50 protein-coding genes (1 of these 50 cut by a window edge) are annotated in these 55,298 nt (G+C 65.4%); 20 read left to right on the top strand and 30 right to left on the bottom strand.

What is annotated here, in order from left to right:
- The first annotated feature begins 127 nt into the window (after positions 1-127).
- From K7I12_RS07165 to K7I12_RS07155, 3 genes are read left to right on the top strand one after another with little or no spacing between them, the layout of a single operon-like run.
- Positions 128-1,363, top strand: a complete 1,236-nt coding sequence (locus K7I12_RS07165; RefSeq protein ID WP_231663707.1) for a hypothetical protein — start codon at positions 128-130, stop codon at positions 1,361-1,363.
- Positions 1,364-1,376: 13 nt separating this feature from the next.
- On the top strand, positions 1,377-2,582 hold the full coding sequence (locus tag K7I12_RS07160) for a YbfB/YjiJ family MFS transporter (protein WP_231663705.1): 1,206 nt from the start codon (positions 1,377-1,379) through the stop codon (positions 2,580-2,582).
- Positions 2,582-3,184: a glutathione S-transferase N-terminal domain-containing protein gene (locus tag K7I12_RS07155; RefSeq protein ID WP_231663703.1), complete on the top strand. Its 603-nt coding sequence runs from the start codon at positions 2,582-2,584 to the stop codon at positions 3,182-3,184. The genes K7I12_RS07160 and K7I12_RS07155 overlap by 1 nt, the downstream gene beginning before the upstream one ends.
- Positions 3,185-3,278: 94 nt before the next feature.
- On the opposite strand, the gene K7I12_RS07150 is transcribed toward K7I12_RS07155, so the two are convergent.
- The gene (locus K7I12_RS07150; protein ID WP_231663701.1) at positions 3,279-4,160 is read right to left on the bottom strand and encodes a PhzF family phenazine biosynthesis protein; all 882 of its coding nucleotides are present in this window, start codon (positions 4,158-4,160) and stop codon (positions 3,279-3,281) included.
- Between the two features lie 377 nt (positions 4,161-4,537).
- On the opposite strand from K7I12_RS07150, the gene K7I12_RS07145 reads away from it, so the two are divergent.
- Both K7I12_RS07145 and K7I12_RS07140 read left to right on the top strand, forming a co-directional pair.
- On the top strand, positions 4,538-4,741 hold the full coding sequence (locus tag K7I12_RS07145; RefSeq protein ID WP_231663699.1) for a type II toxin-antitoxin system RelE/ParE family toxin: 204 nt from the start codon (positions 4,538-4,540) through the stop codon (positions 4,739-4,741).
- The gene (locus K7I12_RS07140; RefSeq protein ID WP_231663697.1) at positions 4,728-5,021 is read left to right on the top strand and encodes a HigA family addiction module antitoxin; all 294 of its coding nucleotides are present in this window, start codon (positions 4,728-4,730) and stop codon (positions 5,019-5,021) included. The genes K7I12_RS07145 and K7I12_RS07140 overlap by 14 nt, the downstream gene beginning before the upstream one ends.
- A gap of 179 nt (positions 5,022-5,200) precedes the next feature.
- Here the strand turns inward: K7I12_RS07140 and K7I12_RS07135 are convergent, their stop codons facing one another.
- Genes K7I12_RS07135 through K7I12_RS07125 form a run of 3 tightly spaced genes read right to left on the bottom strand, consistent with a single transcriptional unit; the run spans position 5,201 to position 8,740 of the window.
- Positions 5,201-6,517 (bottom strand): 2-oxo acid dehydrogenase subunit E2, encoded by a 1,317-nt coding sequence (locus tag K7I12_RS07135; RefSeq protein ID WP_231663695.1) that lies wholly within the window; start codon positions 6,515-6,517, stop codon positions 5,201-5,203.
- Between the two features lie 32 nt (positions 6,518-6,549).
- Positions 6,550-7,527, bottom strand: coding sequence for an alpha-ketoacid dehydrogenase subunit beta (locus K7I12_RS07130; RefSeq protein WP_231663693.1), 978 nt, complete (start codon positions 7,525-7,527; stop codon positions 6,550-6,552).
- Positions 7,520-8,740, bottom strand: a complete 1,221-nt coding sequence (locus K7I12_RS07125; protein WP_231663691.1) for a thiamine pyrophosphate-dependent dehydrogenase E1 component subunit alpha — start codon at positions 8,738-8,740, stop codon at positions 7,520-7,522. The genes K7I12_RS07130 and K7I12_RS07125 overlap by 8 nt, the downstream gene beginning before the upstream one ends.
- 316 nt (positions 8,741-9,056) lie before the next feature.
- On the opposite strand from K7I12_RS07125, the gene K7I12_RS07120 reads away from it, so the two are divergent.
- On the top strand, positions 9,057-10,991 hold the full coding sequence (locus tag K7I12_RS07120; protein ID WP_231663690.1) for an aconitate hydratase: 1,935 nt from the start codon (positions 9,057-9,059) through the stop codon (positions 10,989-10,991).
- Here K7I12_RS07120 and K7I12_RS07115 read toward each other — a convergent pair.
- The 4 genes from K7I12_RS07115 to topA all read right to left on the bottom strand — a co-directional run bounded on the left by K7I12_RS07115 (position 10,976) and on the right by topA (position 15,030).
- Positions 10,976-11,476, bottom strand: a complete 501-nt coding sequence (locus K7I12_RS07115) for a LabA-like NYN domain-containing protein (RefSeq protein WP_231663688.1) — start codon at positions 11,474-11,476, stop codon at positions 10,976-10,978. The genes K7I12_RS07120 and K7I12_RS07115 overlap by 16 nt on opposite strands.
- 110 nt (positions 11,477-11,586) lie before the next feature.
- Positions 11,587-11,826, bottom strand: coding sequence for a hypothetical protein (locus K7I12_RS07110; RefSeq protein ID WP_031382965.1), 240 nt, complete (start codon positions 11,824-11,826; stop codon positions 11,587-11,589).
- A gap of 118 nt (positions 11,827-11,944) precedes the next feature.
- Positions 11,945-12,403: a DUF6586 family protein gene (locus K7I12_RS07105; protein WP_231663686.1), complete on the bottom strand. Its 459-nt coding sequence runs from the start codon at positions 12,401-12,403 to the stop codon at positions 11,945-11,947.
- A complete protein-coding gene (gene topA / locus K7I12_RS07100) occupies positions 12,400-15,030 on the bottom strand; it encodes a type I DNA topoisomerase (RefSeq protein ID WP_031382963.1) in 2,631 nt (876 codons plus the stop codon). The genes K7I12_RS07105 and topA overlap by 4 nt, the downstream gene beginning before the upstream one ends.
- Positions 15,031-15,456: 426 nt before the next feature.
- On the opposite strand from topA, the gene pyk reads away from it, so the two are divergent.
- Positions 15,457-16,929: a pyruvate kinase gene (pyk, locus tag K7I12_RS07095; protein WP_031382962.1), complete on the top strand. Its 1,473-nt coding sequence runs from the start codon at positions 15,457-15,459 to the stop codon at positions 16,927-16,929.
- 205 nt (positions 16,930-17,134) lie between these two features.
- On the opposite strand, the gene K7I12_RS07090 is transcribed toward pyk, so the two are convergent.
- The 4 genes from K7I12_RS07090 to K7I12_RS07075 form a co-directional block, all read right to left on the bottom strand.
- Positions 17,135-19,348, bottom strand: coding sequence for a DUF3141 domain-containing protein (locus K7I12_RS07090; RefSeq protein ID WP_231663684.1), 2,214 nt, complete (start codon positions 19,346-19,348; stop codon positions 17,135-17,137).
- Between the two features lie 273 nt (positions 19,349-19,621).
- The gene (locus K7I12_RS17590; protein ID WP_031382960.1) at positions 19,622-20,023 is read right to left on the bottom strand and encodes a DUF533 domain-containing protein; all 402 of its coding nucleotides are present in this window, start codon (positions 20,021-20,023) and stop codon (positions 19,622-19,624) included.
- 149 nt (positions 20,024-20,172) lie between these two features.
- A complete protein-coding gene (gene oadA, locus K7I12_RS07080; protein WP_031382959.1) occupies positions 20,173-21,984 on the bottom strand; it encodes a sodium-extruding oxaloacetate decarboxylase subunit alpha in 1,812 nt (603 codons plus the stop codon).
- A gap of 10 nt (positions 21,985-21,994) precedes the next feature.
- On the bottom strand, positions 21,995-23,410 hold the full coding sequence (locus K7I12_RS07075) for an acetyl-CoA carboxylase biotin carboxylase subunit (RefSeq protein ID WP_031382958.1): 1,416 nt from the start codon (positions 23,408-23,410) through the stop codon (positions 21,995-21,997).
- A 178-nt stretch (positions 23,411-23,588) separates the two neighbouring features.
- Between K7I12_RS07075 and K7I12_RS07070 the strand changes: the two genes are divergently transcribed.
- Both K7I12_RS07070 and lipA read left to right on the top strand, forming a co-directional pair.
- On the top strand, positions 23,589-24,584 hold the full coding sequence (locus K7I12_RS07070) for a LysR family transcriptional regulator (RefSeq protein ID WP_031382957.1): 996 nt from the start codon (positions 23,589-23,591) through the stop codon (positions 24,582-24,584).
- A gap of 126 nt (positions 24,585-24,710) precedes the next feature.
- A complete protein-coding gene (lipA, locus tag K7I12_RS07065) occupies positions 24,711-25,781 on the top strand; it encodes a lipoyl synthase (RefSeq protein WP_231663682.1) in 1,071 nt (356 codons plus the stop codon).
- An 18-nt stretch (positions 25,782-25,799) separates the two neighbouring features.
- On the opposite strand, the gene lipB is transcribed toward lipA, so the two are convergent.
- The 11 genes from lipB to K7I12_RS07010 form a co-directional block, all read right to left on the bottom strand.
- Positions 25,800-26,504, bottom strand: a complete 705-nt coding sequence (gene lipB, locus K7I12_RS07060; RefSeq protein WP_231663679.1) for a lipoyl(octanoyl) transferase LipB — start codon at positions 26,502-26,504, stop codon at positions 25,800-25,802.
- A 57-nt stretch (positions 26,505-26,561) separates the two neighbouring features.
- Positions 26,562-26,873, bottom strand: coding sequence for an HP0495 family protein (locus K7I12_RS07055; RefSeq protein WP_031382954.1), 312 nt, complete (start codon positions 26,871-26,873; stop codon positions 26,562-26,564).
- Positions 26,874-26,972: 99 nt separating this feature from the next.
- Complete coding sequence (locus K7I12_RS07050; protein ID WP_035575141.1) at positions 26,973-28,214, bottom strand: D-alanyl-D-alanine carboxypeptidase family protein; 1,242 nt, start codon at positions 28,212-28,214, stop codon at positions 26,973-26,975.
- A gap of 50 nt (positions 28,215-28,264) precedes the next feature.
- Positions 28,265-29,248 (bottom strand): septal ring lytic transglycosylase RlpA family protein, encoded by a 984-nt coding sequence (locus tag K7I12_RS07045; RefSeq protein WP_231663677.1) that lies wholly within the window; start codon positions 29,246-29,248, stop codon positions 28,265-28,267.
- Positions 29,245-30,288, bottom strand: a complete 1,044-nt coding sequence (gene mltB, locus K7I12_RS07040) for a lytic murein transglycosylase B (protein ID WP_231663675.1) — start codon at positions 30,286-30,288, stop codon at positions 29,245-29,247. The genes K7I12_RS07045 and mltB overlap by 4 nt, the downstream gene beginning before the upstream one ends.
- A 79-nt stretch (positions 30,289-30,367) precedes the next feature.
- Positions 30,368-31,513 carry a rod shape-determining protein RodA gene (rodA, locus tag K7I12_RS07035; protein WP_031382950.1) on the bottom strand — a complete coding sequence of 382 codons (1,146 nt, stop codon included), beginning with the start codon at positions 31,511-31,513 and terminating at the stop codon, positions 30,368-30,370.
- A complete protein-coding gene (gene mrdA, locus K7I12_RS07030) occupies positions 31,497-33,392 on the bottom strand; it encodes a penicillin-binding protein 2 (RefSeq protein WP_231663673.1) in 1,896 nt (631 codons plus the stop codon). Before mrdA ends, rodA begins: the two co-directional genes overlap by 17 nt.
- A 79-nt stretch (positions 33,393-33,471) precedes the next feature.
- Positions 33,472-33,936, bottom strand: coding sequence for a 23S rRNA (pseudouridine(1915)-N(3))-methyltransferase RlmH (gene rlmH / locus K7I12_RS07025; protein ID WP_031382948.1), 465 nt, complete (start codon positions 33,934-33,936; stop codon positions 33,472-33,474).
- On the bottom strand, positions 33,933-34,295 hold the full coding sequence (rsfS, locus tag K7I12_RS07020; RefSeq protein WP_031382947.1) for a ribosome silencing factor: 363 nt from the start codon (positions 34,293-34,295) through the stop codon (positions 33,933-33,935). The genes rlmH and rsfS overlap by 4 nt, the downstream gene beginning before the upstream one ends.
- A 37-nt stretch (positions 34,296-34,332) precedes the next feature.
- Entirely contained in the window at positions 34,333-35,028 is a 696-nt protein-coding gene (gene nadD / locus K7I12_RS07015) for a nicotinate-nucleotide adenylyltransferase (RefSeq protein ID WP_031382946.1), read from the bottom strand.
- Positions 35,009-36,286, bottom strand: coding sequence for a glutamate-5-semialdehyde dehydrogenase (locus K7I12_RS07010; RefSeq protein WP_031382945.1), 1,278 nt, complete (start codon positions 36,284-36,286; stop codon positions 35,009-35,011). Before K7I12_RS07010 ends, nadD begins: the two co-directional genes overlap by 20 nt.
- A gap of 149 nt (positions 36,287-36,435) precedes the next feature.
- Between K7I12_RS07010 and K7I12_RS07005 the strand changes: the two genes are divergently transcribed.
- The 3 genes from K7I12_RS07005 to K7I12_RS06995 are packed head-to-tail and all read left to right on the top strand — an operon-like array spanning position 36,436 to position 39,647.
- A complete protein-coding gene (locus K7I12_RS07005; RefSeq protein ID WP_031382944.1) occupies positions 36,436-37,293 on the top strand; it encodes a hypothetical protein in 858 nt (285 codons plus the stop codon).
- Positions 37,294-38,244, top strand: coding sequence for a diguanylate cyclase domain-containing protein (locus tag K7I12_RS07000; RefSeq protein ID WP_051907364.1), 951 nt, complete (start codon positions 37,294-37,296; stop codon positions 38,242-38,244).
- 26 nt (positions 38,245-38,270) lie between these two features.
- The gene (locus K7I12_RS06995) at positions 38,271-39,647 is read left to right on the top strand and encodes a bifunctional DedA family/phosphatase PAP2 family protein (protein WP_231663671.1); all 1,377 of its coding nucleotides are present in this window, start codon (positions 38,271-38,273) and stop codon (positions 39,645-39,647) included.
- 23 nt (positions 39,648-39,670) lie between these two features.
- Here the strand turns inward: K7I12_RS06995 and K7I12_RS06990 are convergent, their stop codons facing one another.
- From K7I12_RS06990 to mpl, 3 genes are read right to left on the bottom strand one after another with little or no spacing between them, the layout of a single operon-like run.
- Complete coding sequence (locus K7I12_RS06990; protein WP_031382941.1) at positions 39,671-40,294, bottom strand: LysE family translocator; 624 nt, start codon at positions 40,292-40,294, stop codon at positions 39,671-39,673.
- Positions 40,294-40,917 (bottom strand): flavin prenyltransferase UbiX, encoded by a 624-nt coding sequence (locus K7I12_RS06985; protein WP_031382940.1) that lies wholly within the window; start codon positions 40,915-40,917, stop codon positions 40,294-40,296. The genes K7I12_RS06990 and K7I12_RS06985 overlap by 1 nt, the downstream gene beginning before the upstream one ends.
- Positions 40,910-42,277, bottom strand: a complete 1,368-nt coding sequence (gene mpl / locus K7I12_RS06980) for a UDP-N-acetylmuramate:L-alanyl-gamma-D-glutamyl-meso-diaminopimelate ligase (protein ID WP_031382939.1) — start codon at positions 42,275-42,277, stop codon at positions 40,910-40,912. Before mpl ends, K7I12_RS06985 begins: the two co-directional genes overlap by 8 nt.
- A 383-nt stretch (positions 42,278-42,660) precedes the next feature.
- Between mpl and K7I12_RS06975 the strand changes: the two genes are divergently transcribed.
- Positions 42,661-43,920, top strand: coding sequence for a 6-phosphofructokinase (locus K7I12_RS06975; RefSeq protein WP_031382938.1), 1,260 nt, complete (start codon positions 42,661-42,663; stop codon positions 43,918-43,920).
- A gap of 124 nt (positions 43,921-44,044) precedes the next feature.
- Here K7I12_RS06975 and K7I12_RS06970 read toward each other — a convergent pair whose 3' ends face one another.
- Positions 44,045-45,757, bottom strand: a complete 1,713-nt coding sequence (locus tag K7I12_RS06970; RefSeq protein ID WP_031382937.1) for a bifunctional protein-serine/threonine kinase/phosphatase — start codon at positions 45,755-45,757, stop codon at positions 44,045-44,047.
- 155 nt (positions 45,758-45,912) lie between these two features.
- Here K7I12_RS06970 and ppa point away from each other — a divergent pair, with 155 nt between their 5' ends.
- The gene (gene ppa, locus K7I12_RS06965) at positions 45,913-46,443 is read left to right on the top strand and encodes an inorganic diphosphatase (protein WP_031382936.1); all 531 of its coding nucleotides are present in this window, start codon (positions 45,913-45,915) and stop codon (positions 46,441-46,443) included.
- An 83-nt stretch (positions 46,444-46,526) separates the two neighbouring features.
- Here the strand turns inward: ppa and K7I12_RS06960 are convergent, their stop codons facing one another.
- Positions 46,527-47,690 carry a DUF2333 family protein gene (locus tag K7I12_RS06960; protein WP_084173327.1) on the bottom strand — a complete coding sequence of 388 codons (1,164 nt, stop codon included), beginning with the start codon at positions 47,688-47,690 and terminating at the stop codon, positions 46,527-46,529.
- 655 nt (positions 47,691-48,345) lie between these two features.
- On the opposite strand from K7I12_RS06960, the gene accB reads away from it, so the two are divergent.
- From accB to purH, 6 genes are all read left to right on the top strand, one after another.
- Positions 48,346-48,822 carry an acetyl-CoA carboxylase biotin carboxyl carrier protein gene (accB, locus tag K7I12_RS06955; RefSeq protein WP_031382934.1) on the top strand — a complete coding sequence of 159 codons (477 nt, stop codon included), beginning with the start codon at positions 48,346-48,348 and terminating at the stop codon, positions 48,820-48,822.
- Between the two features lie 29 nt (positions 48,823-48,851).
- Positions 48,852-50,192 (top strand): acetyl-CoA carboxylase biotin carboxylase subunit, encoded by a 1,341-nt coding sequence (gene accC / locus K7I12_RS06950; protein ID WP_231663669.1) that lies wholly within the window; start codon positions 48,852-48,854, stop codon positions 50,190-50,192.
- 80 nt (positions 50,193-50,272) lie between these two features.
- Complete coding sequence (gene prmA, locus K7I12_RS06945; RefSeq protein WP_031382932.1) at positions 50,273-51,190, top strand: 50S ribosomal protein L11 methyltransferase; 918 nt, start codon at positions 50,273-50,275, stop codon at positions 51,188-51,190.
- 95 nt (positions 51,191-51,285) lie between these two features.
- The gene (dusB, locus tag K7I12_RS06940; protein ID WP_051907363.1) at positions 51,286-52,308 is read left to right on the top strand and encodes a tRNA dihydrouridine synthase DusB; all 1,023 of its coding nucleotides are present in this window, start codon (positions 51,286-51,288) and stop codon (positions 52,306-52,308) included.
- Complete coding sequence (gene fis, locus K7I12_RS06935; protein WP_031382930.1) at positions 52,305-52,610, top strand: DNA-binding transcriptional regulator Fis; 306 nt, start codon at positions 52,305-52,307, stop codon at positions 52,608-52,610. Before dusB ends, fis begins: the two co-directional genes overlap by 4 nt.
- A 99-nt stretch (positions 52,611-52,709) precedes the next feature.
- Positions 52,710-54,302 carry a bifunctional phosphoribosylaminoimidazolecarboxamide formyltransferase/IMP cyclohydrolase gene (gene purH, locus K7I12_RS06930; protein WP_031382929.1) on the top strand — a complete coding sequence of 531 codons (1,593 nt, stop codon included), beginning with the start codon at positions 52,710-52,712 and terminating at the stop codon, positions 54,300-54,302.
- A gap of 114 nt (positions 54,303-54,416) precedes the next feature.
- Here the strand turns inward: purH and K7I12_RS06925 are convergent, their stop codons facing one another.
- Together K7I12_RS06925 and K7I12_RS06920 are read right to left on the bottom strand one after the other, a co-directional pair.
- Complete coding sequence (locus K7I12_RS06925) at positions 54,417-54,620, bottom strand: putative motility protein (protein ID WP_231663667.1); 204 nt, start codon at positions 54,618-54,620, stop codon at positions 54,417-54,419.
- Positions 54,621-54,729: 109 nt separating this feature from the next.
- Positions 54,730-55,298, bottom strand: partial view of an NAD-dependent succinate-semialdehyde dehydrogenase gene (locus tag K7I12_RS06920; RefSeq protein WP_231663664.1) — the 3' portion only. 889 nt of this gene lie beyond the right edge of the window; 569 of the gene's 1,458 nt are visible here — the last part of the coding sequence; the start codon falls outside the window, past its right edge; it ends in the stop codon at positions 54,730-54,732.

Below are 55,298 nucleotides of genomic sequence, written 5' to 3'. Positions count from 1 at the left end.
TGTGTCTCGACGCTGGGTAATTGATCAAAACGTGACCGATTCTTGCTGAATCCAGCATGAAGAGCTGGCCTGATCACTCAGCAGGCCGAACTCGCGCCAATGGTGCAATATTCAGGCTAGCGCCTCGGTGGCCATCGAGGGAATGGGCCTGACCGCGATCGATGCCATTGCAGCGCTGACGGTTGGCCGTGGGGGGCGATTCCATCGTAATGTCGAGACTGGTGAACTCATCTACCAGCCGTCTGGCCAAGAGCCGGCCTTAGCCCTGTATTCGCGTAGTGGACTGCCCCTGTCGGCTCGCGCTGAGAACCAGAAAGGGGTCTCGGATCAATATCGGGCGCGTTTTCTGACCCGGGCACAAGTCATTAGGTGGCAAGCCGAGAAAGGCCCCGGCGAGCTGGACTTCTTTGCTGACGTCTTCCCATTGCTGGTCCGAGACATGGCCCATGCCTATTACCTGGCCCATGCCCGCCAACGACATGGCGAGGCCTTTGCCTCCCTGCTCGATGAGACCCTAGTGCGCCTTGATACCAACTCGGCCGAGGCCATCCTCAGGCGTTGCTGCACAGGGATCCCCCTATTTACTTGGCAGTCTCTAGTCGACCCTATTCCCGAAGTAGCACTACAGAACCGAGGGGTTTACCAAGTCTGGCTGCGCACGTTCCTCGAGACGGACCTGGAGGAAGCCCGTCGGGGTAACGTCGACAGCCCACTGAAGGCGGCTTGTGATGTACTGCGCGATGTTCGGGATAACCTGCGCGATGCCATCGACTTCGGGGCCCTCTCCGCCAGCTCGCATCGAGAATTCATGGGCGAGTTTGTGCCGGCAATGAACCGCTTGGCCGTAGGCCCTCCGCTGGAACGTATCGAGGAATGGTTGGCGCTAGCCAAGGCTGGCTATTTGGATCTCGGGTTTGGGCCCGGCGCCTACGCCGCAATGGACCCCGAACAAGCCTCCTTCATGGTAAACAGCCCATTGTTTCCTCAAGCCAGCTTCCGGGCCGACGTATTGGTCAGAGCGCGGGTTCCCAAATCCTCTCCTGCCATCGATCAGTCGATATTCACTCAGCGCCTGCTCGAGCGGGGGGTAATCCAGCCATTCTGTAATGGCGATGTCGAAATAGGCGGGATCGAGGTCGACGCCGACCTGCATATCGTCTCGGCCGAGGGAGAGGCGCTAGACAATGCTTGGGCACTGGGCACGGTGTGTGAGGGCGCAAAATTCTATACTTACATCGTGCCTCGCCCCCATGTGAACTCCACTGCCCTGGTCGATGCCGGCCGGACGGTGGGCGAGTTGTTCACCAGAGCCCGGTTGAAGCGAACCTCGCCCGAGCAGCCAATCGCCAATACCGCCGTCTAACAAGGACAGCAGCATGGTTCACAAGAAAGACCTCCCTGCCCTGCTAACGGGCATTATGGCCACGCTTGCCGGCATCGGCGTGGCCCGTTTTGCCTACACGCCGCTGTTACCGGCGCTGATCCAGGAACAGTGGTTCAGCGCCAGCCAGGCCGCCTATCTGGGCGCCGCCAACCTGCTCGGCTACTTGATAGGAGCGCTTGCCGCCCACACCCTGTCGGAGCGCTACTCGCCACGGATGGTGATCGGGTTGAGCTTCGCGGGCATCGCCCTGAGCTTTCTGCTCTGTGCCGGACCGGCCAGCTTCACCTGGTTCTTTGTCTGGAGGCTGGTCTCGGGCATCGCCGGTGCGATCCTGATGGTCGTCGGGCCTTCGATGGCGCTGGCAGCCACACCAGCCGATCGGCGTACCAGCGTGGGCGCGTTGGTCTTTACCGGCATCGGCCTAGGAGCATTGCTTTCAGCATGGGTGGTCCCGCTGCTGCTTGAAGCCAGCCTGTTCGCCACTTGGATCGCCTTGGGGCTGGTCGGTCTCGTGGCCGGGATTGTCTGCGATCGTGGACTGACACACCTGGCCACGTCAGCCACGCCATCTTCTCGGGAAGCCAATACCCAAGAGGCACACGCCGGTATGGCCATGGTCGTGTTGCTGGTGATCGGCGCCTACGCCCTGGATGCCGTGGGCTTCGTGCCGCACACGGTGTTCTGGGTCGATTACCTGGCCAGGGAAAACGCGCTGGGCAACCATGCGGCTGCCCTGCAGTGGGGCATCTTTGGGGTGGGGGCCGTCTGCGGCCCGTTGATTGCCGGTGCCGTAGCGCGACGGCTCGGCTGGCATCGGGGCCTGGCATTGGCGTTTGCCGCCAAAGCCGCCGCGGTCGCTCTGCCCGTGCTGTCCCTGGCGTTACTCAGCCGGTCGGTTTCTTCGTTCGTGGTCGGCGCCATGATCCCTGGCATCGTAGCCTTGACGTCGGGGCGGCTTGCCGAGCTGGTCGGCCCAGCCGCGCACAAGAAGCTTTGGGGACGGGCCACCGCCGCTTTCGCTGCGGCCCAGGCCGCAGCAGGCTATGGCATGTCCGCCCTCTATGAGCTCTGGGGTACGTATACCCCACTCTTTGCCATCGGCGGTTTCATGCTCGCCGGCGGCCTGACCTTGATCCTTCTCAGCCATGGCGTGCAAGAGCGCCACGGCGTTGCCACCCCCGAACCCTGGAGACACTAATGGAACTCTTTCTGAACGCGACGTCCCCCTATGCCCGCATGGTACGCATCGTTGTGCTGGAAAAAGGCCTGGCAGAGATGGTCACTCTGCGCTGGTGCGATCCATGGACCGACGATGCCGCACTGCTCGATGCCAACCCCGCTGGACGCATTCCCGCATTGATTATCCAGGACGGCACCGCACTGAGCGAGTCGTTCATAATCGCCTTTTACCTTGATGGGCTTGGACGCAGCGAGCCGATCATTCCTACGGCCCGCTTGAATGAGGTCCTGCATCTGGCCGGACTCGGCCAAGGCCTGATGGATGGCGCTTTTACCACGGTGATCTCCAGGAAACATTTGGGTAGCGAGGTCGACGATAGTGTGCTGGGCCAGCGGCGTTGGCGGGCCATGCAGCGGATCCTGGATCGGCTGGAAACGGAGCTCGACGAATCTCGGGTAGCGCCGGCAATGACCCTCGGGGAGATCTCTGTCGCGGTGGCGCTGGATTATCTGGGCTTCCGGCTACCCGAAGCGAACTGGGCCAGTAGCCGGCCCCGGCTTGAGGCCTGGCATCGGCGAGTCATTGCCGGACAAAGTTTCCAGGAGACGGCCTTCAAGTAAGAAGCCTGAATCCTTTCACCCGGCCACGTTATTTTTCAACAAGGAATATACGTGGCCTGATCCTGATCCTATCCATGGCAGCGACAGCAAGACGTTACCCGTGTAAACGGAGCATGCCCTTTCCTAACACTACCGCCTGCCCTGCGATTCGAATTGTCATGCTCTCCTTGCTACGTTCTGCCTCGGCGAATATACGGCTGGGTCGCCCCATTTCGACGCCCTGCCGGATCTCCCAACGCCACACGCCGGGGCCTTGCCTGGATGCTGCCAGCTTGCCTGCCAGTGCCGCAGCAGCACTGCCGGTAGCCGGATCTTCGCGTACCCCGCCTTCCGTTGAGAACATCCGACAACGCAGGGAACCCGCCTGACCGGTAGTGCTGTCGGCTACATAGAGGTAAATCTGCTCGTACCTGCTGGGTGTAACCCATTCTTTCCAGACGCTGGGAGAGGGTAGAGCACGTCCGAGCGCGTCCAGAGAGCCAAGCTCGATGAGGTGATACGGTAGCCCACATGAGGCCAGCACGGGATCGCTGATGATCTGGCCTTCACCCAACCCGAGCAATTGAGCGGCGGTGGTCCGGGTTAGCGTGCTGTTTCGAATCTCCACCGACTGTGCCGTCGTGAAGCAAGCCAGATCCTGCTTAAAGGTCACCCCAAGCGGCCCGACCTCGGCTTCGAGGATGAGGGGGCTGTCGCGTCTTGCTAGCTCCAGTTCCGCCAGCAGGTGGGCGGTGCCTACCGTCGGATGGCCAGCGAAGGGCAACTCCATGGTTGGCGTGAAGATACGAATAGGGAAACGATCCGGCGCGTTGGTCTGGCCCACGAAGACGGTTTCGGAGAGGTTCAGCTCATTGGCGATGGCCTGCATGTTTTCGCTGCCGATTCCCTCGGCAAACGGGAAAACGGCCAACGGATTCCCCGCGAAGGCATGATCGGTGAAGACATCGAGCAGGTAATATTCGGCGCGGCTGGCCATGAAGTTCCTCCTGTTAATGCGGCTTATCAACCACATAAGGCTTGTTGAAAGCTCTCATACAAAGAGAGTCGGGGGCATCCGGGTATTTCACATGCCTCAAACGAGACGCAGTATGCCGCCCGAGCCCCTCCGATAGTGAACAAGCTTTATAGCCCTGTCGCTTGCCGAGCGACGGGAGCGTCTGCTCGGTAGTTGATCGTTACTTACCTTGGAGACTACAGTTATATAGATCATGTGGCTGGCACCTCATCTGGTGCGAGGCGCCAACATTCCTATTTACATGTAAATGCATACTCCTCATCAGGTCAGCTGCAACTCATCCAAGAGCCTAAAGCCCTGTTGTTGCGCGATGCGCACCAAGCTACCATCATTCATCCATGATTAAATCATTCCGCCACAAGGGACTAAAACGGTTCTATTCGACTGGCAGCACGGCTGGAATACAAGCAGATCATGCCAAGAAGCTGCGTGTGCAGCTTGCCGCTCTTGGTACCGCCACATCAGTGGAAGACATGGACATTCCTGGCTTCCGGCTTCATCCATTGAAGGGCAGAACAATTATCACTAATGACTATGCATAATCCGCCGCATCCGGGTGAGTTCATTGGGGAAGTGTGTCTGGAGCCTTTCGGTATTAGTTCTCGTCAGCTCGCCTCAAGCCTTGGGGTTTCGCCTTCGACACTGTCCCGATTGCTCAAAGGGGACAGTGGTATTAGTCCGGAAATGGCATTGCGGCTATCAAAGGTTCTTGGTCGCACGCCGGAAAGCTGGCTGGCAATGCAGGCTATGTATGACCTCTGGGTGGCGCGAAATACGGTCAACCTGGACGACATCCATCCTCTGAATTTCGAGGCAGCCTAACCAGGCGTTCCGGAACGCCAACTGCGCTGTGTCCATCGTATAGCAGGCTGGCCAACGACACGCCCGGGCTCGACCAGAGACCAAAGTTCATCGGGTAAGCGTTGCTAACCATACCGTCAATCTAGACATGGCTGAGGCCGGCTTAAGGGTTTTGAAAGGCACTGCTGTGTCATCTCGAGCTATGTCATCTCGAGCAGCATCGATTGCGGGTCTTCGAGGTAGCCCTTCCACTGATTGCAGAAGCGCGCGATGGTGCCGCCGTCGATGATCCGGTGATCGCCCGACCAGGTGACGGTCATGATCGCCCGCGAGACCACCTGCCCGGCGGCGTCGAAGCGCGGCAGCCACTGCGTGCGGCCCAGCGCGACGATCGCCACCTCCGGCAGGTTGATGAGCGGCGCGGCGTAGGTACCGCCCAGCGCGCCGATGTTGGAGATGCTGATAGTGCCGTCGGCGAGATCCGCCTGGCCGACCCGGCCCTCGCGGGCGGCCTCGGTCAGCCGCGCCACTTCACGGGCGATGTCGAGCAGGCTCAACTGCTCGACGCGCTTGACGTTGGGCACCAGCAGGCCGATCCGGCTGTCCACCGCCATGCCGATGTTGCAGTGCGGCTGGTAGTGGATCTCGCTGACGGCGGCGTCGACCCGGCTGTTGAGCAGCGGATGGGCTTGAAGCGCCAGCGCCAGCGCCTTCATCACCAGCGGCATCAGCGTGAGCCGCGTGCCGGCCGCCTCGGCCTGCGCCTTGAGCCGCTCGCGCAGCGCCAGCAGCTCGGTGACGTCGATCTCGTCGCCGTAACTGAAATGCGGGATCGTCGTCGCCGACTCGACCATGCGCTTGGCCATCACCGCGCGCATGCCGCGAATCGGCTCGACCCGCGCCGCGCCCCCGCTAGCCGTGGGCGCGGCTTGCGACGTCTGACGCGGCCCGTCGCCGCGCCTGTCGAACGCCAGCACGTCCTCCTTGAGCACCCGACCGTGCTTGCCGGAGCCGGGGATCGCCGCCAGCGACACGCCGAGCTCGCGCACCAGCCGGCGCACCGCGGGGCTGGCCGGAATGCGCCCATGCGGGCCACCGGCGGATTGATTCGGCGCGTTGCGTGCCGTTTCGTCCTGGCGCGCAGGCGCGCTTGCCGCCTGGCGTTCGGCCGGCAACTCGACGGGGGGCGTGACCGCCTCGGGATGGCCGCTGTCGCGCGCGGGTTCGCGCTCGGCGGCGTCCTGCGTCGCGCCGCTGTCCGCGTCGTCGTCTTCCGCGCGCTCCAGCGGCGTGTAGGCGAACAGCGGCGAATGCACCCGGGCATTCTCCTGCTGTTGATAGTAGAGCCGCGTCACTCGTCCGGCCTCGGGCGCGGTGATCTCGACCAGCGCCTTGTCGGTCATCACCTCGACCACCGGCTGGTCCTCCTCGATGGTGTCGCCCTCGCCGACCAGCCATTTGACCAGCTCGCACTCGACGATGCCTTCGCCGATGTCCGGCAGTATGAAATCGCTCATGATTGTCTCCTGAAATCGCCGGGCTGCCGGTTCTAGAATTCGATGGTCTGCTTGATCGCTTCGAAGATCTTCAGATGATCGGGCAGATACTCCTTCTCCAGGGTCAGCGGGAACGGCGTATCCAGTCCGGTCACCCGGGCGATCGGCGACTCCAGGTAGAGAAAGCAGCGGCTCTGCACGGTGGCAGCGATCTCGGCGGCGAAACCGCCGGTCAGCGGCGCCTCGTGAGTGATCACCAGCCGGCCGGTCTTGAGCACCGACTCGACCAGCGTCTCGGCGTCCCAGGGCAGGATGCTGCGCAGATCGATGAGCTCACAGGAGATTCCCTGCTTGGCGGCGAGCTCGGCGGCCTTGCCGGCCACCTCCATCTGCGCGCCCCAGGCCAGCAGGGTGATGTCATCGCCCTGCTGGGTGACTTCCGCCTTGCCCAGCGGCAATTGGTAATCCTCCGCGGGGACCTCGCCGGTGGAGGCGCGGTACAGCCGCTTGGGCTCGAAGAACAGCACCGGGTCCGGGTCGCGGATCGCCGCCAACAGCAGGCCCTTGGCCTGGTGCGGATTGCGCGGCACGACGATCTTGAGCCCCGGGGTATGGGCGAAGTAGGCCTCGGGCGACTGCGAGTGGTAGAGCCCGCCGGAGATGCCGCCGCCGTAGGGCGCGCGCAGGGTCAGCCCGCCGACGTTGAACAGATTGCCCGAGCGGTAGCGGAACTTGGCGGTCTCGTTGACGATCTGGTCGAAGGCCGGAAAGATGTAGTCGGCGAACTGGATCTCGGCGACCGGCACCGAGCCCTGCGCGGCCAGGCCGTTGGCGAAACCGACGATACCCTGCTCGACCAGCGGGGTATTGAAGCAGCGATCGCGCCCGTACTTTTCCTGCAGGTGGCTGGTGGCGCGAAAAACCCCGCCGAACACGCCGACGTCCTCGCCGAAGCAGATCACCTTGTCGTCGGCGGCCATCGCCGTATCCAGCGCCTGGTTGATGGCCTGCAGCATGTTCATCTCAGGCATCGCGCGCACCTCCTTGATCAGCGTCAAGCGTGGGCGCGCTCTTGGGGTAGGCCTCGGGATACTTGCGGATATGCGTCTTGAGCGCCTCGAGCTGGTCGGCGAGTGCCGGCGTCAGCTCGTGATAGACGTCGCTGACCAGGCTGTCGAGCGGCGGCGGTGGGCGCTTCTCGGCGCGTTTCATGGCCTCGAGCACCTCGCGACGTCGGCTTTCCTGCTCCTGCTTTTCCGCCTCTTCGCTCCACCAGCCCTGGCCCTCGAGCCACAGCTTCATGCGCAATACCGGGTCCTTGTCGCGCCAGGCTGCCTCCTCCTTGCGGCTGCGATAGCCCGAAGGGTCGTCCGACGACGAGTGCGCGGCGAGACGGTAGGTCATCGCCTCGATCAGCACCGGCTGGTTATGCTCGACCGCCAGCTTGCGCGCCTCCTGGGTGGCCTGGTAGACGGCGAGGATGTCGTTGCCGTCGACGCGGATCACCTTCATGCGATAGCCGAAGGCGCGCGGCGCGATGCCGTCGGCGGAAAACTGCTCGACCGCCGGGGTGGAGATCGCGTAGCCGTTGTTGCGGCACAGGAAGATCACCGGCACGCGATGCACCGAGGCCATGTTGAGCGCGGCGTGGAAGTCGCCCTCCGAGGCGGCGCCCTCGCCGAACAGGGTGATCGTGCAGTGGCCCTCGCCGGCCAGCTTCTGGCCGTAGGCGTAGCCGGTGGCCTGGGGAATCTGGGTCGCCAGCGGCGAGGAGATGGTCAGGTAATTGAGCGTTTTGGAGCCGTAGTGCACCGGCATCTGCCGGCCGCGGCCGTAGTCGCGGTCGTTGCCGAACAGCTGGTTCATGAACTCGTCGACGCCGAAGCCACGATAGGCCAGCGCGCCCTGCTCACGATACTGAGCCATGATCATGTCGGCGTCGTCGAGTGCGGCGGTGCTGCCGATCACCGTGGCCTCCTCGCCGGTGGACTGCATGTAGAAGCTCAGCCGGCCCTGGCGCTGGGCGGCGAGCATGCGCTCGTCGAGCACCCGGGTGAACAGCATGGCGCGATAGATGCACAGCGCCTTGTCCTTGTCGAGCGGCGGAAGCTTGGCGTTTTTGTAGGGCGTGCCGTCCTGCTTGAGCAGCTTGAAGACGGGAATCTGGAACTCGTCGCCGTTCATGAAATCGGGCCGGTGAACGACGCTGGGCCTTGTTGTTGTGCTCATCGTTGTTGTGCTCATCGGATCTTTCCTGGTCGGCGCCCGGATCGCAGGCGCGTTAATTGCGCGATATACGCCGTACGAGTCGCGACTACCTTGTGGGCTGCCGGCCCCGCCGGCCGGGCAGACTCGCCTGATTGACGTTAACGTAAGATAGAGGATCGATGCGGCAACGTCAGCCGCCATGGCATGCAACGTTAGTCGCGGGCCGTGAGCTTTCTACACTGACTGCGAGTTTTCTACACTGACTGACAGTACGGCAGCAACAGCACGGCGGCTGACGCCGACAGTCACATCACATGCGCGGCGCAGGACCAGGGCCGCGAGAGGAGACAAGATGGCCATGAACGTGGCACACAAGCTGATCGACGCCCATCTCGTCGAAGGTCGTATGGCGCCGGGCGAGGCGATCGCACTGACCATCGATCAGACACTGACCCAGGACGCCACCGGCACCATGGTGATGCTCGAACTCGAGGCGATGGGCCTCGAGCGGGTCAAGACGGAAGTTTCGGCGCAGTACGTCGACCACAACCTGATCCAGGGCGACAACAAGAACCCCGACGATCACCGTTTCCTGCAGAGCGCCGCCGCGCGGCTGGGCGTATGGTTCTCGCGGGCCGGCAACGGCGTCAGCCATCCCACCCACCAGCAGCACTTCGGCAAGCCCGGCAAGACCCTGCTGGGGGCGGACAGCCACACCCCGGCCGCCGGCTCGATGGGCATGCTGGCGATCGGCGCCGGCGGTATCGACGTGGCGATGGCCATGGCCGGCGAACCCTTTTATCTCAAGATGCCCGAGATCTGGGGCGTCAGGCTGACCGGCGAGTTGCCCGACTGGGTCAGCGCCAAGGACGTGATCCTCGAGATGCTGCGCCGACACGGCGTCGACGGCGGCATCGGCCGGATCATCGAGTACCACGGCCCGGGCCTTGCGTGCCTGTCGGCGATGGATCGCCACGTGATCGCCAACATGGGCGCCGAGCTGGGCGCCACCACCAGCGTGTTTCCCGCCGATGATGCGGTCAAGCGCTTCCTCGACGCGGCGGGCCGCGGCGACGATTTCAGCCCGCTCGCCGCCGACGAGGGTGCGCGCTACGACATCGACGAGGAGATCGACCTGTCCCGGCTCGAGCCGCTGATCGCCAAGCCCTCGAGCCCGGGCAACGTCGTACCGGTAAGCGAGATCGCCGGCGAGAGCCTCTCCCAGGCGTATATCGGCTCTTCCGCCAATCCCGGCTATCGGGATTTCGCGATCGCCGCCGAAATGCTCAAGGATCGCCGGATCAGCGACTGGGTATCGTTCGACATCAACCCCACCTCGCGCTCGATCCTCGAGACGCTCGATCGCGACGGCCACGTGCTCAGCCTGCTGGGCGCCGGCGGGCGACTGCACCAGGCCGGCTGCAACGGCTGCATCGGCATGGGCCAGGCCCCGGCCAACGACAGCAACAGCCTGCGCACCACGCCGCGCAACTTTCCCGGCCGCTCCGGCACCCGCGAGGACCGGGTCTTCCTGTGCAGTCCCGAGACCGCCACCGCCTCGGCGCTCAACGGGGCGATCAGCGATCCGCGCGATCTCGACTTCGCCTACCCGCGCGTCAGCGAGCCCGACGATCCACTGATCGACGTTCGCGATCTGATGCCGCCATTGGAGCCCGACGCCGCGCGCAAGGTGGAATTGATCAAGGGACCCAACATCGCCTCGCTGCCGGAATTCGAGGCGATCGCCGACCGTCTGGAACTACCGGTGCTGCTGAAGATGCACAACGACGTGTCGACCGACGAGATCATGCCGGCCGGCAACGAGGTGCTGCCGTATCGCAGCAATATCCCGCGCATCGCCGAATTCTGCTTTCGCGGCATCGACGAGGAGTATCCGCAGAAAGCCGAGGCCAGCGGCGATCACTGCGTCATCGCCGGGCGCAACTACGGCCAGGGCTCGAGCCGCGAGCACGCCGCCATCGCACCGCGCTACAACGGCCTGCGAGTGGCCATCGCCAAGAGCTTTGCGCGCATCCACTGGCAGAACCTGGTGAACTTCGGCGTGCTGCCGTTGCGCTTCGACGATCCCGGCGATTACGACACCCTGGAAAGCGGCCAGACGCTAACCTTCGAGGGTGTGCACGAGACCCTGAAGCAGGGCGATCGCATCGCCGTCCAAAGCGATGACGGCGAAATCGTGCTGCGCCACGACCTGACCCCGCGCCAGGTCGAGATACTGCTCGAAGGCGGACTGGTCAACTGGATGAAGCGTCACCGCGAAGGCTGAGCCGGGCGCGCCGCCAGCAGCAGCGGCGCGTCGATGGCGATGAACGGCGAGGCCGCGCGCACCAGCGCTTCGGCGCTGAGTCGAGCGACGCCGTAGACCTCGACCGGGACCGCGAAGCGCTGGCCGACACGCTGCACCAGCAGCGCGAAATCGCCGTCGCCGGACACCAGTACCAGCCGGTCGACGCGCTCGGCGAGTTCGATGGCATCGAGGGCAATGCCGACGTCCCAGTCGCCCTTGGCCGAGCCATCGCAACGCTGGATGTAGGGCTTGAGTTTCACCTCGAAACCGATGGCGCGCAGGATGTTCTGGAACTGGCGCTGCTTGTCGTCGCCGCGGTCGACCGCGTAGGCGTGGGCCGCGACCACCTCGCGCCCGGCGCTGGCCTGCGCCCAGAAGGCGTTGTAGTCGAAATGCCGGCCGAACGCCTGGCGAGTGGTGTAGTAGACGTTCTGCACGTCGACCAGAATGGCTACACGTTGCATGCCGCCCCCTCGTTGGTTACCGGATGGATCAGGAGCGTGCTGGCTAGCGGGTACGATTCAGGCCCGCCATGGATTTCATTCATGAGCGGGCACGGCGAAGTGCCCGACAGTCAATGCATCGTCTCGGGCAGCGACGTTGCGTCCTTCTCGCCCTCCCACAGGGTGGTCTGGGTTATCGCGTGATCGATCATCTTCCGGGCCACCTCGAAGCGACTCTGACTCAGCAGCTCGGCGGCTTCCTCGGAGATGCGAATGCTCAACAGCGGCTCGCCCTCGCCTTCATCGGCCGGGCGCAACACGAATTCGCCATCGGCGAGTTCGACGATTTCCAACACGGCAGTCTCTGACACGGTCACCTCGATTCATTGCGCCATGGCTGGTTATTCCTTGGCAACAAAAAACGACCACGGCATACGGCCCTGGTCGTTGTTCTCTCGTTAACAGCCTAACACTCAGCGTGCCTGGCCGTCACCACTCGACGCTGGTTTCGCGCAGCGCGGCGAGCTCGTCCTTGAAGCCTTGCAGACAACCGCGCAGCTCGTCGCCCAGGGTCACGCGATCGGCGGCGACGATCAGCGAATCGCTCGCCTCGCGCCGCGCCGCGCCCTCGACATCGTGCAGCGCATGCAGTCGCAGACAGAGCCTCGCCAGCCAACTTTCCGGGTCGTCGCGCAGCACCCGCAGGCGGCGCAACTCGGCGACGCCTTCATCCTGGCCTTCCAGCAGTTCCCGCCAGTCGTGACGCTTAAACGCAGCATGCTCGGTGAGTTCGCGCAACGCCGCGTCGAGCGCCAGCTCGGCAAGCGCCAGCGTGCCCTCCTCGATCGCCATGTGCCGCGCCGCGGCATGCTCGTCGTCGCCGGGCTCGCAGGCGAGCAGCAATTCGGCCTGGTAGAGCAACTGGTTGGTGCGTCCTCGGGGAGTCACTTGCGCTTGTCCTCGATCTGCCAGCGGCCGTCCTCGTAAATCGCCTTCCAGCCGGTGGCCCTGCCCTCCTCGTCGCTCATCACGTACTGGCTCTTGGTCTTGCGCGAGAAGCGGATCTGCGCCGGCCGGCCGTCGGGGTCCTGGGCGGGAGCCTCGAGCAGGAAGTGATACTTCTCGGGCAGCTCCTTGGCGTGGGCCTTGAGTTCGGCGACCAGCGGCGCGCGGGTCTCGCGATTCTTGGGAAACTGGCTGGCGGCCAAGAACAGCCCGCTGGCGCCGTCGCGCAGCACGTAATGGTCGTCGACCTTCTGGCAGGCCAGCTCGGGCATCGGGATCGGGTCCATCTTGGGCGGCGCCACCTCGCCGCTTCTAAGCAGCTTGCGGGTATTCTTGCAATTCTCGTTGGTGCAGCCGAAATACTTGCCGAAGCGGCCCGACTTCAACTGCATGTCGCTGCCGCACTTGTCGCACTCGATGGTCGGCCCTTCGTAGCCCTTGAGCTTGAACTTGCCGGACTCGATCTCGTGGCCGTCGCAATCGGGGCTGTTGCCGCAGATATGCAATTTGCGGGTCTCGTCGATCAGGTAGCTGTCCATCGCCGTGCCGCACTTGGGGCAGCGACGCTTGGCGCGCAGCGCATCGGTCTCGGCGTCCTCGCCGGCCTCGGCGGCGACCGCCTCGTCGCCGGGAATCAGGTCGATGGTGGTCTTGCAGCGCTCCTTGGGCGGCAGGTTGTATCCCGAGCAGCCCAGGAATACCCCGGTCGAGGCGGTGCGAATCTGCATCTTGCGCCCGCACTTGGGGCAGTCGATGTCGGTGGGCACCGGCTGGTTGGGGCGCATGCCGTCCTCGCCCTCGGCTGTTTCCAGCTTGGCCCGGAACTCGGCGTAGAAGGCGTCGAGCAGCGTCCGCCAGTTGCGCTCGCCTTCGGCGACCTCGTCGAGGCTGTCCTCCATGCGCGCGGTGAAGCCGTAATCCATCAGGTCGCTGAACGATTCGGCCAGCCGGTCGGTGACGATGTCGCCGAGCTTCTCGGCATAGAAGCGCCGGCTCTCGAGCTTGACGTAGCCGCGATCCTGAATGGTCGAGATGATCGAGGCGTAGGTCGACGGCCGGCCGATGCCGCGCTTCTCCAGCTCCTTGACCAGGCTCGCCTCGGTGTAGCGCGCCGGCGGCTTGGTGAAGTGCTGCTGCGGGTCGAGGCGCTCGAGCACCATCGCGGTGCCCTCGGCCAGATCGGGCAGCGTCTGGTCCTCGTCCTTCTTGCCGGTCGGCTTCATGACCCGGGTATAACCGTCGAACTTGAGCACGCGGCCCTTGGCGCGCAGCTCGAAGCCCTGGGTTTCCACCGTCAGCGTGGTCGACAGGTACTCCGCCGGGGTCATCTGGCAGGCCACGAACTGGCGCCAGATCAGCTCGTAGAGCCGCTCGGCATCGCGCTCCATGCCGGCCAGGTCGGCGGCGGTGCGCGTCACCTCGGAGGGACGGATCGCCTCGTGGGCCTCCTGGGCGCCCTCCTTGCTCGAATAGCGCAGCGGCGCTTCGGGCAGGTAGCGCTGGCCGAACTGACCCTCGATGTAGTCGCGCACACCGCTCACCGCTTCCTGCGAAAGATTGGTGGAATCGGTACGCATGTAGGTGATGTAACCCGCCTCGTAGAGACGCTGGGCCAGGGTCATGGTCTTCTTCACCGAGAATCCCAGCCGGCCGCTGGCGGCCTGCTGCAGGGTCGAGGTGATGAACGGCGCGTTGGGCTTGGAGCGGGTCGGCTTCTCCTCGCGGGCGGTGATCTCAAGATCGGCCTTGTGAAGCGCTGCGATGCGCGTAAGGGTCTCGGCCTCGGAGGTGGGCCGGAACGGCTTGCCGTCCTGGCGCACCAGTTCGAAGCGTATCGGCTCGCCTGCTGAACTGACCAGATCGGCATGCACGTCCCAGAACTCTTCGGGAACGAAGGCGCGGATCTCGCGCTCGCGCTCGACGATCAGGCGCACCGCCACCGATTGCACGCGCCCGGCGGACAGCCCGCGGGCGACCTTGCTCCACAGCAATGGAGAAAGCATGAAACCCACCACCCGGTCGAGGAAGCGCCGCGTCTGCTGCGCCTCGACCCGCGGCATGTTGAGGCTGCCCGGCTCCTTGAAGGCTTCCTGAATGGCGTTCTTGGTGATCTCGTTGAACACCACCCGCTTGTAACGTTCGTCATCGCCACCGATGGTCTCGCGCAGGTGCCAGGCGATCGCCTCCCCCTCGCGGTCCAGGTCGGTGGCGAGATAGATGGTGTCGGCCTTGCTGGCCAGCTTGGCCAGCTCCTCGACGACCTTCTCCTTGCCCGGCAGGATCTCGTAGTTGGCCTGCCAGCCATGCTCCGGGTCGATGCCCATGCGCCGCACCAGCTGATGCCAGGACTTCTGCTTCTGGTAGACAGCTTTCTCCTCGGGGGACATCTTGCGTGTCGCCGCTGCCTGCCTGGCGCGCTCCTTGGGATCGCTGACGTTCTTGCCGGAGCCGCTGGTCGGCAGGTCGCGAATGTGGCCGACGCTCGACTTCACGATGAAATCGTTGCCGAGGTACTTGTTGATCGTCTTGGCCTTGGCTGGCGACTCAACGATGACCAGTGACTTGCCCATAGTGCTCCACTTTCTACGTGTCGAGTCCGCATGCATGACGCGGCGACGTGTACGACGTACCGAACGCGAACGCCGGTGACAAAATGCGCTTACCCTACCCCAGCCATCCGCTGGGCGCCAGTCGCTGCATGGCGTCAAGTGCGAGGCGGGTTTTCATGACACTAGACGCGCGGCCAGGCTTGGCGCAAGCCTGCCATGGCGGCCGGCCTGGTCCCACACTGCGCTCGGTCGGACGCGCGGAGTCGGGGATCGCGCGGCTTTCACGTCCGGCGACAACGTGCTGTACTATGATGTAGTAAAATGACTACATGTTGTCGCAGGCACGACCGCCAGGCTTGTTGACGTGGACTTCCGCACAAGCACTTTGCATGGCGGACGATCGTTGCCACCTTTATAGAGACAGTACCGAGCAGTAAGGAGCTTCTCATGCCGGACTTGCACGGCCATGCCCCCCTTCGCCGCACCAAGATCGTCGCCACCCTGGGCCCCGCCAGCGATCGCGAGGGCGTACTCGACGAACTCATCCGTATCGGCGTCGACGTGGTGCGGCTGAACTTTTCCCACGGCTCGCCCGAGGATCATCGCCGCCGCCTGAGTGCGGTGCGCGAAGCCGCCGAGCGTCATGGTCGCAGCGTCGCCGCGCTCGGCGACCTGCAGGGCCCGAAGATTCGCATCGCCCGTTTCGCCGACGGCGCGGTTACGCTCGTCGAGGATCAGACGTTCATCCTCGACGTGTCGCTTGCGCGCGATGCCGGCGATGCCACCCAGGTCGGTTGCGACTACAAGACGCTGGCCGACGACGTCAGCGCCGGCGACGTGCTGCTGCTCGACGACGGCCGCCTCGAACTGGAAGTAATCAAGGTCGAGCCACCGCGGGTCCATACCACGGTGCGCGTCGGCGGCAAGCTGTCCAACAACAAGGGCATCAACAAGCAGGGCGGCGGCCTGTCGGCGGCGGCCCTCACCGACAAGGACCGCGAGGATCTAAAGACCGCCATCGATATCGGCGTCGATTACCTCGCGGTGTCGTTCCCGCGCTCGGCGGCCGACATGCAGCTGGCCCGCGAGCTGCTCGGCGAGGCCGGCGCCGAGATCGGCCTGGTGGCCAAGATCGAACGCGCCGAGGCGGTCGCCGACCCCGAGGTGATGGACGACATCATCCGCGCCTCCGAGGCGGTGATGGTAGCCCGCGGCGATCTCGGCGTGGAGATCGGCGACGCCCAGTTGATCGGCGTGCAGAAGCGCCTGATCCAGCGCGCGCGTAGCCTCAATCGCGCGGTGATCACCGCCACCCAGATGATGGAGTCGATGATCACCTCGCCGTTGCCGACCCGTGCCGAGGTGTTCGACGTCGCCAACGCCGTGCTCGACGGCACCGATGCGGTGATGCTCTCCGCCGAGACCGCCGCCGGCGACTACCCGGTCGAAACCGTCGAGGCGATGCAGCGCCTGTGCCTGGGCGCCGAGCGCGAACGCAGCATCCAGGAGTCCAAGCACCGCATCCACGAGGATTTCACCCGCATCGACGAAACGGTGGCGCTATCCGCAATGTACGCCGCCAACCATCTGGCCGGCGTGGCGGCGATCGCCTGCATGACCGCCACCGGCTACACGCCGCTGATCGCCTCGCGCATCCGCTCGGGACTGCCGATCGTCGGACTGGCCCACAGCCCCATCGCCCAGCGGCGCATGGCGCTGTATCGCGGCGTGGTCTCGCTGCCCTTCGACACTACCAACATTCCGCCCGAGGAGCTCGATGTGCGCGCCCTGCGATTGCTCCGCGACCGCGGCATCGCCGAGCCCGACGATCATGTGATCCTGACTCGCGGCGATCACATGAACGCGCATGGCGGCACCAATTCGATGAAGATTCTCGACCTGGACGCGGCGTCGTCATGAGCGGTGAGGTCAGCGGCCCCGAGCGTCCGCGACGCCAGATTCAGCGCACCCTGCCGGCGAGAAAGCGCATCGCGCTGATCGCCCATGACGCCAAGAAGACGGAACTGCTCCAATGGGCGGGACGCTGGCACGAGACCCTCGCCAAGCCCGGCCACATGAAAGCCCCCTGGCCCGCCGTGCCGATCAGGGGTTTTCGAGCGTTACGTCACGCCGGCCCGGGTCTGGCTTCCGGCTTGGCCCGCGCGAACAATTCGCGCACCCGATCGAGGCGTGACTGGGTACGCTCGGACAGCGGCGCACTGGCCTCGACGACATGCTCGATGTGCGCAAGATGCGCGTCGATGGCCTGTGCGTTCTGGCCCTCGAGCAGGGTTGGCAGCGCCTCCAGGGCCGCCGGCGAATCCAGCTTGAGAATGAAGAACTGCTCGCGGACCAGCGCCTTGAACGTGCTCAGATTGATATCCGGCTCGATCTGGGCACGGGTTTGCTTGAGCCGCTGGAAGTTGCGCTCGTCGGTGGATGGCGCGCCCCCCAGCACGAAGATCAGCGCGCGCATCACTGCGTGATGGCTGTCGCCCTCGGCGATCCGTCCGCGCAGCGCCTCCATGCGCTGGGCGATGAAGCGGCCATGCTCGGGCTCGAGCCCGGGGCGACGGTTGGGCAGCTCGCCACGGTCGACGCCGAGCCCGGCCAATGTCTGCAACCAGGGCTGACCGTAGGTCTCCAGAAACAGCCATTCGATGCCTTGGTCACGCACGTCGCGCAAGACATTGAGGGCGTTGACGATCTGATCCGAGAGCATGCTCTCGGCGACCCGAAACGGGTTGTCGTTGCCGACCGCAGCGCGGTTGGCCTTGACGAAATCGGCCATCACCGGCAACGGCACGCTGGCCGGATTGCGATCCGAGAGCAGCTTGTAGCCCAGCCGGATGGGGTGCATGCGGCGTATCCAGCGCGCCGCCTCGGGGGTCACGATCGCCTGCATCCAGGGCTGCGCGTAGCGCTGGTATATCCCCAGATTGATCTCCGAGACCCTGGCCAGGGTGGCGAAGCGCCGCTCGTCCTCGTGGATCGGCTGGACGATGGCGTTGACATCGTCGAGATCGCGCGGGGTGAACTCGAGCAGGTAATCGCCATCGACATGCTGCGCTGCGGACCCGTCACCGGGCCGTTCGTTGACTGCGGTCTCGTAGAGCCCCGGCGGCAGGATATCGATGTAATCCATGTTCTCCGTGAACTCGGCGTGCTCCTTGCGCGAGACGCTGCCCGAGACGAAGATGCCCAGATGGCCGGTGGTATCGTGGACGCAATAGACGATGGTCTGGTCGTTGGCCTGGATGTCGTCGACACTGCCGTAAAGATCGCGAATCCAGCCCAGCGCCTGGGGCGGCGGCGTGATGTCGTCGCCCTTCGAGCAGAACACCACGATCGGCGAGCGCACGTTGCGCAGGTCGATGCGCCGGCCGTCGCGGGTCTGCAACTGGGCGCTGCTCAGTCGGTTGCCGATGAACAGATTGTCGACGATATACTGGATCTCGGCACCGTCGAGGACCACGTGGCCGCCCCACCAGCGCTCGAATTCCAGATAGCGACGCGCCTCGCTGTCGACGTTGGCGAACAGGTTGTACTGCTTGCTCCACAGCGTATTGGCCGGATTGAGCTTCTCGAAGTTCTGCACCAGCCAGGCGCCATCGAAATTGCCCGCCCCCAGATCGCTGGCGAAGGCGGTCAGCCAACTGCCGCCGAGCATCCCGCCGGAGTAGCGCATCGGCGCCTTGCCGCGCTCGCCCGCCCAGTAGGAGAGCGGCGCGCCGGCGATCAGGATGGGCCCGAAACAGTCGGGCTCGAGCGCCGCCGCCATCATCAGCTGCCAGCCGGCCTGACAGTTGCCGACGACCATCGGTTTCTCGTCGGTCTGCGGGTGACGCTCGATGATCTGACGCAGGAAATGCGCTTCGGCCTCGACGACGTCCTCCACCGTCTGCCCAGGCACCGGAAACGGCAGAAAACCGATGAAGTAGCAGGGATGACCGGCGCGCAGCGCCACGCCGATCTCGCTGTCGGGCTTGAAGCCGCCGATGCCCGGCCCATGACCGGCACGCGGGTCGACGACCACGAACGGGCGCATGTCGTCGTCGACGATAACGCCCTCGGGCGGCAGCACGCGCATCAGCTCGTAATTGACCGGACGCGGCAGATCCCGCCCATCGACCAGCATCTCGGTCGCGAAGCCCAGCACGCTGGGACGGGTCTTTTCCATGTGCTCGAGGTACTGGTTGCCGCGCTGTCGCATGACATCCAGATAGAGCACGCTGCGCTCGGCGGCGTCACGCCAATAGTCGATGGCGGCGCGACCGATCCCCAGCGGATCCCAGAAGGTCGTGGCCGCCTGCGCCATGGAGGCATAAAGAGACAACATGGTGAAAGCTCCCGTAGTGGCTTTGCTGCACTGCATGATAAGGGTAACGCCATCTTGCCTGCCATGCAGCCAACAAAAGCCCTCGATTGCGGGTTCATTTCGGACCATGGCGCGACGACTCGCAGCCGGCAGCGGCGGAAACAGGCCTGAAGGGTCCGGAAATGCAGATACGTGGCGCCCGGCGTTGCGGGCGTCACGGTAGAGCGGGATGCAGCGCCAAGCGCGCGCCGAACGCCGTCGGCGACCACGTGGCCATGAAGGCGAGTTGCCGACTCAAGGCACCTGTGGCGGTTCGGCGTCGTCGCGCTGGGTCGCGAAGGAGCCCGTCGACGTTCCGGCGGCCGGCGTTCCGGCGGCCGGCGTTCCGGCGGCCGGCGTCTCGGAGACCCGCGTCTCGGCGATCGTCTCGTCGCCGTTGGATGATGGTGTCGCGTCGTCCAGCCCGCGCGATGGGCTGCGCTCGCGTTCGCTGCGTGCCCGCCAGGCCAGCGCACCGACCCCCGCCACCAGGCCGTACTTGAGGGCCTTGCCGAGCACGCCGCGTCCATGGCGGCTGCTCAACAATAGCCCGAGCGCACCGCCCATCAGTGCGCTGCGGCCATCGACGCGGCGCGCCTGGCTGTAGCATTGGTCGACCAGGCGGGCCAGTTCATCGCTACGGTGCTTGTCATCCATGGGGTCTCTCCTGGGTGGGGCGAACAATTGCTTACTCTTAACTACTAGCCGGCTCAGCGCCAGTTGCAAGTCCGGCGATGCCTCGCCGTGAGTCGGCAGGCACCATCGCCCATCCCGACAGCCACTTGCCGACCACCTAAAGCTGTGACTCAGTCGATCTCGATCAGCACTTCGCCGGGCGTGACGCGATCGCCACGCGCAACGTGGACGGCCTGCACGGTGCCGGCGACCCGGGCATGAACTTCGCTTTCCATCTTCATCGCTTCGGTGACCAGCACCGGCTGACCGGCCTCGACGCCGTCGCCGACAGCGACCAGCACGTCGACGATGTTGCCCGGCATCGAGGTGGTGACGTGCCCCGGCGCGCTGGCCTTGGCACGCCCCGGCGCCGCGCTGCCGACATAGTCGTCCTTGGCCTCGAAAACCACTTCCTCGGGCATGCCGTCAAGCGTCAGGTAGACCTGGCGCTTGCCGCCGGTGTTGCGTCCCACACCGGTGATCTGCACTTCGTAGGACTCGCCATGCACATCGATCACGAACTCGGTGGGCACGCCCTCGGTCGCCGGGCGCCCCGCCGCGGCGTCGGGTGCGGGCAGCGGCTCGGGGCTTAAGGTGCCGTCGCGGCGCCCCTGCAGAAAATCGCGGCCCAGTTCGGGGAACATGGCGAAGGTCAGCACGTCCTCCTCGCTCTCGGCCAGCTCTCCGGTCTCGCGGCCCAGGCGCTCCATCTCGGGTGCCAGCGCATCGGCCGGGCGCCCCTCCTCGACCGGCTGGTTGCCGATCGCCCGGCGACGGATCTCGGCGTCGACCTCGGCCGGCGGCTGGCCGTAACCGCCCTGCAGGTAGCGCTTGACCTCGTTGGTGATGGCCTTGTAGCGCTCGCCGGTGAGCACGTTCATCACCGCCTGGGTGCCGACGATCTGCGAGGTCGGCGTGACCAGCGGCGGGTAGCCAAGGTCTGCGCGCACCCGCGGGATCTCGGCGAACACCTCGCGAATCCGCGATAGCGCGTTCTGCTCCTTGAGCTGGTTGGCCAGGTTGGACATCATCCCGCCCGGCACCTGGTTGATCTGTACCGAGACGTCCTCGCGGGTGAACTCGCTCTCGAAGGCGGCGTATTTCCTGCGCACCTCGCGGAAATAGTCGCCGACCTGCTTGAGCGCCTCGAGATCCAGCCCGGTATCGTAGCCGGTGCCCTGCAGTGCGGCGACCATCGCTTCGGTGGACGGGTGGCTGGTGCCGCCGGCGAAGCCGGAGTTGCAGGTATCGATGTGCCGGCAGCCGGCCTCGATCGCCTTGAGATGACACAGCGACGACAGCCCCGAGGTGGCATGGGCATGCAGGTGAATGGGCACCTCGACCGCCTCGACCAGCGCCGCCACCAGCTGTTCGGTGGCATAGGGGGTGAGCAGACCCGCCATGTCCTTGATGGCGATCGAATCGGCGCCCATCTCGACCAGCCGGCGGGCCTGTTCGACGAACATCGCCAGGGTATGCACCGGGCTGACCGTGTAGCACAGCGTGCCCTGGGCGTGCTTGCCGCTGGCCTTGACCGCGCGCATCGCGGTTTCCAGATTGCGCAGGTCGTTGAGCGCGTCGAAGATCCGGAAGATATCGATGCCATTGTCAGCGGAACGCGCGACGAAACGCTCGACCACGTCGTCGGCATAGTGGCGGTAGCCCAGCAGGTTCTGGCCGCGCAGCAGCATCTGCAGCGGCGTGGCGGGCAGCGCCTCCTTCAATGCGCGCAGCCGCTCCCAGGGGTCCTCCTTGAGAAAACGAACGCAGGCGTCGAAGGTCGCCCCACCCCATACCTCCAGGGAATGAAAGCCGATGGCGTCCAGCTGCGGACAGATCGGCAGCATGTCCTCGGTGCGCATGCGAGTGGCAATCAGCGACTGATGACCGTCACGCAGCACGACGTCGGTGACGTGGACCCGGTCGGGTTGCTTCGGGCTCATGAATCTCTCCTTATAGTCCGGCGTGGGCGGCGATGGCGGCAGCAATGGCCAATGCGACCTCTTCGGGATTGCGCTTCACCGAGTAATTGAGCAGCTCCGGGTGCGCCGGCACGAAGCCGGTGTCGAACTCGCCGCGCCGAAAATCCGGGTGGCGCAGGATCTCCTGGTAATAGGGCGCGGTGGTCTTGACCCCCTGCAGGCGCATGTCGTTGAGCGCGCGAATGCCGCGATTCAGGGTTTCCTCCCAGGTCAGCCCCCAGACGATCAGCTTCAGGCACATCGAGTCGAAATACGGCGGAATCGTGTAGCCAGTGTAGATCGCCGTGTCGGTACGCACCCCCGGGCCGCCCGGCGCGTAGTAGCGGGTGATCCGGCCGAACGACGGCAGGAAGTCGTTCTTGGGGTCCTCGGCGTTGATGCGAAACTGGATCGCATAACCGTGATGGCGAATGTCTTCCTGGCGGAACGCCAGTTTCAGCCCGGCGGCGATGCGGATCTGCTCGCGGACGATGTCGACCCCGGTGATCGCCTCGCTGATGGTGTGTTCGACCTGGACTCGGGTGTTCATCTCCATGAAATAGATTTCGTTGCCCTTGACCAGGAACTCGACGGTCCCGGCATTTTCGTAGCCCACCGCCTCGGCGGCGCGCACCGCCAGTTCGCCGACATAGGCACGCTGTTCGGGGGTCAGCTGCGGGCTGGGGGCGATCTCGATCAGTTTCTGGTTGCGGCGCTGGATCGAACAATCGCGCTCGAACAGGTGGATGACGTTGGCGTGGCGATCGGCGAGTATCTGCACCTCGATGTGCCGCGGCTCGACCACACACTTTTCCATGAACACGTCGGCGCTGCCGAAAGCCTTGGTGGCCTCGGAAATCACCCGCTCCCAGGCCTGGCGCAACTGAGTGGCATCGTCGCAGCGGCGAATGCCGCGACCGCCGCCCCCGGAGGTGGCCTTGAGCATTACCGGATAGCCAATCGTCTCGGCCAGCGCCAGGGCGTCTTCGCAACTGGCCAGATTACCCTCGGAGCCCGGGGTAACCGGCACGCCGGCCTCGCGCATCGCCGCACGCGCGGCGGTCTTGTCGCCCATCCGCGCGATCACTGTGGACGACGGGCCGACGAAGGCGATCCCCGCCTCGCTGCAGATACGCGCCAGATCGGCATTCTCCGAGAGAAAACCATAGCCGGGATGGATGGCGTCGCAGCCGGTCTCGCGGGCCAGGTCGACGAGTCGCTGCGGATCGAGATAGCCGGCCAGCGGGTCGTCGCCGACGAAATGCGCCTCGTCGGCGCGCTTGACGTGCAGCGCGAAGCGATCGGGCTCGGTGTACACGGCGACCGAGCGAATGTCCATCTCGGCACAGGCGCGCACGATACGCACCGCTATCTCGCCGCGATTGGCGATCAACAGTTTATGGAACACTGGCGGTCCTCCCGGGTTGCGTCCACGGTGGCCATGCGAAACACTCACGGGTTGCTCGCACGTGGTAACGACCGTACTGAATGTGCCTTTACGCTACCCGGCGGGCTACCAATAGAAAAATTGATATTTTTTTGCCAACCTATAAGGGACGGCTTATACCTCTTATGCGGAAATCGCCATGTCGCGCCCTCATCTGCTCAATCGCCTGACCTTTCGCCAGCTCCAGGTCTTCCAGGCCGTGCATCGCCAGCAGTCCTATTCGCGTGCCGCGGAACAACTGGGTCTGACCCAGCCGGCGGTCAGCGCGCAGATCCGTCAGCTCGAGCAGGCACTGGAACAACCGCTGTTCAAGTACGCCGGCAAGACGTTGCATGTGCTGCCCGCCGCCGACGCCCTGGCGGCCACGGTCCAATCGATATTCGGCCAGGTATCGAGCCTGCAGATGGAACTCTCCGAGCTGGCCGGCACCATTCGCGGCGAACTCAACCTGACGGCGGTATCCACCGCGCAATACGTGGTGCCGCATATCCTGGCACGGTTTCGCGCCCGCTATCCCGAAGTGCAGATCCGCCTGCACGTGTGCAATCGCGGCCAGGCCCTTGAGCGCCTCGCCGAACGCCGCGACGACCTGGTGCTGATGGGCATGGTGCCGGATGACGCCAACCTGGCGTTCATGCCGGTTCTCGACAACGAGATGATTCCCGTGGTCTGGCCCGGCCATCCGCTGCTCAGCGACGACAGACCGACCTTCGAGGACTTCGCGCGTCATTATGTGCTGATGCGCGAGCCCGGCTCGGGAACGCGTACCGCCTTCGAGGAGTACGCCTCCCGCGAGCGGGTCTCGCTGGCGCACACCCTCGAGCTGGGTACCAACGAGGCGATCAAGCAGGGTGTCATGGCGCACCTCGGGGTGTCCGTGCTGCCGCGCCTGGCGGTGCAACTGGAGCTGGCCTCGGGCCTGCTGGCCTCACCCGCCCTGCCGGGGTTTCCGCTCAAGCGCTCGTGGTGCGCCGTTTATCCCAAGGATCGTTATCCGACCCCGGTGACCGAGCTGTTCATGCGCTTTTTGCGCGAGTTGCTGCCCGAGCTCAACGCGCACTTCAAGGCGCCGCTCGAGCCGATGCCCGGCCACTCGGTGGTCTGCCTGCCGATCCCCGCCAACCACGGCAGCTGATGTGATGACACCGGGTCGAGTGTGGTAAATTGCCTCTCATAGAGACGCGCCGAGCAGGGCATTTAACGTGCGGCCCACGTCGCCGAACAGGCCGGTCAGCAGGTCGATTGGAGAGTCAGGTCCGATATGAGTGATACGTCTTCGCAGTCCGTTTCCAGCGGCAAGAAGTACCGCAACGAACGCGGCATGTCCGTGATCAAGGACGGCATCAAGCAGCGCAAGCAAACCGAGGAGCGTCAGCAGGCTGAAGAGAGCGCCGTCACCGGACGCAAGCCGCCCTGGTTGCGGATCCAGATGCCGGGCGGCGAACGCTTCGATGCGGTCAAGCGCAACGTCAAGGAACATCGCTTGAGCACCGTCTGCGCCGAGTCGCACTGCCCCAACATGGGCGAATGCTGGAGCAACGGCACCGCCACCATCATGCTGATGGGCTCGGTATGCACCCGCGCCTGCCGTTTCTGCGCCGTGGATACCGGCAACCCCCGAGGTTGGCTGGATCACGAAGAGCCCGAGAACACCGCCAAGTCGGTGGAGCTGATGGGGCTGCGCTACATCGTCCTGACCTCGGTCGACCGCGACGATCTCGACGATGGCGGCGCCGCCCACTATGCAGCCTGCATTCGCGCCATCAAGACCCGCACCCCCGAGGTCGTGGTCGAGGCGCTGACGCCGGATTTCGACGCTCGGGAACCGGCCGTGGAGGCCGTGGTGGATTCGGGGCTGGAGGTTTTCGCCCAGAACGTCGAGACCGTGGAACGCCTGACCTCGCGGGTTCGCGATCCCCGCGCCGGCTATCGCAAGACCCTGGACGTGCTGGCCCACGCCAAGCGCCATCGCCCCGATATCCTGACCAAGACCAGCCTGATGCTGGGGCTGGGCGAAACCGACGACGAGATCCTCGCCACCTTCGACGATCTCAGGGCGATTGGCGTGGATATCGTCACGCTCGGGCAGTATCTGCGTCCCACCAGGAACCACCTGGCGGTGGAGCGCTGGGTCACCCCGAACGAGTTCGAACGCTATCGGCAACTGGGGCTCGACAAGGGTTTCATGGAAGTCGCCGCCGGTCCGCTGGTTCGCTCCAGTTATCGGGCCGATCGGGTATTCGAGAAGAACAACCTGGGGCTTGCCGCGCCCGCCGCGGTGCCGGGGCAGGAGCCCGACCTCGATATCATTCCCGCCATCAACGTCGGCTAGGCCAGCGGCCTGACCCGCTCAGGCCGAAACCCTGTACGAAAGCCCCTGCGCCAGGCAATGTTCCGGCAGTTCGCCGGGCATGGCCGCCGCGGTGTTCCGGCCCAGCCGCCCCGCGAGATGCGCGATCAGGCGCTGCGCCACCGCTGGCAAGCAAGGTTCTTCCACCAGATCGGCAAGACGCACCATCTGCATCCCGGCATAGCCACAGGGATTGATGCGCTGGAACGGCGATAGATCGCCCGTCACGTTCAACGCCACGCCGTGAAAGCTCGCGCCACGCCGAATGCGCAGGCCCAGCGACGCGATCTTGGCCGCATTGACGTAGACGCCCGGGGCATCGGGGCGCGCATGGGCCTCGATGCCCGCGTCGGCCAGCACCCCGATCACCGCCTGCTCCAGGGCGCTCACCAGATCGCGCACGCCGATCCTGCCGCGCCGCACATCGAGCAGCGGGTACAGCACCAGCTGTCCGGGGCCGTGATAGGTGACCTGGCCACCCCGGTCGGTCTGCACCACCGGAATATCGCCAGGCATCAGTAGATGTTCCGGCTTGCCTGCCTGGCCCTGGGTAAAGACCGGCTCATGTTCCACCACCCAGAATTGATCCGGGGTAGCGGCATCGCGGCTATCGGTCAGCTCGCGCATCGCCTGCCAGACCGGAAGATAAGCCTGGCGTCCGAGCTGAAACACTCTGATCGGCGCTGCCGCCGACGCTGCGTCCATCACGACTCCTCGTCATCACCACGTCGTCACCACCACGCCAGGACTCTGGTCATCGAGTCAAAGCACCATGTGCACGCGGCCGGTTTCCTTGAGCGAGACGAACAGCGCCTGCAGTTGCTCCTGCCCGGTGGCGGTGATGGTCACCCGTATTGAACGGAACTTGCCATTGCGGCTGTCGACGGCGTTGACGGTACGCCGGTCGATACCCGGAGCATGCTCCTCGATCACGTCGATGACGGCGGCTTCAAAATCGGGCGCGGCGTCGCCGACGACCTTGATCGGGTAGTCACAGGGAAACTCGACCTTGGGGGCGGGCGGCGTGGCTTGCGCGTTCGGGACACGCAGGTCGCGGAGGGAGTTGTCGGTCATGGGGTCGGCTCGGCGAAGACATTTCCGAGTATTCTACTCAACCTATTCGCGGCGACCAAGGGTGGCGCGGGCCGAGGGCCGTGCGCCACCCGCTGAGGATCAGTCGAACAGGCCGGTGAAGAACTGCAGGATGGTGTCCCAGATGCGCTTGAAGAAACCGCCCTGCTCGACCGTCTGCAGCGCTACCAGCGGCTGTTCCATGAGCACCTTGTCACCCAGCTTGACGTTCAGGGTGCCGAGCTGCTGACCGGCCTGTACCGGCGCCTCGAGGGTCTCGGGCAGGTTGAGTTGCGCGGTCATTTCGTCGCGCCGCCCCTTGGGCACGGTCAGGTAGATATCCTCGGAGACGCCGACCTTCAGTTGATCCTGGGCGCCTCCCCAGATCCGCGACTGATTGATGACCGCGCCACGCTGATAGAGACGGAAAGTGTCGAAGAAGCGAAAGCCGTAGTTCAGAAGCTTCTGGCTTTCCTGCGCCCGCGCCTCCTCGGAAGCGGTGTTCATGACCACCGAGATCAGTCGCATCTCGCCCTGCTTGGCCGAGGCCGCCAAGCTATATCCCGCCTCTTCGGTATGCCCGGTCTTGAGGCCATCGACCGACGCGTCGCGCCACAGCAGGCGGTTGCGATTGGGTTGACGAATACCGTTGTAGGTGAAGTACTTCTCCGAGTAGATCTGGTAATGCTCCGGATAGTCCTGAATGATGTGCTTGGCGAGGGTCGCCAGGTCCCGTGCCGACGAATAGTGCCCGGGACTTGGCAGGCCGGTGGCATTGGCGAACTGGCTGTTCTGGAGCCCGAGGCGTTGCGCCTGCTGGTTCATCAGCTCGGCGAAGGCCGACTCGGAGCCGGCGACGTACTCGGCCAGCGCGACACTGGCATCATTGCCCGACTGAATGACCACGCCGCGCAGCAAGTTTTCTACGCTGACCTGAGTCCCTTCGCGGATGAACATTCGTGAGCCGCCGGTCTGCCAGGCCTTCTTGCTGATCGTGACCAGATCCTGATCGTTGATATTGCCGTCGTCGATCTCCTTCTCGACGATGTAGGCCGTCATCATCTTGGTCAGACTGGCTGGCGGCAGCCGCTTGTCGGCATTCTGCTCGGCCAGCACCTCGCCGCTGTTGGCATCGATCAGAATCCATGACGAGGCATTGAGGGTCGGCGGCGAGGGGATCATCGGCTCCGGCAGCGTCTGCTGCAGCGCCGAATCGGGCTGGGGAGCCGGATCAGGCTGAGGCGCCGCGTCCTGAGCCTGGGCGGGTTGGGCCGCGATGAACAATGCAGTGACGGCGGCAGTCAGCCAATGCCAGGACGGTGACGGTAAAGCGGGCAATCTCATGACAATGTTTCTCGTGGCTTGATTCGATGGATGGTGATGGTAAAGCGGCTTCAACGCCCGGCACTCACCGAAAAGGCTTGCGCATAACCGGCCTTACGCAGTTCGCTGCGCAGGCGCTTGAGCGCCGATTGATTAACGACCGGGCCAACCTGGACCCGGTACAGGCGATCATCGCGAGCGACGCGCACCGGTCGCGCCAGTTGCTGCTGCAATTGTGACTTGAGCCGTTCGGCGCTAGCCGCCGAACTGAGCGCCGCCACTTGCAGATAGATCCGCGATGCTGCGCTGGCCTGCACCGGCTCGGCGACGGGCTGGGGCTGGCCAGTGGCCGGCAGCGCCTTGGCGACGTCACCACCCGCACGAACCGGTGCATCCGGCGCCTTGAGTCGAGTCTCTTCCGGACGCTGCGCAGGCCCTTTTCCCGGCGACGTTTCGCCACTTGCCAAGGCCTTGTCCGCGCCATTCTGACGATACTCGGCCTGCCAGGCGACAGGGTCGATCGCCTCGACCCGCACTTTGCCGGTTCCGTTGCGCAGGATACCCAGACGGGCCGCCGCCGCATAGGACAGATCGATCAGGCGATTGCCCTTGAACGGTCCGCGATCGTTGACTCTGACGATCACCGTACGACCATTATCGAGATTGGTGACCCGCGCATAGGTCGGCAACGGCAGCGAGCGATGCGCCGCCGTCATCTTGTACATGTCGTAGGGTTCGCCGCTGGCCGTGTCATAGCCCTGGAACTTCTTGCCGTACCAGGAAGCGATGCCTTCCGCTTCATAACCGCGGGGGTCGTCCATGACCCGATAGGTGGTGCCCCAGACCTGATAGGTGGAGCGGTTGCCGCTCGCCGCACGCGGCTCGACCCGAGGTACCGCATTGGGAACCCGGGAGACATCGGGCGGCTCGTCGGGATAGGCATCGTTCGCCATGGCATAGCGTCCCGAGCCCGCCTCGGGGCGCGAACCGCCATCACCGGCGCACCCCGCCAGGAGCATGATACCGCCCAGCAGCAGTAACCAGCCCCACCTCATGCCCCGGCCTCGCGCGCCGCTCGGATCCGCTCGGCCAGCTCGCTCACCGCCATCGCATAGAGATGACTACGGTTGTAGCGCGTGATCACGTAGAAATTCTCGTAGCCCAGACGATAGCGGGTTTTGCCCCCGTCGACCTCGAGAGCCAGCGGGATGACCGGGGCCCCGGCGGCGGCTGTCCCGCTCGCCGGCTCGATACCTTGCTCGCTCAACTCGGCGATGCTGATGTAGGGGCGGCGCACCTGATTGAATTCGATGCTCGTGGGCGGCGTCGCCGGCCCCCGCGCCTCGGCGTAAATCGGCGCGCCGGGCTGCCAACCGTTGCGCGCGAAATAGTTGCCGACGCTACCGATGGCATCGACCGGGTTGTCCCATAAGTCGCGCTTGCCGTCCGCGTCGAAGTCGACGGCGTAGGCTTGATAGCTGGTGGGAATGAACTGCGGATAGCCCATCGCACCGGCGTAGGAGCCCTGCAGACTGGCGGGATCGACGCCCTGCTCGTTGCTGATCTCGAGAAAGGCGGCCAGTTCACCGCGAAAGAAATCGCCCCGCGAAGGGTGACGAAAAGCCAGCGTGGCCAGCGAATCGAGCACCTTGTACGAGCCGGTGTAGCGCCCATAGAAGGTCTCGACACCGATGATCGCTGCGATGATCTCGGCGGGTACGCCGTACTCGGCCTCGGCGCGCGCGAAGGCCTCGCGGTTTGCCGCGATGAAGTCGACGCCACCCTGGATACGCTCGGGCTTGATGAAGATATCGCGGTACTCGTCCCAGCGCAGCTGCCGCTCGGCCGCGCCGGCCATGGCATCGAGCACCTGCTGGCGGAACTCGGCGCGCGACAGGGTGGCGACGAGCCAGTCGCGGGGCAGACCCCGCGCCGCCAACTCATCGATCAACGCCTGTACGCGGGGATGGCCATCCGGCGCGAAGTTCTCTCCCGCCAACGCTGGCAGACCAAGACTCCACAGACAACCGCCAAGCACGATGATCGCCGCCTTGAAAGGCCGACGGTGGCGATAGTGACGCAGGGGGCTGCTCATCGTCCTGCTACTCCTGAAGGCATAGGTCCTGAAGGCATAGGCTATCTCCGCTCCAGTGATCGTTTGCGGCATCGTCGCCTCAACGGGGCAGTAGCCGTCGGTGGCTGTGAATCGACATGAGAATACCGAAACCGGCCATCAACGTCACGCTGGAGGTCCCGCCGTAACTGACCAGTGGCAACGGCACGCCGACGATCGGCAGGATACCGCTGACCATGCCGATATTCACGAATACGTAGATGAAGAACGTCAGGATGATGCTGCCGGCGACCAGCCGGCCATAGCTGTCATGGGCGCCATTGGCCATCAACAGGCCGCGCCCCACGATCAGCAGGTAGAGCGTCAGGATCAGCAGCATGCCGACCAGGCCGAACTCCTCGCCGAGCACCGCGACGATGAAGTCGGTCTTCCGTTCGGGCAGGAATTCCAGCTGCGACTGGGTGCCCAGCGTCCAGCCCTTGCCGATGAGCCCGCCACTGCCGATCGCCGTGGTCGACTGGATGATGTTCCAGCCCGAACCCAGCGGGTCGCTCTCGGGGTTGAGAAAGGTCAAGACCCGCTGGCGCTGGTAATCGAGCATGTTGATCCACAGCAACGGCAGCGCCGCCCCCGCCAGCGCCACCAGACAGCCGATCAGGCGCCAGGACAAGCCGGCCAGCAGCAGCACGAAGAGCCCGGCGCTGCTCACCAGCAGCGAGGTGCCGAGATCCGGCTGCCTGGCGATCATGGCCACTGGCACGGCCATGATCATCGCGCAGACCGCGATGTCGCGTAACCTCGGCGGCAAGACTTGGCGCTGCAGGTAGGCGGCAACCATCATCGGCATCGCCAGCTTCATCAATTCGGAAGGCTGGAAGCGAATCAACCCGGGAATTTCCAGCCAACGCTGCGCGCCCATGCCGATGTCGCCCATGACTTCGACGGCCACCAGCATCGCCAGCCCCATGGCGTACACAACCGGCGACCAGCGGCATAGCGTCTTGGGCGATATTTGCGCGAGCGTCGCCATCGCCACCAACGCGATACCGAATCGGCTGGCCTGGGCGGTGACCACCGGCATGCGCTGGCCGCTGGCGCTGTAGAGCACGATCAGCCCGGCCCCCAGCAGCACCAGCAGCAGCCCGCCCAGCCAGGGGTCGATATGGATCCGCGACCACAGCGTGCGACGACGACGAACGCTGGCGCGGCGCGGGTAGTGAAGCATGGCGCTATCGCGTCGGTTCATGGTCTTCTCGCTGGGTGAGCTCGTTTTGTGCCTGTTCGAGCGCCGTGTTGTCGGGCAGCAACCAGGCATCGATCAACTGACGGGCCAGCGGCGCCGCGTTCGAGCTGCCACCACCGGCGTTCTCGATGACCACCGCAACGGCTATCCGCGGCTCGTCGATCGGCGCGAAGGCAGTAAACAGGGCATGATCGAGGAGACGCTCATCGAGTTCGTCGGCGTTGTAGCGCTCGTCGTTGGCGAGGGAGAATACCTGAGCGGTTCCCGACTTGCCGGCCATGCGGTATTCGAGCCCCTTCCCGGCACGTCGCGCGGTGCCCTCGTTGCCGCTCAAGACCGCTTCGAGCGCCTGGATGACCAGATCCCACCATTTGTCGGGCAACTTGATGTCTTCCTTGGCGGGAGGCGGCTTGACCATCTCGTCGCCGATCTTGCGAGCGAGATGCGGGGTCACCCATTTGCCGCGGTTGGCGAGTACCGACATGGCGGTCGCCATCTGCAGCGGCGTGGCCAGCCAGTAACCCTGGCCGATGCCCACCGAGAGCGTCTCGCCGGGAAACCAGACCTGGTTGCGGCTCTCGCGCTTCCATTTTCTCGAGGGCATCAAGCCCTGGGAAGCGCCGTACACGTCATAGCTGGTCTCCTCGCCGAAGCCGAAGCGGGACATGGAGCTGGACAGTGCATCGATTCCCAGCAAGTTCGCCAGGTTGTAGAAGTAAGTGTCGTTGGAGACCTCGATGGCACGACTCATGTCGACCCGACCTTGCCCCGAGCGCTTCCAGTTATTATAGCGCCGATCGAATCCGGGCAGCTTGTAGTAACCCGGGTCGTAGATGGTCTTCTGCGGGGTGATCACAGCATTTTCCAGCCCTGCCAGCGCCAGGTAGGGCTTGACCGTGGACGCTGGCGGGTACTGCCCGCGAACCGAGCGATTGTAGAGCGGCAGATCGATGTCCTCGCGCAGCGCACGGTAATCTTCATAGCTGATGCCGGTGACGAACAGGTTGGAATTGAAGCCCGGCGACGAGGCCATGGCGAGAATCTCGCCGCTCGGCGGATCGATGGCGACGATCGAGCCACGCCGGTCAGCAAGGAGATCGTAGGCCAACTTCTGCAGTCGCGCGTCGATGCTCAGGGTGATGTTCTTGCCGGGTTCGGGATCGGTGCGACCGAGCTCACGCAGCACCCGCCCCCGGGCGTTGGTCTCTACCCGGCGCAGCCCGGCGTCGCCTTGCAGCTGTTCTTCGTACTGCTTTTCGATGCCGGTCTTGCCGATGAAGTGCGTGCCGGCGTAGTCGCCGCTGTCCAGCTCGGCGAGTTCCTCGGCGTTGATCCGGCCGACATAGCCGAGCACGTGCGACATCAGCACCGGGTTGGGATAGTAGCGCAGCAACTGGCCCTCGATCTCGACCCCGGGCAAGCGATAGCGATTGACCGCCAGCCGTGCAATCTGGCGCTCGTCGAGCTCACTCATCAGCAACGCCGGCTGATACGGGCGTTGACGCTGATAGGCCCGCTTGCGAAAGACCGCTTCCTGCTGCTCGGGAAGCTCGAGAATACCGACCAGCAGGTCAAGCGTCGCGCCCAGATCGTCGACCCGCTCGGGAACGATGGTCAGGTTATAGGTCGGCCGGTTTTCAGCCAGCAATAGGCCATTGCGGTCGTAGATCAAGCCGCGGGTCGGCGGTAACGGCTCGACGCGCACGCGGTTGTTCTCCGAGCGCGTGGCAAAGGCTTCTTGCTGGAATATCTGCAGGTAGACCAGGCGTGCCATCAGGCCGCCCGACAGCAGGATGACCACCGCCACCGCCAGCAACGAGCGGTTGCGGAAGATGCGCACTTCCTGTTCGGGATTCTTCAGCGCGGAACGGCGTTTACGCATGCGAAGGCCACAAGGCGAGGGTGACGTTTCGAGGCGGCGAAGCAGGCTCGTGGCGTGGATGCTGCATTGCGTCCTTCAGTCAACGGTGATAGGGGTGGCCAACCAGCAGCGTCCAGGCGCGATAGAGCTGTTCGGCGATGATCAGCCGCACCATCGGGTGCGGCAGGGTCAGTGGCGACAGCGACCAGCGCTGATCGGCGGACGCCGAAAGTGCCGGCTCGAGCCCTTCGGGACCGCCCACCAGCAGCGCCACATCACGCCCCGAATGGCGCCAGCGATCGGCCTCGCCGGCAAGCCGCTCGGTCGACCACGCCTGGCCGGTGACTTCCAGCGCCACGCACAGTTCGCCGTTCAGGCGTTGGCGCATGCGCTGTCCCTCGAGCGCCACGGCACGCGCCACATCGGCATTCTTGCCACGCGCACCGGGAGCGATCTCGATCACTTCGAGGGCGAAGTCACGCGGCATTCGCTGGCGATATTCCGCAACGCCCCGCTCGACCCAGTCGGGCATCCTGGTGCCGACGGCCAGCAGCTTCAACTTCACGCCCGGCCTCCGCGCACCTCCTCCTCGCTGTCAGCGGGCAGATCGGCCCACAGTCGTTCGAGATCGTACAGGCGCCGCGTCTCGGGCTGCATGACATGGACCACCACATCGCCCAGGTCGATCAGCACCCATTCGGCGCCGTTCTGCCCTTCGACACCGAGCGGCCGTACCCCGGCATCCTTGGCCCGCTCGACCACATTGTTGGCCAGCGCCGCCACGTGGCGTGACGAGGTACCGCTGGCGACCAGCATGACATCGGTGACGCTGGTCAGCGCCGCGACGTCGAGTTCGGCAATATCCTGGCCCTTGAGTTCCTCGAGGGCATCCACTGCCAATGTCTTGAGTGCGTCGATCTGCATAGCTCCTCTAAAGAAACAGTCTAGTCAGACCGCCATTCTACCCCGACGGTTCCAACGACCGATAAAGATTGCGTGAGCGAACATAGTCTTCCACCGCTTCCGGCAACAGATAGCGTACGCTGCGGCCCGCGGCCAGGCGTGTGCGCAACCCGGTGGCGGAGATCGCCATGCGGCTGGGCAGCCTCACGTGCAACACGCCGCCCGCCGGCCGACGCAACAGCGCCTCGGCATCCGCCGCTTCGCGACCGGCGACGAGCCGCGCCAGGGCAGCGGGCAGCGGGCCCCGATGACCGGGACGCTCGATCACCACCACGTGCGCCAGCTCGAACAAGCGCTGCGGCTCGCGCCATTCATGCAGCCTGAGGAAGGCATCCATCCCCACGCTCATCACCAGGCGCGCCTGCTCGCCGTAGTCGCGACGCAGCGAAGCCAGGGTCTCGCCGCTGTAGGAAGGGCCGTCGCGATCCAGCTCCCGGGCGTCGGCGACCAGCCCCGGGGTATCGCCGATGCCGGCCTCGAGCATCGCCAGGCGCTCGGCGGCCGAAACTCCCGGCGCTTCCCGGTGCGGCGGTACATGGGCGGGCAGCATATGGACCCGATCCAGCGCCAGGCACTCGCGCAGTTCGACGGCACTGCGCAGATGCCCCAGATGCACTGGGTCGAACGTACCGCCGAACATGGCGATGCGCGGCGCGGCGTCGCCCGAAATGCGGTCACTCACGGATCTGGCCATCGCCCAGCACGATGTACTTGCGGGTCGTGAGACCTTCGAGGCCCACCGGCCCCCGGGCGTGCAGCTTGTTGGTGGAGATGCCGATCTCGGCACCCAGGCCGTATTCGAAACCATCGGCGAAGCGCGTCGAGGCGTTGACCATCACCGAGCTGGAATCGACCTCGGCAAGGAACCGCCGGCTCAGCGTATAGGATTCGCTGACGATGGCATCGGTGTGGTGCGAACCGTAGCGCTCGATGTGCGCGATGGCGGCATCGATGCCATCGACCACACGGATCGCCAGCACCGGGGCCAGGTATTCCGCCGACCAGTCGGCCTCTTCGGCGGCCTTGATTCCCGGCAGCAACTCACGGGTACGCTCACAGCCGCGCAGCTCGACGCGGTGTTCGGCGTATGCCGCGGCCAGCTCGGGCAGCAGCTCGCCGGCCACCGGCGCATCGATCAGCAGCGTTTCCAAGGTATTGCAGGTGCCGTAGCGTTGCGTCTTGGCATTGACGGCGATCGCCAGCGCCTTGTCGCGATCGGCGCTGGCATCGATGTACACATGACACACCCCGTCGAGATGCTTGATCACCGGCACCTTCGCATCGCGCGCCACCCGCTCGATCAACGACTTGCCGCCGCGCGGAATAATCACGTCGACATACTCGGGCATGGCGATCAACTCCCCCACCGCGGCGCGATCTGTCATCGCCACCACCTGCACCGCGCTTTCCGGCAACCCGGCATCGGCGAGCCCGGCGACGATGCATTCGGCGATCGCCGCGTTGCTCTCGCGGGCCTCGGAGCCGCCGCGCAGGATGCAGGCATTGCCCGACTTGAGACACAGGCTGGCCGCCTCGAGCGTGACGTTGGGACGCGACTCGTAGATGATCCCGATCACCCCCAGCGGCACGCGCATCTGGCCGACCTGGATGCCGCTCGGCCGGGTTCGCAGATCGTCGATCGCACCCACCGGGTCGGGCAGCGCGGCGACCTGGTGCAGGCCTTCGATCATCGCCTCGATGCGCGCCTCGCTGAGCGCCAGCCGATCGAGCAGCGCCGCGTCCAGCCCCGACGCCCGTGCGCGCTCCAGATCGCTTTCGTTGGCGGTCAGCAGCGCCTCGCGGGAGGCCGCGAGGCGCGCCGCCATGGCCGCCAGCGCGGCATTCTTGGCCGCGCTGGTGGCACGCCGCAATTGACTGCTGGTACGGCGCGCCTCGCGACCCAGCTGTTGCATGTAGGAGGCGACATCGGTCGTCGCGAACTGTGGTGACATGTCCGAAAAGTCTCCATCGGCCTGCCGCACGCCACCAGGGCCGGTGCGTCGGGCGCAGGGTTGGCGAAAAAGTCAGATACGAGTCGCCGCCGGGGGGCGGGTATCGTACAGTGTCCGCTACTCGGAAAGGAGCACAATAGTAAGCCACCATGGAGCGCAAGTTCAAAGAAGGCCCCTATCGGCTGATCGTCTGGCTGACCGCCCTGTCGATCCTCGCGTTGGCGCTGGTCTGGCGGGGCGAGTCGGCCGCGCCGGTACTGGTCGTCGGTGCCTTGTTGCTGGTGATAGTCACCCATGCCCGGCCGGGCGGCATCCATCTCGCCAACGCCTGGCTACCGGCCTTGCTGGCGCTGGTGCTGACGCTGGTGCTGGCGCTCGACCCTCAATATTTCCTGCTGTGGCTATGGGCCTGGGTGGCCGTGCTGGCCTTGCCGCAGCCCCCATGGTTGCTGGCGCTCAACGCCGCACTCGCGACACTTAGCTACTTCGACAGCCGCACCGCGTTTCCCATCGAACAGGGAGTGCTCGCCGGGCTGCTGCTGGCCACCCTGGGGTTGCTGGCGATTGCCCGCAGCCTGAGTCTGCAGGCCAGCTGGCGCACTCAGCATCGCTATGCGGAGCGCATCCCGGACGCCATGTTCTGGTCACGCCATCAGCTCGAGCAGGACCTGCCCGAGGAGACCGCTCGCTGCCAGCGCGAGAAGACCCATGGCATGCTGGTGCTGGTGCGCCAGAAGAGCCGCACATCGACACTGGCGCGCCTGCTGGTCGACCATACCCGCAGCTACGAAAGCGGCTATCAGCTCGACCGACACGTCCTCGCCGCGCTGCTGATCAGCCGCGACGCCACGGAGGGCGGCCAGCGCCGCGACGCCTTGAAAGCGGCACTGCCGGGCATCAGCCAGGCTCGCTTCGTCACGCTGGCGCCGGGGCTCGAGCTGGCCGGACAGCTACGCGCCCTGGCCCACCAGTCGCGTCCGTTGATCGTGCTCGAGGAGTCAGCCTGAATGGCTTACGACGACCGCTCGCGCCTGGCCGATTGGTTGTTCCGCCTGGTCTACGTCAGTGGCGTGGTGCTGATGGGCAGCTATGCGCTGTGGCAGTACATGATGGGCCACTACAGCGATATCCTGCTGCCGGCGATACTGACCCTGATGCTCGGCGGGGCGCTGTTCGTACGCTGGGTCAATGCCGAGTTCCGCCGCCTGCCCATCTATCTGGTGCTGATCAGTTGCTACCTGATCGTCGCCATCGACCTGGCCCACCAGCAAGCCACGCTATCGCTATTCTGGCTGGGCCTGCCGCCGGTACTGACGCTGTTGCTGCTGCCGCTCGCCCCGGGGCTGCTGCTGAGCCTGTTCCTGACTCCGGTGTGGCTTGCCATCGCCGCCCCCGACCTGACGCTGGGGCCGGCGGCATTGGCCTACCTGACGCTGCTGGGCATGGCCTCGTTGCCCGGCTGGCTGGGCCATCGTCATGCCCAGCAGTGCGATCGATCGGTACGCCGAGATCGCGATTGCTGCGCGCTGTCGCGCGAAACCCTCGAACGCCGGATGGCCGCCGAGGTCGAGCGGGCCAAGGCACTCAGGCGTCCGCTTGCCGCCCTGGTCATTCACCTCCCCCAACTGGAAATGGCCGACGAGCAGTTCGGCCGCCCGCTGCTGCACGCCCTGCTCGATCGCATCTGCCAGACAATCCAGGCCAACTCGCGCCAGCACGATCTGCTGGGTCGTCAGCAGGGCTCGTTGTTCTGGCTGCTGCTGCCGGACACCGGGGAAGCCGGCGCACTGATCGTCCGCGAGCGCCTGCTGCATGCGCTGAATCGTGAAGTCATCGCCGAGACCGGCACCCTGCAGTCGCGGATTCAAGTTTGCCGCCTACACGCCGGTGAAACTCGCCAGCATTTCGAACAGCGCCTGCTGAGCGCGGGCCTCAAACTGATGGAGCCCGCCCTTTGAGCATGACCGAATGGATAAGTGGCTTCATGCCCTCACCCAACTGGCTTTTTCTGATCGTCGCCGGCATCTCGCTGATCGAGTCGCTGGCCGTCGTCGGTCTGCTGGTGCCCGGCGTGATCTTGATCACCGCCGCGGCCTCGCTGGCCGGTCACTACGATCTGGCGATCTTCGCCCTGCTCGCCGCGGCCTTCGTCGGCGCGGTGATCGGCGATGGGCTCAGCTTTGCGTTCGGCTATTACCAGCGCCAGCGCATTCCACAGTTGCGACCGTTTCGTAACCACCCCGAATGGCTGGCCCGCGGCGCGCGCTTCTTCCATCGCTATGGCGTGCTGTCGGTATTGATCGGCCGTTTCGTCGGTCCGGTGCGCCCGATCATCCCGCTAATCGCCGGAATGCTGCACATGCGACCGACCACGTTCCTGTGGTCCAACATCGGTTCGGCACTGCTCTGGGCACCGATCTATGTACTGCCAGGCTACCTGCTGGGCAGCACCTGGCAGCAATTGCTCGACATGCCCAGCAGCAGCCGACGCTGGCTGGTGCTGCTGGCGATACTCGTCGTCGCGCTGGCGATCGTCTTCTCGTTGCTGCGCAGCCAGCTTACCCGCCAGGGACGTGGCTATCGGTTGCTCGCCGGGCTGGCGCGCCGTCATCCACGACTGCGCCGCCTGTGGCTTTGGCTACGCACCACACGCCCCGAAGCGGAACTGCCGCTGGCCTCGCTGGCGCTGGCGCTGATCAGCCTGGCGGCGCTGTCCGGCTGGACGCTGTGGGTATTGGAGCAAAGCGGCCCGCTGCCCATGGATCGGCAACTGCAGGCCCTGCTGGGGGATCTATCACTCGCCCCCCTGGTAGCTGTCGCCGAATGGATGGCCAAGGCCGGCGACACGTTCGGCGTGCTCGCCCTGACGGCCCCCTGGGCGGTATGGCTGGCGCACCGCCGGGCCTATGCCGTACTGCTGCATATGGCCGGTGCGCTGGGCGGCATCGCGCTGGCCAATACGCTGTTCAAGCAGTTGGCCGGACGCGTGCGGCCCGATACGCCCGATTACCTGATCGGCTCGTTTTCCTACCCCAGCGCGCATGTCTCGACCGCTGTGGTGCTCTATGGACTGACCGCGGCGTTCGTCGCCGACCGACTGCCCCCGCGACATCGGGCACCGGCCTACTGGCTGGCGATTCTGATCAGCGTTCCCATGGCGCTGTCGCGGCTGGTGATTGGCGTGCACTGGCTCAGCGACCTGATTGGCGGCGCCCTGCTCGGCCTGCTGGCCTGTGCGCTGGTACGCCTCAGTTATCACAGCTTTGCGCGGCACATGCCACCACCGGCCCCCTGGAAAATCCTGTCGCTGGCCTCGCTTGCGCTGCTAGTCGGTCGCATCCTGTGGCTGCCAAACGCCTGATCGGCATCACGTCCGACCGGCTCCTAACCCAGCGCCAGCCAGACCCCGACACCCACCATCAGCGTGCCGGCGAGGCGATTGAGCAGCCGGACGTTGCCGCTCTTGGCGAGCAGATGGCTGGCGGTGCGCCCGCCAGTGGCGTAGAGCAGCAAGCTGCACAGCTCGAGGGTCAGGATCATCCCGACCAGTACCGCCAGCTGCGGGGCCAGTGGCAGGTCGGTATCGAGAAACGGCGGCAGCAGGGCAATGAAGAACGCCCAGCCCTTGGGATTGGCGACTGCGGTGACAAACCCCTGGGAAATCAGTTGCCAGCGCGAGACATCGCGTACCGCGGCGGGCTCGCTGGGAATCGCCATGCGTCCCCGCGAGCGCCACATCATTACCCCCAGATACACCAGGTAGGCGCCGCCCAGCCACTTGAAGGCAGCGAATGCCAGCGGTTGCCGCAACATCAGCGTCGCCACGCCGGCCCCCGCCGCCACGGCGACCAGGCCGACCCCGACCAGTTCACCGATCATCATCCACAGCGCGCGGCGAACGCCGAGGGTCATCCCCAGCACCATCGACAGCGTCATGCACAGGCCCGGAGTCAACGAGACCATGAAGAAGGTGGGGATGAATACCGACAGCAGCGACAGATTGACGATCACTGCGGTTCTCCCCAGCGCGGTATCAAACGATGCTCGATACCCAATTGATTGAGGATCCGCGCGACGATGAAGTCGATCAGCGCCTCGACGCGGGTCGGACGATGGTAGAAGCCCGGCGCCGCGGGCAGGATCACCGCACCCTGCCGGGTCAGCGCCAGCATGTGCTCGAGATGGATCGCCGACAATGGCGCCTCGCGCGGCACCAGGATCAACCGGCGGCGCTCCTTGAGCGCGACATCGGCGGCGCGCTCGATCAGGTTGTTGCTGGCGCCGGTGGCGACCGCCGACAGCGTGCCCGTCGAACACGGGCAGATCACCATGGCCGTCGACGCCCCGGAGCCCGAGGCCACCGGCGCCATCCAGTCCTCGCGGCCGAAACAGCGGATCTGCCCGTCGGCGGCGCCGCTGCGGGCGGTCAGCGCCTCGCCGAGCCTGGCCGGCTGAGCCGGCAGGCGCACGTCGGTCTCGGTGACGATCACCATGTGCGCCGCCTTGGAGATCATCACCCAGACTTCGTGCTCGGCCGCCACCAGGCATTCGATCAGGCGCAGCCCGTATTGCGCGCCGGAGGCTCCGGTCAGCGCGACGGTCACCGGTGGCTTGAACGTCGCCTCAGCCATGCCGCGCCTCCAGGGCCGCCAGCAGTTTTTCGTGGATGCCGCCGAAGCCGCCGTTGGACATCACCACGATGCGATCTCCAGGCTGCGCCTCGTCGACCAGCGCAGCGACCAGCGCAGCGATGCCGTCGACCCGCTGCGCCGGCACCGGACTGGTTTCGAGCAGCTCGTCCAGCGACCAGTCGAGCTCGGGCGGCTGGTACCACCAGACCCGGTCGGCCTCGGCGACGCTCTCGGCCAGCCGCGAGCGCAGCGTGCCCAGGCGCATGGTGTTCGAGCGCGGCTCGATCACCGCCAGCAGGCGTCCCAGCGGAGTGGCGGCACGCAATCCCTGGAGCGTGGCGGAAATCGCCGTAGGATGGTGGGCGAAATCGTCGATGACCTGGATGCCGGCGATCTCGCCGCGCACCTCCTGGCGTCGTCGCGGTGACTCAAAGCGTGCCAGCGTGGCGCAGCCGCGTGCCAGGTCCACGCCACAGGTCGCCGCCGCGGCCAGCGCGGCGAGCGCATTGCGGGCGTTGTGCACGCCGCTCAGCGACCAGTCGACCACCGCATCCTCGCCGTCGTGAATGACCCGAAAACGGCTGGCGTCGTCACGCTCCAGCTCCAGCCGCCAGGCGCTCTCTTCGGCATCGCCGAAGCGCTCCAGGGGCGTCCAGCAGCCCATCTTCACGACCCGTTCGAGCGCCGGTTCGCCATCGGCGACCAGCAGCCGGCCATCGCCAGGAACGGTACGCACCAGATGATGGAACTGGCGCTCGATGGCTGCCAGATCGGCGAAGATATCCGCGTGATCGAACTCCAGGTTGTTGAGCACCGCGACATCCGGGCGGTAATGCACAAACTTGGAGCGCTTGTCGAAAAACGCCGTGTCGTATTCGTCGGCCTCGATCACGAACGGCGCGTCGTCTCCGCCGAGGCGCGCCGAGACGCCGAAGTTGCGCGGCACCCCGCCGATCAGAAACCCCGGCGCGAGCCCCGCGCTCTCCAGCAGCCAGGCCAGCAAGCTGGCGGTGGTGGTCTTGCCGTGGGTACCGGCCACCGCCAGCACCCGTCGTCCGGGCAATACGTGCTCGGCCAGCCACTGCGGCCCCGAGACGTAGCTCAGCCGCGCGTTGAGCAGCGCCTCGATTTCGGGGTTGCCGCGGGACAGGGCGTTGCCGACGATCACCTGATCGGGTCGCGGCTCGAGGTTGGCCGCGGCGTAGCCGTCCATCAGCGCGATATCGGCGGCTTCGAGCTGGGTGCTCATCGGCGGATAGACGTGGGCATCGGAGCCGCTGACGGTGTAGCCCAACTCGCGCGCGAGCAGCGCCAGACTGCCCATGAAGGTGCCGCAGATTCCGAGGATGTGCACGTGCATGACGGGGTCTCCAGCCCTGAAGTATGGCTGGCGGCGGCTCGTTTCAGCGAACCGCTCACCGGCGCGTGAGCCTAGCATGACGCCACAGCCGCTGCCATATGCCGCCAGCCGCGCCCCAGGGCTATCGCCGTTGAACTAATGAGGGCGCCGGGGACAAACCGAAGTGGAGGTCCGACGCCATGGATGGCGTCGGTAGCGTACATGGAGGTATTTACAGCGCCTCCACGCGGGCTTGTCGACGGGTCAGCCCGAGCGTAACCGCTATCTGCCAGCCCTGCAGCCGCGCCCCAGGGCTGCCGTGCAGCAGCGGGCGCTTTCGGCTATGATGCACAGCCATCCCACCGCGCGTAATCCCTATAAAAGCAGGAGCAAAGGAAGCCCCTATGGCCCAGCACAACGCCTTCTACGCCCAGTCAGGCGGGGTAACCGCCGTGATCAATGCCAGCGCCTGCGGCGTGATCGAGACGTGCCGTCGCCACAGCGACCGGATCGGCAAGGTCTACGCCGGACACAACGGCATCATCGGCGCCCTGACCGAGGATTTGATCGACGTTTCCCAGGAAAGCGACGAAGCGATCGCTGCCTTGCGCCACACGCCGGGCGGCGCGTTCGGCTCGTGTCGCTACAAGCTCAAGGACATCGAGAGCCACCGCACCCAGTACGAGCGTCTGATCGAGGTGTTCAAGGCTCACGATATCCGTTACTTCTTCTACAACGGCGGCGGCGACAGCGCCGACACCTGCCTCAAGGTCTCGCAGCTCTCCGAGAAGATGGGCTACCCGCTGACCGCGATCCATGTGCCCAAGACGGTCGACAACGATCTGCCGATCACCGACAACTCGCCGGGCTTCGGCAGCGTCGCCAAGTACATCGCCACCTCGACCCGCGAGGCGGCGCTCGACATCGCCTCTATGTGCGCCACCTCGACCAAGGTCTTCGTGCTCGAGGTGATGGGCCGCCATGCCGGCTGGATCGCCGCCGCCGGCGCGCTGGCCGGCAACGGCGAAGGCCAGCCGCCGCACCTGGTTATCTTCCCCGAGATTCCCTTCGAACGCACCAAGGTGATGGCCCGCGTCGAACAGGCGGTGAAGGACTACGGCTACTGCGTGATCGTGGTTTCCGAGGGGGCGCGCTATGCCGACGGCACCTTCCTGGCCGACGCCGGCAACACCGACGCCTTCGGCCACCGCCAGCTGGGTGGCGTGGCGCCGACGCTGGCCGGCATGGTCAAGCAGGACCTGGGCTACAAGTATCACTGGGCGGTCGCCGACTACCTGCAGCGCGCCGCGCGCCACCTGGCCTCGAAGACCGACGTCGAGCAGGCCTACGCGGTCGGCAAGAAGGCCGTGGAACTGGCGCTGGCCGGCAACAACGCGATGATGCCGGCCATCAAGCGGATCAGCGACTCGCCCTACGAGTGGCGCATCGAGGCCGCGCCGCTGGCCGAGGTCGCCAACAAGGAGAAGTACATGCCGCGCGACTTCATTCGCGAGGATGGCTTCGGCATTACCGCCTCCTGCCGGCGCTACCTCTCGCCGCTGATCCAGGGTGAAGATTTCCCACCGTTCGAGAACGGCCTGCCCATGGTGGCCAAGCTTAAGCTGGCCAAGGTCGCGCGCAAGCTGCCCGAGTTCACGCTGTAAGGCTTGTCGTAGCCCGTAGCTTACGAGCCTCGGGCTTCGAGCCGCGAACCCAAAAACTCACCAGCGCTTGTCGTAGCCCGTAGCCCGTAGCCCGTAGCCCGTAGCCCGTAGCCCGTAGCGGAAATTATTTCAGCAGCCAGGAGAGCACCAGCAGCAGCAACAGCAGTCCAGCAATCCCCTGCCAGAGGCCGGCCGGTGTACCGGTCGCCACGCGCTCATCGCCGCCGCGCTGGCGCGGATCGCGCAGCGCCACCAGGAATTCGGACAGCCGCCGAAAGCGCAACGCACGCTGCGGGTCCAGGGCGCGGCGCAGAGCGTCGTCGAGCGCCGCCGACACCGCCGGGTTGCGGCTGCGCGCGCTGCGGTACGTCATCTGCTCGAGTCCGGTATGGCTACGCAACTCGCCCGGCGACCGGTCGTAGGGCACGTCACCGGTCAACAGCCAGTAGACGGTCGATGCCAGCGCGTATTGGTCGCTGCGCCGGCCGACCTCGTCGCCCAGTGCGTATTCCGGCGCGCTGTGCACGCCGAGACCCACTTCGCGAGCCAGTTCGCGCGCCTTGCCGCTCTCGCCGTCGCGCCGGAAACAGGCGCTGAAATCGCTCAACACCACCTGGCCATGCGGATCGATGAGGACGGTGTCGGGATGGATCTGCTGGTGCAGCACGTCGCGCCTGTGCAGGGCCTGCACCGCCTTGGCCAGTTGGCGGGCGATATCCAGCCGCTGGGCCAGGCTGGCCTGGGGATGACGCCGCAGCCAGTCGCTGAGCGACTCGCCGCGCACATCCACCATCAGGTAATAGAGGTGTCGGCGCGGTCGCGGCAGTTCGACCAGCTTGGCGACGAACGGCGAACTGACCCGCTCGGCGACCCATTGCTGCAGCAGGAAATGCTCGAGATAGGCATTGCGGCTGGAAAGTTCGGGACTCGGCGCCCGCAGCAGCATCTCGCTACGGCTGCGCTCGTCGCGCACCCGGTAGACCCGCGACTGGGCATTACGCGACAGCACGTCCAGCACCTCCAGCCCGTCGAGACGCTCGCCGACCGCCAGTTCCGAGGGTACCGGTAGACTGCCGAGATGCACGTCGACCGTGGCCGAGTCGAGCTCGGGCAAGCGATCGATGCGCACCAACTGAAAACAGAATTGCTCGGCGCCGTAGCCACGTTCACCGGCCCGCGCCTGGGCGGCTTCGGCCAGGCGCTCGCAGGCGGCGTCGAGATTGCTGACATCGGCGCGAATCAACTGCACGAAATCCGACGGCATCAAGGTGCCACGCACCGCCCGGGTGGTGAACAGGAACAGATCGCCCTGCTTGAGTGGCAGCTGCGCGTAATCGATGTCCAGATTGCCGTCGAGCCCCAAGGCCCGTGAGGGGTAACGATAGCCGCCCAGGTCGGTGACGTGGTCGCGGGTGAGCTGCTCGAATTCGGCGCCGCGCAGACGAAACACCAGCGTATCGCCCATGTGGAAGAGATGCGCGTCGCGGCCACGCAGGACCATCAGCGACATCGAGCTGACGTAGCTGCCCCCCTCGATGTAGCTGCTCTGACTGTAGCTCCAACTATTCAGGGCCCGCAGTACGCGCGTCGCCGAGGTCTTGACGTCCCAATGCGCCGGCGTGGAATAGTAGTCGGCGAGAAAGCCGCGCACGCTGAGATCGCCGGCCTGCTTGGCGATGGCGTTGCGCCAGATGGAGTCGCTGATCAACGCGCTGACGCCCTTGCTCTGCAGCATCTCGCCCTCGGTGACCAATACCGACATGGAGCTACGATGGCGCCGCCGCTCCGGGGCGACGAAGGCCTGGCCGTAACTCAGGGACAGTGCTTGTTCCGCCAAGTGTCGTTCTCCTTGCAGGTGGCCGCGGCGCGCCCATCATACACTGTGAGGGAGTCACCTTCGCCTCGTCCCGGCGACGGATTGGTAATCCCCCGGGGCAGTTCGTATAATCCGCCCCATTTCGCCTTCAAGCCGCAAAACGCAAGGATTCGACGATGAGCTTCAATCAGATTCCCGCTGGAAAGGACCTGCCCAACGACGTCTATGTGGCGATCGAGATCCCGGCCAATCACGCCCCGATCAAGTACGAGATCGACAAGGAAATGGACGCCCTGGTCGTCGACCGCTTCATGGCCACGCCGATGTTCTATCCGGCCAACTATGGCTTCATTCCCAACACCCTGGCCGACGACGGCGACCCGCTCGACGCGCTGGTCGTCACCCCGCATCCGCTACAGCCGGGCAGCGTGATCCGCGCGCGTCCGGTGGGCGTGCTCAACATGACCGACGAAGCTGGCGAGGATGCCAAGCTGATCTGCGTGCCGCATCACAAGCTGTCGTCGCTGTACGACGACGTGCATGAAGTCACCGACCTGCCCGAGCTGCTGCGCCAGCAGATCGCCCACTTCTTCGAGAACTACAAGGATCTCGAGAAGGGCAAGTGGGTCAAGGTCGAGTCCTGGGACAACGCCGAAGCCGCGCGCAAGGCCATCGAGAAATCGGTCGCCGCCTACGCCAAGCAGTAAGCGCTACCGGCCAACCCGTCGCTCCGGCAGTAATCAAAGCGCCGCTCTCGGAGCGGCGCTTTTCGGTTGGGCGAGACTCGCGCTCATTGCTGCACCCGGGCCGGGGCCGCGTCGCTGCTATCGCCACCAGTATCATTCTGGCCACCTTCACTCGGCTTGCCACCGGCTTCGGAACCGCCTTGAGAGGCTCGGCCCGCTTCGCTATTCGATGATGCAGTGGGCGCTGCCGGCTGCGAGTCGCTTTTCGGCGCCGTCACCTCGACCCCCTGCACGCTGCCCGCGAGCTGTCCCGTCAGTTCGGCGACGGCCTGGGTATAATTGGCAAGTACCAGCGAATGGTTGGCGAAGATGCCGAAGCCGGAGCCGTTGAGAATCACCGGGCTCCAGACCCGCCGCTGAGCCAGTTCAAGTTCGGCGATCAGCCGCTCCAGCGTGGTGTTGGCGCTGGCCTTGCCGAGCACCTCGGCGTAATCGAGCCGGGCCGCCTTGAGCAACTGCAACAGGCCCCAGGCATCGCCACGGGCTTCGAAGAACACGTTGTCGATACGAAACCAGGGCGTGGCCTCGGGCAATGCGGCGTCGTCGACACCCAGTTCGCGCAACGCCTCGGGGTCGTCGACGCTCGCCAGCAATTGCTGGGTCAGCCCCGAGAAGCGCCGACTGACGGCATCCAGCCAACCGGCCAGGCCCTCGCCAGTGGCGGCAAAGCCATTGCCACCGCGAAGCATACCGTTCAAGTAGCTGGCAAGCGCACCCTGGGCCTGGCTGTAGCGCTTTTCGGCCGCCGGATACAGCCAGTCCTCACTATCCGATTGCAACGCCTTGCTGGCACTCTCCAGGGCGTCCGCGCCCGCGGGACTCATCGCCGGCAGAGCCTTGGCGAGGATGCGCAGCTGGGTGAGCACGCCATATTCCCAACTGGGCATGTTGTCCAACCAGACCCCGGGCAGCAGCATGTCGTTGCGCAGCCAGCCGCCCGGCTTTTCCAGCAACGTGTCCAGGGACGTCAGCATGCTCGCCGTCAACCGCGCGCCACGCGGCAGTTCGGCATCTGCCGGCGCCCCCAGCCACTGCGTGGTGGCCTGGTCGACATCGAAGGGCTCGGGGCGCTGGCTCCACCAGATGCCCAGTACCAGACTGACCAGCAGATAGATCGCCAGCAGGACCAGCAAGGGTTTCCAGATCCAGCCGTATTCGGGGCGCTCGAGCACCTCGGTGCGGCGTTTGCGGTTGCCAAACAGGGCCATGGGCACGACGTCCTTGGGCGTGACGGTTGAGAAGAAGGCGTTTACTCGCAGGGTATCCTATCATGGCGCTGGCGGCGTACCCGCCCGACCAACGCAGCGCTTTCGTTGATGCACGCCGGCCAGCACGGTGCTGCCATCGATCGGGTAGAACTCGCCGACTGCGCCATGATCGCATGCTGGCGCTGAGCTCAAGGACTCCCTGCCAATGCCTCGCCCGTTGTTGCCGGCACGTGCAAGCGTTCAAGGCTGCGCTCCAGTCGTGATGGACGCGGCTGAACGCGCCTTCTTGCACCCTTCCGGGCCAAGGAAACGCTGTTCACGGCCGGCTGGACAATGCCGGGGTTTTTCGGCAAACTTCGCCGACATCGGCATAAACGACGTTCACAAGCGCGATCTTGTCATCAACTGACGTGATCTGAACGAATTCGGGACAAGTTAACAGCATCATTAACGACCCTTTTGCCGAACTGCATTTTGTCCACGGTTCATGTCCGCGAGCCCCTCCGTCAGCCCTTCTTTTTATCCGACGCGGCGGTGAGCATGATCGATGGACTTGGCGCCAAGGGTCATGGCCCGGCGTCGGAAGCGGCGCTGGTGCGTCTCGCCCAGGCGGGCCAGCGTCACCAGCCTCACTCACCGCAATAGAGACACCGACATGGATATTCGCAAGGTCAAGAAACTGATCGAACTGCTGGAAGAATCCAATATCAGCGAGATCGAGATCCAGGAAGGCGAGGAATCGGTGCGCATCAGCCGTCACCCCAACGGCACGCCCAGCCAGCCGACCATGTATCAACCCCACTGGGGCCCGGCGCCGAGCCAGCCGAACTATCCGGCCACCGGCGGCGAAGCGGCACCCAGCGCGTCCATGGAAGCTCCGACACCGGCGCAGCCGGCCGGGCATGCGGTGACCTCGCCGATGGTCGGCACCTTCTACCGCTCGCCGGCACCGGGCGCCAAGGCGTTCGTCGAAATCGGCCAGAGCGTCAAGCAGGGCGAGACGATCTGCATCGTCGAGGCGATGAAGATGATGAACCAGATCGAAGCCGACAAGGATGGCGTCATCGAGGCAATCCTGGTCGAGGACGGCGAACCGGTCGAATTCGACCAGCCGATGCTGCTCATCTCCTGATCCACTCGACAACTCTGGCGGACCCCATCATGTTGGACAAGGTACTCATCGCCAACCGCGGCGAGATCGCTCTACGCATCCTGCGCGCCTGCAAGGAACTGGGCATCCGCACCGTGGCGGTTCATTCCAAGGCCGACCGCGAGCTCATGCATGTGCGTCTGGCCGACGAAGCGGTGTGCATCGGCCCGGCCTCCTCGGCGCAATCCTATCTGAACATCCCGGCGCTGATCAGCGCCGCCGAGGTCACCGACGCCAGCGCCATCCACCCCGGCTACGGCTTCCTCTCGGAAAACGCCAACTTCGCCGAGCAGGTCGAGCGTTCGGGCTTCGTGTTCATCGGCCCGCGCGCCGAGACCATTCGCCTGATGGGCGACAAGGTCAGCGCCATCGAGTCGATGAAGAAGGCCGGCGTGCCCACCGTGCCCGGCTCCGACGGCGCCCTGCCCGACGACGACGATGCCGTGCTGGCGACCGCGCGGCGGATCGGCTACCCGGTGATCATCAAGGCCGCCGCCGGCGGCGGCGGTCGCGGCATGCGCGTGGTGCACAGCGAGGCCAACCTGCTGTCGGCGGTCAGCGTGACCCAGAGCGAGGCCAACAGCGCCTTCGGCGATGGCACCGTGTACATGGAGAAGTTCCTCGAGGAGCCCCGCCACGTCGAGGTTCAGGTGCTCGCCGATGGCCAGGGCAACGCCATTCACCTCTTTGATCGCGATTGCTCGCTGCAGCGCCGTCACCAGAAGGTGCTCGAGGAAGCCCCCGCCCCGCACATCGACCCCGAGGCCCGCGCCCAAGTGCTCAAGGCCTGCACCGATGCGTGTCTCGAGATCGGCTATCGCGGCGCCGGCACCTTCGAGTTTCTCTACGAGAAGGGCCAGTTCTTCTTCATCGAGATGAACACCCGCGTGCAGGTCGAGCATCCGGTCACCGAGATGGTCACCGGCGTGGATATCGTCAAGCAGCAGCTGCTGATCGCCTCCGGCCAGCCGCTGTCGATCCGCCAGCAAGACGTCGAGGTCAAGGGCCACGCCTTCGAGTGCCGCATCAACGCCGAGGACGCCCGCACCTTCATGCCCTCGCCCGGCAAGGTCACGCTCTATCATGCCCCCGGCGGGCTCGGCGTGCGCATGGACTCGCACCTGTATACCGGCTACAGCGTGCCGCCGCACTACGACTCGCTGATCGGCAAGCTGATCACCTGGGGCGCGGACCGCACCAACGCCCTGACGCGCATGCGCAATGCCCTCGACGAGCTGCTGGTCGAAGGCATCAAGACCAATATCGATCTGCAGAAGGATCTGGTTCGCGACAGCGCCTTCCAGCAGGGTGGCGTCAATATCCATTATCTGGAAAAGAAACTCGGCGGCTAAAGCGCCGGCTTCTTGACAGGCGGCGCGGCTCCGGATCGCGCCGCCTGCGTTTTCAGACCCACCGATTAGGAGCAGCCACCATGCCCTGGTTGCAACTCAAGGCCCGCATCGCCCCCGACCAGGCCGAGCTCCTCGAGGAGCTGCTGCTCGACGAGGGCGCTTCGGCGATCACCCTGCAGGACGCCCACGACGACCCGGTCTTCGAACCCGAACGCGGCAGCACGCCGCTGTGGCAGGAAACCGTGCTGACCGGGCTCTACGACGACCTCGAAGGCATCGACGCGATGCTCGAGCGCGTCCACCACGGCTGGTCGCTGGCCATGGGCGACGAGCCCTGCCCGAGCATCGAGTACGAACTGCTCGCCGATCGCGACTGGGAACGCGAATGGATGGACGGTTTCGAGCCGCTGCCGATGGGCGAACGGCTGTGGATCGTGCCCAGCTGGCACGACGCCCCCGACGCCGATGCGGTCAATCTGCGCCTCGACCCCGGGTTGGCCTTCGGCACCGGCACCCACCCGACCACCGCGCTGTGCCTGGGCTGGCTCGACGAGCAGAGCGTCGCCGGCACCCTCGAGGGTTGCCGGGTGCTCGACTACGGCTGCGGCTCGGGAATCCTGGCGATCGCCGCGCTCAAGCTCGGCGCGCCAAAGGCCACCGGCACCGACATCGATCCGCAGGCGCTCACCGCCAGCCGCGACAATGCCGAACACAACGCCATCGACGAGACGACGTTCATGCTGTGCCTGCCCGAGCGGCTGCCCGACGAGCGCTTTCAGATCGTGCTCGCCAACATTCTCGCCGGGCCGTTGGTCGAACTGGCCCCGGCGATCGCCGGTCACGTCGAACCCGGCGGCCGGCTGGTGCTCTCGGGCATCCTTGCCCACCAGGCCGACGACGTGCTCGATGCCTATCGCGACCAGGACTTGATCATGCACCAGCCGCGCGAGCGCGACGGCTGGGTGTGCCTGACCGGCGAGCGCCCGAGCGGCGGCTGAGCGAGCCAATACGCGACAGGTTGGCGGACCAGCCTTCAGTCTGCCCCGGCAGGTGGGTATCATAGGCGGTCCGCTTGAGCCGAGTCCCGAACACGATGCCCGCTACCGCACGCGGCGAGCCGCCCGCCATAGGTCGATTCCAATTGCCCAACCGGGTGATCCTGGCGCCCATGGCCGGCGTCACCGACCGGCCGTTCCGCCAGCTCTGCCGGCAGTTGGGCGCCGGTCTGGTGGTCTCCGAGATGGTCACCTCGGACCCGCGGCTGTGGCATACCCGCAAGTCGCGGATGCGCCTGGATCATCACGGCGAACCCGGCCCGCGCAGCGTGCAGATCGCCGGCGGCGATCCCGAGATGCTCGCCGAGGCGGCACGCCTGAACGCCGAACAGGGCGCCCAGATCATCGACATCAACATGGGCTGTCCGGCCAAGAAGGTCTGCAACAAGGCTGCCGGCTCGGCATTGCTGCGCGACGAGAAGCTGGTCGCGGCGATTCTCGAGGCGGTGGTCGCCGCCGTCGAGGTCCCGGTGACGCTGAAGATTCGCACCGGCTGGTGCGAATCAAGCCGCAACGGCGTGCGCGTGGCGCGCCTCGCCGAAGCCGCCGGTATCCGTGCGCTGGCCGTGCACGGACGCACCCGCGAGCAGCGTTACAACGGCTTCGCCGAGTACGACACCATTGCCGAGATCAACGCTGCGGTGGGCATCCCGGTGTTCGCCAATGGCGACATCGACACTCCCGCCAAGGCCGCCGAGGTTCTCGACTATACTGGTGCGGATGCGGTCATGGTGGGTCGCGGCGCCCAGGGCAATCCCTGGATCTTCCGCGAGATCGACCATTTCCTGCGCACCGGAGAAATCCTGCCACCCGTCTCTCTCGACGAGCGGCGCAGGGTCATGCGCGAGCACCTCGATGCGCTGCATGGCTTCTACGGTGAGCACATGGGCGCAAGGATCGCACGCAAGCATATCGGCTGGTATCTCGCCACCCGCGAGGACGCCAAACCGCTGCGACAACGTTTCAATGCCCTGGACAGCGCCGAGGGGCAACGTTGTTTCGTGGATGAACTGTTTCGCCGGGCCACGGCGCCGGCAACCGAAGGGATCAGTGCAGCATGAACAGCAGGCAAGCCATCACTCCCGAACAGCTCGTAGGCGAGGAATCGCCGCTTTCCGCCACGCCCGCCCCCCGCGGCCAGACCCTGCGCGAAGCGGTCGACGATGCCATGCGGCGCTACTTCAGCCACCTCGAAGGCGAAGCCGTGACCGACCTGTATGCCATGGTCATGGCCGAAGTCGAGGCGCCGCTGCTCAACGCCGTGCTCGACTATGCCGGCGGCAACCAGACCCGCGCCGCCGACATGCTGGGACTCAACCGCGGCACCTTGCGCAAGAAGCTCAAGCAGTACGATCTGATCTGAGCACCGGCCGTTTTCACGGGGGAGCCAGCCGGCTCCCCCGTCGCGTTTAAAAGCCCAGGCCCTCGCCCTCGGCGGGGCCGACATCGAAGAGTGACTCTCATGGCCGAACAGCCCCACCACCCCCGTTCCCTGCCGGTCCGCCGCGCATTGATCAGCGTCTCGGACAAGACCGGCATCGTCGACTTCGCCCGCGAACTCGCCGAGCGCGGCGTCGCCCTGCTGTCCACCGGCGGTACCTACCGCCTGCTCAGCGACAATGGCATCAATGTCAGCGAAGTCTCCGAGCATACCGGCTTCCCGGAGATCATGGACGGCCGGGTCAAGACCCTGCACCCCAAGATCCACGGCGGCATTCTCGGCCGCCGGGGCCAGGACGACGCGGTGATGGCCGAGCACGACATCGCCCCGATCGACATGGTAGTGGTCAATCTCTACCCGTTCGCCCGGACCGTCGCCCGCCCCGACTGCACGCTGGAGGAGGCGATCGAGAACATCGATATCGGCGGCCCGACCATGGTCCGCGCCTGCGCCAAGAACCATGCCCACACCAGCATCGTCGTCAGTGCCGAGGATTATCGCCGAGTGCTCGACGAGATGGCGGCCAATGACGGCGCGGTCGGTGGCGAGCTGCGCTTCGATCTCGCCGTGAAGGCCTTCGAGCATACCGCCGGCTACGACGCGGCGATCGCCGATTATCTGGGCAGCCGCGTCGAGGGCGGCGAAGACGGCTTTCCGCGCACCTACAATCTGCAGTTTCACAAGAAGCAGGCGATGCGCTACGGCGAGAATCCCCATCAAGCGGCCGCCTTCTACGTCGAAGCCAACGCCAGCGAGGCCAGCGTCGCTACCGCCGTACAGCGCCAGGGCAAGGCGCTGTCCTACAACAACGTCGCCGACACCGATGCCGCCTTCGAATGCGTCAAGGCCTTCACCGAGGCCGCCTGCGTGATCGTCAAGCATGCCAACCCGTGCGGCGTGGCCACCGGCGCAACGCTTCACGAAGCCTATGAAAAAGCCTTCGCCACCGACCCGACCAGCGCCTTCGGCGGCATCATCGCCTTCAACCGGGCGCTGGACGCCGACACCGCGCGCGCGATCGTCGCCCGTCAGTTCGTCGAAGTGATCATCGCCCCCGGCGTCAGCGACGCGGCCGCGGCAGTCGTCGCCGACAAGAAGAACGTGCGGCTGCTCGACGTCGGCGCCAGCTGGCCCGGCGAGCGTGTCCACGCGCATGATTTCAAGCGTGTCACCGGCGGCCTGCTGGTCCAGGATCGCGATCTCGGCATGGTCGGTCGCGACGAGCTCCAGGTGGTCACCGAGCGCGCGCCCAGCGAGCAGGAACTGCGCGATCTGGCGTTCGCCTGGAAGGTCGCCAAGTACGTCAAGTCCAACGCCATCGTCTATGCCAGGGACGGCCGCACCGTCGGCGTCGGCGCCGGCCAGATGAGCCGCGTCTATTCGGCCCGGATCGCCGGCATCAAGGCCGCCGACGAAGGCCTCGAGGTGCCCGGCTCGGTAATGGCCTCGGATGCCTTCTTCCCGTTCCGCGACGGCATCGATGCCGCCGCCGCCGCCGGAATCACCGCGGTGATCCAGCCCGGCGGCTCGATGCGCGACCAGGAGGTGATCCACGCCGCCGACGAAGCCGGCATCGCCATGGTCTTCACCGGCATGCGCCACTTCCGCCACTGAGCCGCATGCCCTGGGCCTGGCGCCCAACAAAACGCCGCCCCTCGAAAGGGGCGGCGTTTTGCGTGCTATACCTCAGCGGCCTCGCGTATTGCACCGCCGAGCTTGCGGCGTTACTCAGGCGTAGGTATTGAGCTGCGTACCGATGCTGCCGACGCTGGCCAGTTTCGGCCCGTCGCCGACCGACTCCATCAGCTGGACGACTTGTGATGCCTGGGTGTCGAGTGACTGGCGGAGCAGCGACATCTGGGCGCTCTGGTCGGCATTGTACTGCTGCAGCGCGACGGCGGCACCGACGGTGTTGTTGATGCTCGAATCCATGCGCATACCTCTCGGGTAAAGGAACATTTCACCACGTTAGCATCCTCACGCGGCAAGGCAAGGGCGCGGCGGGCAGCCTCGTCAACGCTTGCCCGCCGTCGTACCGGATTCAGCCCAGGTCGAGGCACAGGTACTTGGTTTCGAGGAACTCCTCGAGCCCCTGATGGCCGCCCTCGCGGCCCAGGCCCGACTCCTTGACCCCGCCGAACGGCGCGGCGGCGTTGGAGATCAGCCCGGTATTGATTCCGACGATGCCGTATTCCAGCGCCTCCGAGACCCGCCACACCTGGCTCAGATCACGCGAATAGAAATACGCGGCAAGGCCGAACGGCGTGTCGTTGGCCATTTCCACGGCGTCCTCCTCGTCGTCGAACGGAAACACCGCGGCCAGCGGGCCGAAGGTTTCCTCGCGGGCGACCAGCATCTCGCTGGTCGCCTGGTTGACCAGCGTCGGGGTGAAGAAATTGCCGCCCAGCGGGTGGTGATTGCCGCCCAGCATCAACTCGGCGCCCTTGTCGACCGCGTCGCGGATGTGCCGGCTGACCTTCTCAACCCCATCGCTGTCGATCAACGGGCCGATGTTGACGCCCTCCTCGGTGCCGTCGCCGACGGTGAGCTCGCTGTTCATGGCGGCGGCGAGTTTCTCGCAGAAAGCGTTGACCACGCTCGACTGGACCA

The organism is Halomonas sp. IOP_31, assembly GCF_021151495.1.
GTDB lineage: Bacteria > Pseudomonadota > Gammaproteobacteria > Pseudomonadales > Halomonadaceae > Modicisalibacter > Modicisalibacter zincidurans.
Note: the sequence above shows the minus strand (reverse complement) of the source record. Positions and strands in the feature narration are given on the sequence as shown.

What these genes read in the sequence shown, in the direction of transcription:
- K7I12_RS07160 (WP_231663705.1), top strand. Translation starts at nt 1,377, where the DNA reads ATGGTTCACAAGAAAGACCTCCCTGCCCTGCTAACGGGCATTATGGCC.
- K7I12_RS07155 (WP_231663703.1), top strand. Translation starts at nt 2,582, where the DNA reads ATGGAACTCTTTCTGAACGCGACGTCCCCCTATGCCCGCATGGTACGC.
- K7I12_RS07150 (WP_231663701.1), bottom strand. Translation starts at nt 4,160, where the DNA reads ATGGCCAGCCGCGCCGAATATTACCTGCTCGATGTCTTCACCGATCAT.
- K7I12_RS07145 (WP_231663699.1), top strand. Translation starts at nt 4,538, where the DNA reads ATGATTAAATCATTCCGCCACAAGGGACTAAAACGGTTCTATTCGACT.
- K7I12_RS07140 (WP_231663697.1), top strand. Translation starts at nt 4,728, where the DNA reads ATGACTATGCATAATCCGCCGCATCCGGGTGAGTTCATTGGGGAAGTG.
- K7I12_RS07135 (WP_231663695.1), bottom strand. Translation starts at nt 6,517, where the DNA reads ATGAGCGATTTCATACTGCCGGACATCGGCGAAGGCATCGTCGAGTGC.
- K7I12_RS07130 (WP_231663693.1), bottom strand. Translation starts at nt 7,527, where the DNA reads ATGCCTGAGATGAACATGCTGCAGGCCATCAACCAGGCGCTGGATACG.
- K7I12_RS07125 (WP_231663691.1), bottom strand. Translation starts at nt 8,740, where the DNA reads ATGAGCACAACAACGATGAGCACAACAACAAGGCCCAGCGTCGTTCAC.
- K7I12_RS07120 (WP_231663690.1), top strand. Translation starts at nt 9,057, where the DNA reads ATGGCCATGAACGTGGCACACAAGCTGATCGACGCCCATCTCGTCGAA.
- K7I12_RS07115 (WP_231663688.1), bottom strand. Translation starts at nt 11,476, where the DNA reads ATGCAACGTGTAGCCATTCTGGTCGACGTGCAGAACGTCTACTACACC.
- topA (WP_031382963.1), bottom strand. Translation starts at nt 15,030, where the DNA reads ATGGGCAAGTCACTGGTCATCGTTGAGTCGCCAGCCAAGGCCAAGACG.
- pyk (WP_031382962.1), top strand. Translation starts at nt 15,457, where the DNA reads ATGCCGGACTTGCACGGCCATGCCCCCCTTCGCCGCACCAAGATCGTC.
- K7I12_RS07090 (WP_231663684.1), bottom strand. Translation starts at nt 19,348, where the DNA reads ATGTTGTCTCTTTATGCCTCCATGGCGCAGGCGGCCACGACCTTCTGG.
- K7I12_RS17590 (WP_031382960.1), bottom strand. Translation starts at nt 20,023, where the DNA reads ATGGATGACAAGCACCGTAGCGATGAACTGGCCCGCCTGGTCGACCAA.
- oadA (WP_031382959.1), bottom strand. Translation starts at nt 21,984, where the DNA reads ATGAGCCCGAAGCAACCCGACCGGGTCCACGTCACCGACGTCGTGCTG.
- K7I12_RS07070 (WP_031382957.1), top strand. Translation starts at nt 23,589, where the DNA reads ATGTCGCGCCCTCATCTGCTCAATCGCCTGACCTTTCGCCAGCTCCAG.
- lipA (WP_231663682.1), top strand. Translation starts at nt 24,711, where the DNA reads ATGAGTGATACGTCTTCGCAGTCCGTTTCCAGCGGCAAGAAGTACCGC.
- lipB (WP_231663679.1), bottom strand. Translation starts at nt 26,504, where the DNA reads ATGGACGCAGCGTCGGCGGCAGCGCCGATCAGAGTGTTTCAGCTCGGA.
- K7I12_RS07055 (WP_031382954.1), bottom strand. Translation starts at nt 26,873, where the DNA reads ATGACCGACAACTCCCTCCGCGACCTGCGTGTCCCGAACGCGCAAGCC.
- K7I12_RS07050 (WP_035575141.1), bottom strand. Translation starts at nt 28,214, where the DNA reads ATGAGATTGCCCGCTTTACCGTCACCGTCCTGGCATTGGCTGACTGCC.
- K7I12_RS07045 (WP_231663677.1), bottom strand. Translation starts at nt 29,248, where the DNA reads ATGAGGTGGGGCTGGTTACTGCTGCTGGGCGGTATCATGCTCCTGGCG.
- mltB (WP_231663675.1), bottom strand. Translation starts at nt 30,288, where the DNA reads ATGAGCAGCCCCCTGCGTCACTATCGCCACCGTCGGCCTTTCAAGGCG.
- rodA (WP_031382950.1), bottom strand. Translation starts at nt 31,513, where the DNA reads ATGAACCGACGCGATAGCGCCATGCTTCACTACCCGCGCCGCGCCAGC.
- mrdA (WP_231663673.1), bottom strand. Translation starts at nt 33,392, where the DNA reads ATGCGTAAACGCCGTTCCGCGCTGAAGAATCCCGAACAGGAAGTGCGC.
- rsfS (WP_031382947.1), bottom strand. Translation starts at nt 34,295, where the DNA reads ATGCAGATCGACGCACTCAAGACATTGGCAGTGGATGCCCTCGAGGAA.
- nadD (WP_031382946.1), bottom strand. Translation starts at nt 35,028, where the DNA reads ATGGCCAGATCCGTGAGTGACCGCATTTCGGGCGACGCCGCGCCGCGC.
- K7I12_RS07010 (WP_031382945.1), bottom strand. Translation starts at nt 36,286, where the DNA reads ATGTCACCACAGTTCGCGACGACCGATGTCGCCTCCTACATGCAACAG.
- K7I12_RS07005 (WP_031382944.1), top strand. Translation starts at nt 36,436, where the DNA reads ATGGAGCGCAAGTTCAAAGAAGGCCCCTATCGGCTGATCGTCTGGCTG.
- K7I12_RS07000 (WP_051907364.1), top strand. Translation starts at nt 37,294, where the DNA reads ATGGCTTACGACGACCGCTCGCGCCTGGCCGATTGGTTGTTCCGCCTG.
- K7I12_RS06995 (WP_231663671.1), top strand. Translation starts at nt 38,271, where the DNA reads ATGCCCTCACCCAACTGGCTTTTTCTGATCGTCGCCGGCATCTCGCTG.
- K7I12_RS06985 (WP_031382940.1), bottom strand. Translation starts at nt 40,917, where the DNA reads ATGGCTGAGGCGACGTTCAAGCCACCGGTGACCGTCGCGCTGACCGGA.
- mpl (WP_031382939.1), bottom strand. Translation starts at nt 42,277, where the DNA reads ATGCACGTGCACATCCTCGGAATCTGCGGCACCTTCATGGGCAGTCTG.
- K7I12_RS06975 (WP_031382938.1), top strand. Translation starts at nt 42,661, where the DNA reads ATGGCCCAGCACAACGCCTTCTACGCCCAGTCAGGCGGGGTAACCGCC.
- ppa (WP_031382936.1), top strand. Translation starts at nt 45,913, where the DNA reads ATGAGCTTCAATCAGATTCCCGCTGGAAAGGACCTGCCCAACGACGTC.
- K7I12_RS06960 (WP_084173327.1), bottom strand. Translation starts at nt 47,690, where the DNA reads ATGGCCCTGTTTGGCAACCGCAAACGCCGCACCGAGGTGCTCGAGCGC.
- accB (WP_031382934.1), top strand. Translation starts at nt 48,346, where the DNA reads ATGGATATTCGCAAGGTCAAGAAACTGATCGAACTGCTGGAAGAATCC.
- accC (WP_231663669.1), top strand. Translation starts at nt 48,852, where the DNA reads ATGTTGGACAAGGTACTCATCGCCAACCGCGGCGAGATCGCTCTACGC.
- prmA (WP_031382932.1), top strand. Translation starts at nt 50,273, where the DNA reads ATGCCCTGGTTGCAACTCAAGGCCCGCATCGCCCCCGACCAGGCCGAG.
- dusB (WP_051907363.1), top strand. Translation starts at nt 51,286, where the DNA reads ATGCCCGCTACCGCACGCGGCGAGCCGCCCGCCATAGGTCGATTCCAA.
- fis (WP_031382930.1), top strand. Translation starts at nt 52,305, where the DNA reads ATGAACAGCAGGCAAGCCATCACTCCCGAACAGCTCGTAGGCGAGGAA.
- purH (WP_031382929.1), top strand. Translation starts at nt 52,710, where the DNA reads ATGGCCGAACAGCCCCACCACCCCCGTTCCCTGCCGGTCCGCCGCGCA.
- K7I12_RS06925 (WP_231663667.1), bottom strand. Translation starts at nt 54,620, where the DNA reads ATGGATTCGAGCATCAACAACACCGTCGGTGCCGCCGTCGCGCTGCAG.